This is a genomic window from Shinella sumterensis (assembly GCF_004514425.2).
Classification (GTDB): domain Bacteria; phylum Pseudomonadota; class Alphaproteobacteria; order Rhizobiales; family Rhizobiaceae; genus Shinella; species Shinella sumterensis.
On sequence record NZ_MYFN02000001.1, the window covers coordinates 622,784 to 680,454 of the forward strand.

Below are 57,671 nucleotides of genomic sequence, written 5' to 3' on the forward strand. Positions count from 1 at the left end.
AGTCGACGTGCAGACGACGGCGACACGGCGGGTCAGCGACTGGCTCGGAACGCGCCTTGTCAGCCTGCGCAGCGAGCTGGAGCGCTCCGAACATGCGGCGACCATATTCCGTGAAAAATCCGGCGTCGCCAAGTCGAACGGCACGACGCTGCTCGCCCAACAGATCGCCGGGCTGAACAACGAGCTGGCCCGGCTGAGGGCCCAACTCGCCGGCTCGCTCGCGCGTCTTGCGACAGCGGTCGACATCTCGGATGGAAAAGCCGGCCTTGCTCTTCCCGAGGTGTTGAATTCGGCCGCGATCCAGCAGTTGCGCAGCGAGGAAGCGCGCCTCAAGCGCCAGCTTTCCGCCATCAACGAAAGCGGTGCGATCAAGAATCCCCAAATCCCGGAACTCACCTCGCAGCTGGAGACGATCCAGAAGCAGATCGACGCGGAGGTGGCCCAGATCATCGACAGCCTGCGAACGGAAATCGAGGTTACGCGACGCCAGCAGACCGGGCTGGAGGCGAGCCTGAAGCAGCTCCAGGCCGAGATGTCGCGCGCCAACGATGCCCTCGTGCAGGCCGACCAGCTCGATCGTGAGGCCAGCGCCAACCGGGCGATCTACGAGAGCTATCTGACGCGCTACAAGCAGACGATCGAACAGGATGGCATCGCGATGGCCGAGGCGCGCATCATCTCGCGCGCGGTGCCGTCCTCATCGCCATCAAGCCCGAGCGCGTCCGCCTGGCTCCTGGGCGGGTTGGTTTTCGGCCTCTCCGGCGGCGCGCTTGCAGCCCTTCTTCTCGAGCTGCGCGCCGGATACCTGCGCCGCGCCGATCCGGAGGAGGGCGGTGCCGGCATTCCGGTCCTCGGGCGTCTTCCTGAATTGTCCCCGTTGCAGCGTGCCGGCATCGGCGATCTCGTTCGCCATGCCCGCGAACCGTTCGCCCATGCCGTCGCCGACATCCAGAGCCGTCTGCGTCTTTCCGCACGGCCTGGGAAAACGCCGGTGATCGCGGTGACATCGGGTGCCGGCGGCGAGGGCAAGACACTCGTTGCTTCCTGTCTTGCCCGCTCGCTCGCCGCAACGGGCCTGCGCACGCTGTTGCTCGATGCAAACCTCACCGCACCCGGTGTCGCCGCCGAATTCGGTGCGCGACCGGTGCGCACGGTCGATACGATCGGTCCGCGCGAAGAGGTGGAGATCGGAGACTTCGTTCGTCACGATGGTCCCTCGGGGATCGACCTGATCTGCGCGGGCACGTCGAACGGTCCCGCGGAACATATTCTCGGGCACGGCGGCTTTGCGCGCCTCCTGACCACGCTGAGAAGTGCCTATGACGTCGTGGTGATCGACTCCACGGCGGTATCGAATGGTTCCGGCGCGTTGCTGGTTTCCGCGCTCGCTGACCGGACGATCCTTGTCGTCCCCCAGGGCGCCGACCGCACCGAAACCGACCGCGCCATCCGCAAGTTCGGCACCGCCGGCCTTACCATCGATGGCCTCGTCGTCAACGGGGCATGCCGCGCCACGCTGGAGCGCAGCAATGTCGTTTCCTTTGCCAACGATCATGCCGCTTCGACCGCCGACGGCCGCAAGCGCATGGAAATGCCCGTCGACTTGCCTTCGATCGTCGGTATGTGAGGTCTGGACGCCATGGCACATCTTCACGCTACGCCACGTGATGACCAACGTTCCCGGTGGCGCACCCTTTTTCTGAAGGCATGCGCCTGCATCCTGCTCCTTGCCGGCTCGGTTGCTCCGGCGAACGCGCAGGGACAGGAGTACAGGGTGGCGAGCGGCGACGTGCTGCGCGTCACCGTCTATGGTGATCCCGGGCTGAGCGGATCCTTCCCCATCGGGGCTGACGGAACGATCGGTTATCCGTTGCTTGGCAACGTCGCCGTGAGTGGCAGGCCCGTCGAAGAGGTACGCCAGGCCATCGATGCGGGACTGAAAGAGCATATCGCCAATCTGTCGGTTTCGGTCGTCGTGGAAACCTACGCGCCGGTGTTCGTCGTGGGTGAAGTTCAGAGGCCCGGCCGCTATGAATTCCGTCCCGGCATGATCGCGCTGGAGCTCTTCGCGCTCGGTGGCGGGCAGAAGGAAGTGCTGGCGCAGGGCGACAATGCCGGCGTGCGGCTCGCCGGCCTGCGCCAGGACTACGTCGATCTCGGCGCGCAGCTTCTCGGCCAGGACGTGAAGCGCGTCCGGCTCGAGGCGGAGCTGAACGGTCAGCCGTTCACCTATCGTCCGAGCGAGGAAATCGGCACGCCGGATCCGCGGATCGTCGATCAGATCGTGGAAGCCGAGCGCACGCTGTTCGAGCTGCGCCGCACGACGCTGGACGCCGAGCTGAAGAGCCTGGAGCAGCAGCGCGCCGGCTATGTCGACGAGATCGATACGCTGGAAAAGAGCGGCAAGCTGCGCAATGGCGAACTCACCTTGCTGGACGAGGACGTGAAGCTCGCGCAAAGCATGGTGGCGCGGGGTCTTACCTCGAAGACGCAGCTGCGGGACAAGCAACGGGAAATTTCCGCCACCAACCGCGATGTGCTGGAATTCGGTTCCTTTCTCGCCCGCGCCCGGCAGAACCTGGTCGTGATCGACAGCCGCCTCGGTTCGTTGCGAGAACAGCGCCGGGGCGAAGTCGCAGCGGAGTTGCGTGATCTGAACATCGATATCCTGCGCCTGCGCCGCAAGATGACCTACAGCCTGCAGGCGATGGCCGAGGCCGGCATCGCCATTGAACGAAAAGGCGGCGCGCGCCAGACGGCTTTCCGCTTTTCGGCCGTGCGGCTGGTCGACGGCAAGTACCGCGAAGTGCCGGTCGGCCAGACCGATCCGGTGCGGGCAGGTGATATTCTGCGGGTGAGCCTTGCCCTCGATACGGGCGATGTGGCGGAACGCTGAGGTCTATCGCTGGATCCTGGCGAGCAGGGAGCGCATGCGCGGCAGTGTGTCAGCTCGATGCAGCAGGTAGCCCAAAGGCGGCAGCACGGCGGTCGCCGGTGCCATGCGGAAGGCGAGCATCAGCAGCTTCCACGCTTCCCCGTTTCCCCTGAGCGCATGTGACACCGCCGACCAGTAGGCGCGTTCGGCGATACCGCGCCGGGCGCGACGGCGCAGCGTCTCCGCTCCGTCGAGCCATCGCCCTTCATGATAGAAGAAGCTCTCGGCGGCATCGGCCGTGTGGCGGATGTGCAGGGTCTGGTGCGCCCAAAGCTCGGTCGAGCGGTTGGCGTCATGCGAACGGATGCCGGCCTGGACGCAATCCAGCTCGGCCACGGTTCCATAAAGCGCAAGCCGCAGCCAGAGTTCGTAATCGTCGCTGTGCGGCAGTGCGGTCCGGTAGTGGCCTGCACGCTTCTGGACGCTGGTGCGCACGACGATGGACGGTCCAGGTATCTGAAAGACGCCGAGGCGGCAGAAGCGCTCGATGAAGGCTCGGCCGGTCATCAGCCTGAGTGGCGGATCGGCAGGCTGTGGTTCGATCTCCGGGATCGGCACGTCGCCCCGGATCGCCACGTCGCGGCCGTAGCAGAAGGCGATGCCGCAATCCCGTTCCATGACCGCGGTCGCCCGGCGCAGCGCACCCGGGACCAGAAAATCATCCGCGAAGAGCAGGAGGAAGTAATCGGCGCGCGCCCAGTCGATCCCTGCATTGAAGGAGGCATGAGGGCCGAGGTTCTCCGGCCGCAGAAGCAGCTTGACCCGTGAATCCGAGGCGGCGAGGCGTCTGGCGACGTCGACGCTGTCGTCCGTGGAGGCGTTGTCGACGATAAGGACGCGGATCTCGGCCATGTCTTGCGAAAGCACGCTGTTCACGCAGGCCTCGAGATAGCGGCCGTAATTGTAGTTGGGGATGACGACGTCGACGCTCGCCATGGTTCATGCTCCCGATGCCACGAGAAATCGGTGCAGCCGGCGGGCACGGTCGCGGCCGGCATTCAGCAGAACCTGGAGTTCGATGAGAAACGGATGTCGCGTGGCAAGCAACCCTGCCAGCCAGCCACCGCCGGCAAGAAGGATTGCACCGGCAAAGACGAGAAGCCCTGCCTCCTGATGACCGGGCATCGCCAGGAGCGCGACAGGCCCGACTAGCGAAAATCCGGTGACGACGGCGCTTGGCATCAGCGCCGCCGCAAGGCCGGACAGGGAAAAGCGGACGTGGCGATGCACGAAGGCGAGCGCGACCACCATCTGGAGGGGCAGCGAGACGAATTGGCTCAGTGCCATGGCCATCACGCCATGGAGGCTGGCGGCACAAAGGATGCCGGCGGCAAGGCAGCGCGAGACCAGGCTTGCCAGGAAGGCGTCCCTGTTGCGGCCGAGCGCGAGCAGAAGCGGTCCTGTCACGATGACCGGCAGCCAGAAGACGGCCGCGAGCGCCAGCACGCGAACGACGGGCACGGCCTCGGTCCATTGTGGCCCAAGCACGATACCGACGATCGAGGGGGCGAGGAGGGAGATCAGCACCACGCCCGGCCAGTAGAGGACGGACAGGTAGGCGAGCACGCCGAGATAGGTCTTCTCGATGTCGTGACCGTCGCGCACGCGGCTTGCCAGCGCGGGAAAGGCCATGCTGTAGAAGGCCGACATGATGATGCGGTCGGGGATGCCGCAAAGGGTGTTCGAGCGATTGTAAAGCGCGACCGAGGTCATGGAGGCGATGCGCCCCAGGATCAATTGCGGCACGGTTTCGTGCAGGCGTTCCACCACGAGCGCTGCGCCCTTGAACAGGCCGAAGCTCAGCACTTCACGCCAGCGCGCAAGGCCCGGGCGGAAGATCGCGGCTGCGGGTAAGGGTGAGCAGGTGACCGCGAGGATTGCCAGCATCAACGATCCCGAGAGCATACCCCATGCGAAGGCTATGGGCCCGAAGCCAAGGGCGGCTAACATGATTGTGAACAGTGCCGCGGTCAGCGAAACCGCCGTGCGGATGCAGGCGAGGACACCGAAGCCCATCTCGCGTCGGAGGAGCGCGATAACGGGCTGGGCGAGCGCCTCGATGACGCCTGCCACCGCTGCCAGCGAAAGGAAGAAGGAGAGATCCGGCGCGGCATAGAAGCGGGTGATGAGGCCGGAGAGGGCGACGAGGGCCGCGGCGATCATCACGCTGACTGCGACCTGAAGTGTCAGCGCGGTTCGCAACGTTTCGACGTCCACCGTGCCGCGCTGGATGAGGAAGTCCGATGTGACGAATTCGCGCGCGGAGAAGGCGACGACGGCGATAGCCAGGCCCGTCACGGCCTCGCCGATCTCGCCGGGCGTCAGGATGCGGGCCACGATCACCAGCACGGTGAAATTGATCAGGAGCGCGAAATACTGCTCCAGCGATGCCATCATATACGCGCGTCGGACCATGCGGCTCACACTTTCGGGAAATGGCTGGAGGTCTGCGGTGTCTGGATCACGAGGTTCATTCCGATGGTTGCAAGCAGGATAGGCGCACGCGCGGCGATGCCCACTTGTCCATTCAGCGTAGGGCATCCTGTACAAGTGGTAGGGTCTTGCCGCGCCGACGGACCAGCACTTGTGCGAGAAGCAGATTCTGCTGACGCACGAGTTCGGCACGAATTGCCGTGTTGTGCCGGGCGATGACGTTTTCGGCGGCGGTGAGGTCGTCCAGGGCCATGTCCACCTGTCGCAGCACCAGCTCCACGTCGAAGCGCTCGATATGCTGGCAGAATTCGGCGCGGTCGAATGCGGCCATCAGCTCGTCGTTCTTCTCCGCATATCCAAGCGACAGGGCAGGGCGATTGAGTTTGAGGGCGCAGAGTAGATTGTGAAAGCGTGAAACGATGGCGACATCGACCTTCAAGACCTCATCCATGACCGCTTGCAGCGAGGTCGTACGGGCCACCGAAAGCCGCCCGCGGCTGCCGGTTTCCGGAAGGGCGGCAAGGATATCGTCGAGCGCCTTTTCATCCGATGTGTCGCCCATGAACAGGCGTACGTCGTGGCCGCCATCCATGAGCCGGCGTGCGACCTTCGCGATCTTCTCGACATAGGTGGCGTAGATGGCCTCCGCATCGGCATGATCGCGCTCCCATCCGCGATATCGCATGACGCCGATGCCGATCGTTGCAGGCTTCTGCCGGTCACGCACGGCGTCGGATTGCGCCGGCGCCTGCAGCCCGAAGGCAAGATCGGGAAAGCGATGGTCGGGCGCGGTGTCGATGCCCAGGCCCCGGACGTAGCGCAGGGAAAAGTCGTCGCGATAGGAGCGATATGTGGCCATGCGCGCGGCCGATGTGAGGAACCAGCGACTGAGCGCACCGCGGATCGGGCCGGCACCGATGCTGACGAAGGCGATGCGGGCGCCGCGCAGCCTGGCGGCAAGGCACCACCAGTAAACGATGAACGGCCAGCCGAAGGGCGACTCCTGAAAGTCGTCCAGGATACCCGTCCCGGGGATCACCATCACATCGACATCGCCCATTATGCGCAGGATCGAGGCAAGGCTGACGAGCCGGCCGAAATTGCGCCCTAGCCCACTTTCGAGCCAGCGCCGCGTTCGTGAGACAGAGGCCCTGTGGGCGCGCAGGCCTATCACGTCAAGTCTGAACCGCTCGCGGATCGCTGCCGGATTGGAGCAGACGCATAACAGGTTCGCGTCGGGAAGCGCGCCGCGCAGAAAGCCGAGCATCGCCTCAAGCGAGCCGTCGTTTCCCGAGTTTCCGGACCCGAATTGCCCGAGCAAGGCGATTTTCATGGAGTGTCCGCCGCTGTCGAATATGCGTTGAAGGGACAGTCAAGCGGCCGCACTATCGCGCCGTGATGCAGTGCGGAAAACGCCGATATTCGGAGACAGGACCTGCGCCGAAAGAGGTAGAAAGCAGGCCATCTCCTGCCAAGAGCCGCCCGCCGCCTCCAACGCCCAGCTTCTCCGATGACCCATCCGGCTTACAAAAGAAGCAGAGGGGCCACCATGAAGATCGCCTATTTCGTCCTGCCGCATCTCGGCGGCACCTACACCGTGTTCAGAAACCTGCGTGCGGGCCTCGCCCCGCACGGGATCGAGCTTTGCTGGCTCGGCCTCGCGCCGGCGGGCCAAGGGCTTGCTTCAGGGCTGGAGCAGGAAGCGGCATTCGGCACGCTCGTGGAGGTGCCGTCCCAGGTGGACGACAGAGCCGCGGCGCGCCTCTTGGAGAGGGCGATCCTTGCGGGCGGGTTTGACGGCGTGGTGGTCAATGTGCTCAGCGACCGCATACAGACCAATATCGTGCGCTATCTTCCCGCCGATCTCATTCGCCTGATGGTCGTGCACAACATCACGCCGGGAACCTACGCGGCGGCCGAGGCGATCCGGCCTCATGTGCATGCGACGGTCTGCGTGTCGCAGCGCTGCCGCGATGATCTTGTGAAACGCCATCATTTCCCCGCCGGGCGCACCAGTGTCATCGCCAACGCCGTTGCGCTGGATGCCTTCCCTGAAACCGGACGGTCGCCACGACCGAGCGGGCAGGGACTTCGCCTTCTTTTTCTCGGACGGATCGAGGACGCCTCCAAAGGTGTGTTCTGGCTGCCCGACATCCTGGCGCGGCTGCCGGCGTCATCGACCCTGACCATCGCCGGCGACGGCCCTGATCTCAAACGACTGAAGGCTGCGATGCCGGAGCGGGCGCCGCGGGTCGTATATGCCGGAGCCGTTGCGGCACAGGCCGTGCCCGCGCTGCTGGCGCGCCATGATATCTTCCTCATGCCATCGCGCTACGAAGGATTGCCGATGGCGCTGGTGGAGGCCATGGCGGCGGGATGCGTGCCGGTCGTCTCGCGGCTTCGCGGCGTCACCGACATGATCGTGGAGCATGGGCGCGACGGGCTGCTTTTCCCGGTCGGCGACACCGCAAGTGCTGCCGAGATCGTTCGCACTCTCGACACGGATCGTGCGCAGCTTTGCAGCCTCTCGGTCGCTGCGCGTCGCAAGGTCGAAGGCGCTTTCACGGTGGAGCACATGGCGGCGGGCTACGCCACGATATTTCGCGGGATCGCAGCAGACCCGCCATTAATCGCCGCCCCCCTTTCGATCAATGGCTGGTCGATGCCGCGCGGACTGCGTGCCGGCCTGCGCACCTTTCTGCCGCGGCCGCTGAAGAACTGGCTGCGGGGTGTCCGGGAGCGGCTTTGAGCCATGGTATCCAACAAGGAAGAGGGAAGATGCGGACCATTGGTTTTACCCTGCTGATCGGCCTCATGTTGCTGGCCGGTCGCGTCATGCCGGCCGGTGCCGAGGCGCGCTTTCCCCTGCGCATCGCCGCTTCAGGCACATATCTGGAGGATGCGGCCGGAAAACCGTTCCTCATCACGGGCGATGCGGCCTGGTCGCTGATCGCCGATCTTCCGCCCGAGGATGCCGATCTCTACATTGCCGATCGAAAGGCGCGGGGGTTCAACACCATCCTGGTCTCGCTGATCGAGCATGAATTCGCGCGCAACGCGCCGAACAATGCAGCCGGCGTCGCGCCTTTTCTGGCGCCGGGCGACTTCGCTCGGCCGAACGATCGCTATTTCGCGGATGCCGAGCATGTCCTTGATGCCGCTCTGCGGGCCGGCATGCTGGTGCTGCTGGCACCGGCCTATGCCGGCGCGAACGGTGGGCCGCAGGGCTGGTATGCCGAGATGGCGGCGGCGGGTCCGCAGACCTTGCGTGCTTACGGGCGCTATATCGGCAAGCGCTATGCCCGCTATCCCAACATCATCTGGGTGCAGGGCGGTGATTATGATCCACCGGACCGTGCGCTGGTCGATGCGTTGGCGCTGGGCATCGAGGAGGGAGCGCCGGGCGCGATGCAGACCGTCCACGGCAATCGCGACAGCGCGACGGCCGCCTATTGGCCTGATGCGAAATGGCTATCGATCGATACGGTCTACACCTACGAGGACGTCGCGGCCGCCGTGCAGGCACGCTATCGCGCCGGGCCGCACCGGCCTTTCTTCATGATCGAGTCGCGCTATGAAGGAGAGCATGGGGTCAAGGCGGACGAAATCCGCAAGATCGCCTATGGTGCGCTTCTGTCGGGTGCGAGCGGCCAGGTTTTCGGCAACAACCCCGTCTGGCATTTCAGCGGCCCCGCGCTCTACGACACGCCGGAGGGATGGCGGCAGGCGCTCGATAGCGAAGGGGCGAAAAGCATCGGCCATCTGGCGCGCCTGTTCGAGCGCTTCGACTGGTGGAAATTGAAACCGGACGACGGGCGGTTCGTGCGTCATATCGAGGGCATACCGTCCGCCACTACCATATCCGCCGTCGCAGGCGATGGAACCTTTGCCGCCGCCTACATCCAGGGCGTCGCCTCGCTCGATCTCGACCCTGCTGTCCTGGCGGCCGCAACCGGCGCCGTCGAATGGTACGACCCCGCCACCGGTGCACTCGCCGCCACGAAACCTGACGCCGACCTGCGACGAGTGGTGGTGCCGACATCCTCGAGAGCATCCGGGACCACGGACTGGCTGGTCGTTCTGCGGACGGCGGGTGGCTTGCGGGACAATTAGATCGGTGATGCCTAACGCCACTCTTGCATTCTCCTATCAAAATTTCTTATCTAGAGATGTTCTCAGGGCGGGGTGAAATTCCCCACCGGCGGTATCGGGCGAGAGCCCGGAGCCCGCGAGCGCCTTTCGTGAATGAAGGGGTCAGCAGATCCGGTGCGATGCCGGAGCCGACGGTTAAAGTCCGGATGGAAGAGGGCATGTCTGCAAAACCGCTCGTCCGCGCGGGTGCAGGCCTGTTCGCCCAAGGGATGAATCGCCGCTACGGCAACCCTTGAAAGGCAATGAAATGGCACTGTCGAAAATTGAAGACGCAATCGCGGCCTTGGCACGTGGTGGCATGATCGTGGTCGTCGACGACGAAAACCGTGAAAACGAGGGTGATATCATCGTCGCCTCGGAGGCGGTGACGCCCGAGATCATCGCGTTCATGATGAAACACGCCCGCGGCCTCATCTGCGTGGCGATGGAAGGCGAGCGTCTCGATGCGCTCGACATTCCGCTGATGGTTCCCCAGAACACGGAGTATCTCCAGACCGCCTTCACCGTCTCCGTCGATTATCTTTCCGGCACGACGACGGGTATTTCGGCGGCTGATCGGGCCGTAACCGTCAAGGCGCTGATGGATCCCACCGCACGGCCGCAGGATTTTGCCCGGCCGGGCCACATTTTCCCGCTGCGCGCTCATCCGCGCGGCGTGCGCGGCCGACCGGGCCACACGGAAGCCGCCGTCGATCTCGCGCGTCTCGCTGGCAAGGCGCCGTCGGGTGTGATCTGCGAGGTCGCCAACGATGACGGCACCATGGCGCGCCTGCCGGAGCTGATCGCCTTCGCAGAACAGCATCAACTGCCGCTCATCAGCATCGAGGATCTGATCGGCTTCATCGAGGCACGCCAATCCGACGCGTCCGCGAACGCGGCTTGATCGGGTCTGTTGCTAAGTCAACGACGAAGGGCTTTGAACGCAGGGTATCGGCTTGGTGAAAGGCCGGCACCCTGGGCCCGAAGCGCAGCGGAAATTTGTTTCAAGATAAATTCTATAAAAAATATAGAATGCCTGTCCGGCATCGTTTTGGGATCATAATGTCTCGTCCAGCCAAACGGACGAGACTTCATGAGCAAGACGATACGATTCAATGCCTTCGAGATGAATTGCGTGGGACACCAATCCCCCGGCCTATGGCGTCATCCGCGCGACCGCTCCTGGGAATACAAGGATCTCGACTACTGGACGGACCTCGCGAAGCTCCTTGAAACCGGGTTCTTCGAATCCATCTTCATCGCCGACGTCGTCGGCTATTATGATGTCTACAAGGGCAATTTGGACAACGCCCTGCTCCAGGGCGTGCAGATCCCCGTCAATGATCCGCTGCAATTGGCCAATCCCATCGCCCAGGCGACCAAGCATCTTGGAATCGGCATTACCGCATCGACCTCCTTCGAGCACCCTTACACATTCGCGCGGCGCCTTTCGACGGCAGACCACCACACCAAGGGTCGTGTCGGCTGGAACATCGTGACCTCCTACCTCGAGAGCGGTGCAAAGAATGTCGGGCAGGGCGGGCTTCGCTCCCATGACAACCGCTATGATGTGGCGACCGAGTACGTCGAGGTGCTCTACAAGCTCCTCGAGGGCAGCTGGGAAGAGGGCGCTGTTGTCAGGGACAAGGAGCGCGGCATCTTCGCCGACCCCACGAAGATTCACGAGATCGGCCACAAGGGCAGATATTTCGAGGTGCCCGGCTATCACCTGAGCGAACCGTCGCCACAGCGCACGCCGGTTCTTTTCCAGGCCGGCGCATCGGGCGCGGGCAAGCAGTTCGCGGCCGGCCATGCGGAATGCGTCTTCATTTCGACACCGCTCAAGGATGCGACGCGGGCCTATGTGTCCGATATCCGGCAGCGCGCCGCCGCGCAGGGCCGGGACCCGAAGAAGGTGCTGATCTATGCGATGGCGACGATCATCGTCGATGAAACCGATGCGAAAGCACAGGCGAAATACGAAGAATACGCGAGATATGCCTCGTATGACGGTGCGCTGGTCCTGATGTCCGGTTGGACGGGCATCGATTTCGGTCACTACAAGCCCGCCGACACGGTCAAGAAGGTCAAGACGAACGCCATCATCTCGGCCGTCGAGCATCTGGCGGAAGGCGGCAAGGTCTGGACGATCGAGGAACTGGCGAAGTGGGGCGGCATCGGCGGTCTCGGGCCGTTGTTTGTCGGGTCCGCAGCGACGGTTGCCGACCTGTTGCAGGAATGGGTGGAAGAGACCGATATCGACGGTTTCAACCTGGCCTATGCCCTCGCACACGAGACCTTTGCCGATGTGATCGGTTATCTCGTACCGGAGCTCCAGAAGCGCGGTGTCTACGCCACCGGTTACCGGGACGGCACGCTTCGCGAAAAACTCTTCGGCGATGGCCCGTACCTTCCGGAAAGCCACCCCGCCCATCGCTTCCGCGATATCGAGCGGGTGAAGCGCGAGGAGGCGGATGCCGCCGCCGGCGAGGCTGCATGACGCCGATCTAGTTTCACGCGCGGCCGTAGCCGCCAACCCTTCCCAGCACACAGACCGGACGCCCCGTCACTGATCGGGCGAGCGCGGGCGTGTGCCTCAGGACGCAATGAGGAGCATGATACCGATGACCACTTCTGCTGGTCCCGCCCTGGAAGTCAGAAACGTTTCGCTCTCCTTCAAGGGCGTCAAGGCGATTTCGGACCTGTCCTTTCAGGTCGAGCGCCGTGAAATCTGCGCTCTGATCGGTCCGAACGGCGCCGGAAAGAGCTCTTTGCTGAACATTCTGAACGGAGTCTATATACCGGATTCCGGCGAGATCGTGTTTGAGGGCGAACACTTCCGGCGCATGCAGCCGCTCGAGGCCGCGCGGCGCGGAATCGGCCGGGGTTTCCAGAACAATGCGCTGTTTTCCGGCATGAGCGTGCTGGACAATGTCATTGCCGGCCTGTCGCGCAAGTCCCGTGTGACGCTGGTCGAGGAGGCGTTCCGGCTACCGCGTGCGCTCTCGCAGGAGAAGGCGTTTCGCGCGCGGGCTCTGGATGTGCTGAAGCTGTTCGACCTTGAGAAACATGCCGAAACCGTCGTCGGCACTTTGCCCTATGGCGTTCAGAAGAAGGTGGAGATCGCCCGTGCCATTGTCGCAAGGCCTCGCCTGCTTCTGCTGGACGAGCCGCTGGCCGGAATGAACGCCGCTGAAAAGCAGGAGATCGCGGCGGTCATCGCGCGGCTCAACAGGGAGCTGGACCTCACCGTCGTTCTCATCGAGCACGACATCGGCATCGTCCTGAAACTCGCCCACCATGTCGTTGTGCTCGACTACGGACGCAAGCTGGCGGACGGCCCGCCGGAAACCATCCGCGACAATCCGGATGTCATCGCTGCCTATCTCGGCGCCCAACATGCGGAGGCCGTGGCATGAACATGTTCCTGGAAACCCTGATCGGCGGCCTGCTTGCCGGCACGATGTACTCCCTCGTCGCCATCGGCTTCGTGCTGATCTACAAGGCGTCGGGCGTCTTCAACTACGCCCAGGGCTCCCTGCTGTTGTTTGGCGCGCTCACCTTCGTCACGCTCACCGATCAGGGCGTGCCGGCGCTCGGCGCGATTGCCGTGACGATCGCCCTTTTGATCCTCACCGCCATCGCCATCGAAAAGCTGTTGCTGCGTCCGCTGACCAACCGCAGCCCCATGACGCTCTTCATGGCGACACTCGGCCTCTCCTATGTCGTGGAGGGCGTCGCGCAGGGCATCATGGGATCGCAGGTGCGGGCCCTGAACCTCGGCATCGACGACCTGCCGATCTTCCTCGGCGATATCATGATCAGCCAGTTCGACCTCATTGCCGCCGGTGTGGCGCTTGCGATCGTCGTCGTCCTGTCGCTGCTGTTCAACCGCACGCGTATCGGAATCCAGCTGCGGGGCGTGGCGGATGATACGCGCGCGGCGCTGTCGCTCGGCATCGATATCAACCGCATCTGGCAGATCGTCTGGGCGGTCGCGGGACTGGTCGGCCTCGTCGCCGGCTTGCTGTGGGGCGCGCGCCAGGGCGTGCAGTTCTCGCTGTCGCTGGTGGTGCTGAAGGCTCTTCCCGTCCTCATCATCGGCGGCTTCACCTCGATCCCCGGCGCCATCGTCGGCGGGCTGATCGTGGGAGCCGGCGAGAGCCTGGCCGAAACCTATATCGGCCCGTATCTCGGCGGCGGCATCACGCCCTGGTTCGCCTATGCGCTGGCGCTCGTCTTCCTTTTCATCCGCCCGGCCGGCCTGTTCGGCGAACGACAGATCGAAAGGGTCTGAGCCATGTCCGAGATCAACCTGCCCGCTGCCGCCGAACCTGTCGACCCCGTCGGCCTGAAGGCGGTCGGCATTGCCGCAGCAATCGCCGTGCTTCTTGCCGCCCCTTTCCTCGCTTCGGAATACTGGATCAATGCGATCATCGTGCCGTTCCTGATCCTGTCCCTCGCTGGCCTCGGCCTCAATCTCCTGACCGGCTACGCTGGCCAACTTTCCCTTGGCGCCGGCGCGTTCATGATGGTCGGCGCCTACGCGACCTTCTCGCTCCAGCTGCGTGTTCCCGATCTGCCGTTGCCGCTGGCGCTGGTCGTGGCGGGTCTCATCGCGGGTGCCGTCGGGCTTCTCTTCGGCATTCCGTCGACGCGCATCAAGGGCTTCTACCTGATCGTCAGCACGCTCGCCGCCCAGTTCTTCTTCGAGTGGCTGTTCCTGAAGTTTCCCTGGTTCTACAATGGCAACTCGTCCGCCACCATCGCCCTGTCGCGCGGCCTCTCCTTCTTCGGGCTGGAGGCCAATACGCCGCACGGGCGCTATTACCTGACGCTCGGCATCGTCGCGCTCCTGACGCTCCTCTCCTTCAACCTGATCCGCGGCCAGACGGGGCGGAACTGGATGGCGATCCGTGACATGGATACGGCCGCCGCAGTCATCGGCGTCCCAGTCTTCCGCGCGAAGCTGCAGGCCTTTGCGGTCTCAAGCTTCATCCTCGGCATCGCCGGCGCGCTCTGGGCCTTCGCCTATCTCGGATCGGCCAGCGTGCAGAGCTTCGGCCTCACGCGCTCCTACCAGATCCTTTTCATCATCATCATCGGCGGCCTGGGCACCATTCGTGGCGCCTATTTCGGCGCGGCCTTCGTCAGCCTTCTGCCGCTGGCACTCGACTGGCTGTTCCAGCACGTCTTCGGCGGCCATGTCGATGCCGGCCTGCTCCAGAACATCCAGAAAGCGATTTTCGGCCTCCTCATCATCTGGTTCCTGATCAAGGAGCCGGAAGGATTGGCGAGGCTTCTCGGCTTGCAGCGAGCGCAGGGTGCGCGCCGCCGTCTCTTCCCATCTTGAACCCAGGAGTTGAACCATGAAACGTCTGCTTGTCGCCGCGTTGTTAGCCGGCACGCTTTTCTCCAGCTTCACCCCGGCTTCGGCCGAGGAGGTGAGCCAGTATATCCCGCTGCCGACCTATCGCGTCGGCGCCTATGCCTCATCCGGCGAACTCTGGTGGGCCGGCGAGCGGGATTATTTCCGCTACATCAACGAGGTGGAAGGCGGCGTCGAGGGTGTGAAGCTCAACTACGAAGAATTCGAGACCGAATGGAGCCCGGACCGCACCGTCGAGGTCTATGAGCGTGTGAAGGCCGGCAAGGATGGCTCGCCGCTCGCCTTCTTCTTCACCCACGGCACGCCGGCGACCTATGCGCTACTGGAAAAGGCGGCAGCCGACAAGATCCCGTTGATCGATCCGGCCGGCGGGAAGACGGAGACGGTCGACGGCACGGTCTTCCCCTATGCCTTCCCGCTGCTGTTCAGCTATTACAGCCAGGCTTCGACGGGCATCAATTACATCGCCGACAAGGTCGGCGGATTCGACAAGCTCAAGGGCCTGAAGATCGCGACCGTCTATCATGACAGCGCCTATGGCCGCGCCAGCCAGCCGGCCGTCGAGGCGCTCGCCAAGAAGTACGGCTTCGAGAATATCCAGATCCCCGTCGCCGATCCCGGCAACGAACAGTCGCCGCAGTGGCGCCAGATCCGCGAGCAGAAGCCGGACTGGGTCTTCCTGCGCACCTGGGGCGTCTCGACGGTCGTTGCGCTGAAGACGGCGCAGCGCTTCGGCTTCCCCGCCGATCATATCATCGGCGACGTCTGGGCGGGGTCGGAATCCGACGCCATTCCCGCGGGCACCGCGGCCATCGGCTATTCGGCGCTCGCACCCTATCCGGGCGGAACGGATTTCGAGATTCACAAGCGCCTGAAGGCCGAGATCCTCGACAAGGGCAAGTCCGACCTGCGGGACCAGAAGCTGTTTGGTGCCGTCAACTACAATATCGGCCTCGTCAATGCGGCGCTCGCCGTGGAGGCGCTGCGCACCGGTTACAAGCATTTCGGCGCACGCCCGCTCAATGGCGAGGAGGGCCGCTGGGCCTTCGAACACCTGACCATCGACGACAAGCGCCTTGAGGAAATCGGCTTCAAGGGCCTGCTTCAGCAGATCAGGATCACGCCCACCGATCACGAGGGCGGCGGGGCGGCCCGCATCCAGAGCTGGGACGGCGAGAAGTGGGTGCTCCAGACCGATTGGATCAAGGCCGACCACGAGCTTCTCAATCCGCTGATCAAGGAGGGCGCCGCGGCCTACGCCAAGGAAAACGGCATCACGCCGCGCACGCCGGAAACCGAAACCAATTGATTCCATGGCGAGGCGTGGCGGGTGCCACGTCTCGACCCCCAACAGGAGATGGGTATGTTCAAGACATTTCTGCGCGGCGCGATCGTTGCAGCCGCTTCCGTGCTGGTGCTTGCGGGCTCCGCACAGGCAATCGACACGACACCTGGACCGGACAGCGACAAGCAGTTCTTCCCGATCGCCAGCTATCGCGTCGGTCCCTATGCGGCCTCCGGCGCATCGATTTGGGCGGGTCGCATCGACTACTACCGCTACATCAATGAAGTGGAGGGCGGCATCAACGGCGTGCCGATCGTCTGGCAGGAATGCGAGACGGAATGGACGGCCGAAAAGGGCATCGAATGCTACGAGCGCTTCAAGCGCGGCCTGAACGGCGCGCCGGTCTCTGCCTATTTCCCCAACGGCGCACCGGCCGCCTATGCGTTGTCCGACCGTGCGGCGCAGGACAAGATTCCGCTGGTGACGCTGGCCTATGGCCGCACCGAAGCGACCGACGGACGCGTCTTTCCCTACATTTTCCCGGTCATGGTGACGTTCTACAGCGAGGCCTCGGCCGTCGTGAACTACATCGCCGAGAAGGAAGGCGGCTTTGACAAGCTCAAGGGCAAGAAGATCGCCACCGTCTACCATGACAGCGCCTATGGCCGAGAAACGCTTGATCCGCTGGCGCTGCTTGCCGAGAAGTACGGTTTCGAGAACATCCAGATTCCTGTGCCGGATCCGGGCAGCGAGCAGTCCTCGCAGTGGCGCCAGGTCCGTGAGCAGAAGCCGGACTGGGTTTTCCTGCGCACCTGGGGCGTTTCCACGCCGGTCGCCATCAAGACGGCGCAACGCTTCGGCTTCCCGGCTGACCGCATCATCGGCGATGTCTGGGCATCCTCGGAAGAAGATGTCATTCCCGCCGGCGATGCCGCAAAAGGCTATCTCGCGCTGACGCCCTATCCGGCCGGCGCCGATTTCGAGATCCACAAGCGTCTCAAGCAGCACATCATCGATACCGGCAAGTCGGATCTGCGCGACACCAAGGCGTTCGGCAGCGTCTACTACAATTCCGGCCTCGTCGATGCGCTCATCTCGGTCGAAATCGTCCGGCAGGCGCAGGCGAAATTCGGCAACAGGCCGATCACGGGTGAGGAAGGTCAGTGGGCGTTGGAACACCTCAAGCTTGACGACGCCGCACTCGATAAGGCCGGTTTCCTCGGTCTCGTCCAGAACCTCCAGCTGACGCCTGCCGACCACGAGGGTGGCGGCGCCGTGCGTGTCCAGCAGTGGACCGGCCAGAACTGGAATCTTGTCAGCGACTGGGTTCAGGCCGACCGCGAGGCATTGCGCCCGCTGATCGACGCCAAGTCCGCCGCCTATGCCAAGGAGCACGGCATCACGCCGCGCGACGTCGGCACCAATTGATCCATCAGGATCGGGGCGGGAGCCGCCCCGGTCCCACAAGGAGAGAAAAATGACCCTTCAGTCTGAACTGCCTGTCGTCGCCGACCGTCGTCTTCTGGACGTGTCGGGCATAGAGGTCGTCTATGGCGGCGCCATCCTGGCGGTCGCGGATGTTTCACTGACCGTCGGCCAGGGCGAGATCGTCGCGCTGCTCGGCGCCAATGGTGCGGGCAAGAGTACGGTGCTCAAGGCGATATCCGGGCTGGCGGCTGCCGACAGGGCGACGGTGCGGCAAGGACATGTGCGTTTTGACGGTCAGGACATCCTGGGGACGGCGGCAAACCGCCTGACGAAACGCGGCATCGTGCATGTGCTCGAAGGCCGGCGGGTATTCTCGCATCTGACGGTCGAGGAAAACCTGCTGTCGGGCGCATTTCTTCACAAGCCGGCGCGGGGCGAACTCTTGCGCCAGCTGGACGACATCTATGCCTGGTTCCCCCGCCTGAAGGACAAGAGGCGAACTTTGGCAGGGCTCACCTCCGGCGGCGAGCAGCAGATGCTCGCGATCGGTCGCGCACTCTTGACGCAGCCGCGCCTCGTCCTGTTGGACGAGCCCTCGATGGGGCTGGCGCCGACCATCGTCCAGGAGATTTTCAGGATCATCGTCCGGCTCAACCGCGAGAAGGGCGTGGCCTTCCTGCTTGCCGAGCAGAACGCCGCGCTTTCCCTTGCCCATGCCTCCCGCGCCTATTTTCTCGAAAGCGGTCGCGTGGCGCTGGAGGGCAAGGCGGAAGACCTCGCCCAGCGTGACGATCTGCATCACATCTATCTGGGGTCCGGGGCCTGAGCGCCAAGGGTTCGGCAGTTTGTGGGCGGCGGGGTGGCGCCTATGCGGGCGCCGCCCCGTTATTTCCCAGCCGGCGCTCGAGCCACTGACTGTAGCGCGAGGCGCCAAAGCAGATCACGAAGTAGATGACGGCCACGACGATATATGCCTCGTTGTAGAAGCCGAGCCATTGCGGATCGGCAGCGGAGGCGCGGGCGGCGTTCAGGAGGTCGAATATCCCGATGACGGCGAGCAACGAGGTCGCCAGCAGGAAGCCGATGGCGAGGTTCACGATGCCGGGAATAACGATGCGAAAGGCCTGCGGCAGGATGACGAGGCCCTGTATGCGCCAGTATCCGAGCCCGAGCGCCGTCGCCGCTTCCGCCTGGCCGTTCGGCACGGCCTGAAGCCCGGCGCGGATGACCTCGGCAATGTAGGCGGCCCAGAACAGCGTCACCATGATGATCGCGCGCAGCATCTTGTCGATGGAAAGCCCGTCCGGCAGCGCCATCGGCAGGATCAGCATGGCGACATAGAGAATGGCGACCATCGGCGTGCCACGCATGAGTTCGATATAGAGGACGGCGAAGGTGCGCAGCCCTCCGAGGTTCGAGCGGCGGGCAAGCGCCAGCAGCACGGCAATGGGCGTCGCGGCGGCAAAGCACAAGGCCCAGACGAACAGCGTTACCGGCAGGCCGCCCCATTGGTTGGAAGGAATGGGCGTTGCCGTGAAGGCACCTTGCATGAGCAGCCAGCAGGCAACGATCGTCAGCGGCCAGGCAAGGATGAGCCCACGTCCCCAGAAGCGCGGAAGGGCGCTTGCCGCAAGGATCGCGCACAGCAACACGATCACCAGCAGTGGCCGCCATTGCAGGTCCGGCGGATAGAAGGCGAAGAGGATGAAGTGGAGCTTCGCCGTCACGAAGGCCCAGCAGGCGCCCGCCCGCGTGCACGCATTCGCGTCACCGGTAAAGGTGGCGTCGAGCACCGCCCAGCGCAAAAGCGACGGAACGGTCTGCCACAGCAGAAGGAGTGTCGCCAGCGTGACGAGTGTATTGGCGCGCGTTCCGAAGAGGCCGGCGCGCAGGCCAGGCAGCGCACGGGCAAGGCGTGTGGTCATCGTCTGCTTCCCTTGAGCGCGACACGGTTGTTGTAGATGTTCATCAGGGCCGAAAGCGCGAGATTGATGGTGAGGAACGCGCCGATGAGAATGATCAGCGCCTCCATGGACTGGCCGGTCGTGTTGGCGGTCGTGTTGACGATACTGACCAGGTCGGGAAAGCCGATGGCGACGGCCAGGCTCGAATCCTTGGTGAGGTCCAGGTAGCTCGATGTCGTCAGCGGCGTTATCACGCGCAGTGCCTGCGGCATCACGACGAGGCGAATGATATGGCCGTCGTGCAGCCCGAGCGCCCGCGCCGCCTCCCACTGACCCTTGCCGACCGATTGTATGCCTGCGCGGACAATCTCCGCGATCAACGCCGCGAACTTCACCACGAGGCCGGTCAGCAGTGCGGCGAATTCCGGGGAGAGGTTGAGGCCGCCTCTGATGTTGAAGCCTGACAGCGCCGGCAGTTCCGCCGCCGGCCGTGCACCAACCAGAAGAAGGAAAGCGAAGGGGGCGGCAACGGCGAGCCCGGTGGCGACCATGCCGGAACGACGCGTCAGCCGGCCGGTGGCCCGCAGGAGGACGATGAGGACCAGAGTTGCAATCGCGGCAATTCCGAGTGCTGCGACGATGCCGAAGGGACCGCCCACAAAGTAGAGCGAGGGTATGTAGACACCCCTGTTGGTGAGGAAGACCGCATCGAACACGCCCGATGCCTGGCGTGGCGCCGGTAACGCCTTCGCAAGCGCCATCCAGAAGAACAGCTGCAGCAGGAGCGGCGTGTTGCGGGTGATCTCGATGAACCAGCGCACGAGGCGGGAGAGCAGCAAATTGCGCGAGAGCCCCGCCACGCCCACCGCGACACCGAGGATCGTCGCGAGAAGGCAGCCGAGTAGGGAAACCTTCAGCGTATTGAGAAGGCCCGCAACGAGCGCGCGCAGATAGGTATCCCCCGCGCGGAAGGCGATCGGGCTTTCGCCAATTTCAAAATTCGCGGAACTCGAAAGAAAGGCAAAACCCGGCAGGATGCCGATGCGCGCCATGTTCTCCAGAACATTGCCGATGAACAGCGTGCCCAAAGCCGCAAACACGGCCAGAAGGGCAAGCTGGCCCCATGGCCAGCCGCCCCACCATGCCTGGATTTTCGCGGCCAGGCCGGGCCGCGGCGGGCCCGACAGGACGATGTGGAAAACGCGTCGATCTGCAACCGGCGCGTTTCGCCCGGAATCGCGAAAATGCTCCATGTCCTCGCCTTTACGCAATTCCAGACAGGTGGTCGTTCGTCATCATCACGGCTTAGCGGAAGGGCGGCGAATAGAGCAGGCCGCCGTCGGTCCACAGACTGTTGTAACCGCGCTCCCAGCCAAGCGGCTTCAGGTTGCGGTCGAAGATCTCGCCGTAGTTTCCGACTGTCTTGATGATGTTATAGGCCCATTTCGGATCGAGCCCGATATCGTTGGCAAAGGACGGATCGACGCCGAGGAAGCGCTGGATTGCCGGGTCTTCCGATTTGAGGAACTCGTCCACATTTGCCGATGTGATGCCCCATTCTTCGGCCTGGATGGTCGCATTCACGGTCCAGTTCACAAGTTCGAGCCACCGATCGTCGCCGCCGGCGATAGCCGGTGCGAGCGGCTCCTTCGAAAGGCGTTCCGGCAGGAGGACATAGTCATCCGGCTTCTTCAGCTGGGTGCGCTTGCCGACGAGATCGGAGGAGTCCTGCGTGATCGCGTCGACGCGGCCGGATTCCAGTGCGTCGATGAACTGTCCGGTATCCTCTATGGTCACGGGCGTGAAGGTCTTGCCCGTCTTGCGGAAGAAGTCGGCCACGTTCAGTTCGCCCGTCGTGCCGCTCTGCGCCCCGATCGTCGCGCCGTCGAGATCCGCGGCCTTCGTTACGCCGAGGTCCTTGCGGACCAGGATGCCCTGGCCGTCATAGAAGACCGTCGGGCCGAAATGGAAGCCGAGCTTGAAGGCGCGGGTGGCGGTGACCGTGACGCCCGAGAGCAGGATGTCGAATTCACCGCTCTGAAGGGCGGGAAGACGCTGCTGCGGCGAGGACGACGTGAACTCCACCTTGTCGGGGGTGCCGAAGACCGCGATCGACAGGGCGCGGCCGTAATCGATGAAGAAGCCCTGCCACTTGCCGTTGCTGTCGGGCGTGAAGAAGCCCGGTGTGGTGCCGACGCCGACCTTGATGGTGCCGCGCTGGTTGATCTTGTCGAGCGTCGGGCCGGCGTGAGCCAGGCCCGATAACATGGTCGTGGCGAGGAAGGCAGCGGCGGCGACGGACTGTACGGCCCGCCGGAAGGTGGTTTGTGTACTCATATGGAAATGTCCCCATTCTCGAAAAAAGAGCTTCCACCACAGCGAGACTCTGCCGGGCAGTGAAAGTAATTTTTATATTATCTATAAAATTACTGTATTTAAGAAATGGATGTTCCAAATTTCGGCAAAGACACGAAAATTGCTACCAGCGCGCCGCGGAAAGACAGGTCAAGTCATGGGCCGCGTTTGATATTGACACCTATTGATGGCCGTCCGGCTTAGACGGGATCGGGACAGTTTGATACGCGACCTGCCGGGCCTCCTGGACAGGCAAAGCATGCCCGGCTCGTATCGTCATTTCCCCGAACGAACGGCATAAGCCATTGTTCTCCGCTCTCCGGTTACGCTTTTTTCAGCCGAAGGCGGAACAGCATTTTGCCGAATAGTACATAAAAGATATGGAATTTCTTTATTCCATCTCCGGCGCAGCTACCCTCGCGGCAATTCCAAGCGTAACCGGCGATGGCCGGCACGATAGCAACGAGCAGGATAGATGACGCAGATCGAGAATGCCTGGGGCGCTGGCCCCGGAGAGGATTACGAGACCATTGCCGCGCCGTTCCGGCCAATCTTTACGCGGATCGCTGAAAACGCGATAGCGCGGGACCTGGGGCGCGACCTGCCGCATGAGGCGATCCGCGACTTGAAGGAAGCGGGTTTCGGTGCCGTGCGGCTTCCGGTGGAAGCGGGCGGCAAAGGCGCGAGCCTGCCGCAGTTCTTCAACCTGCTGATCGAGCTTTCGGCGGCGGACTCCAATATCACGCAGGCGCTGCGCGGGCATTTCGGCTTTACGGAAGATATCCTGAACACCCGGGATGCCGCGCGCCGCGCGCTCTGGCTGGGGCGTATCGGCGGCGGCGAGATCACGGGCAACGCCTGGAGCGAGATCGGTGCGGGTGCCGCACTCGACCGCTTCGCCACCCATGTCGCCGAGAAGGACGGCAGGCTCGTCCTGAACGGTGCGAAGTACTACACGACCGGCTCCCTCTTCGCCGACTGGATCGACGTCGGGGCCTCCAACGCCGAGGGCGAGGGCATTTCGGTAGCGGTGCGTCGTCACGCCGAAGGCGTCGATGTCGTCGATGACTGGGACGGCTTCGGCCAGGTGCTGACGGCAAGCGGCACCACCACCTTCCGCGATGTCGTGGTGACGCCGGAAGACATCGTCGTCGACGAGGCGCGTTTCCGATACTCGGCTGCCTTCTACCAGCTCGTTCATCTCGCAACGCTTGCCGGCATCGGCCGCGCGATTACGGCCGATGTTGCCAAGGCCGTGGCCGAGCGGCGGCGGACCTATACCCATGCCGCCGCGGCGCGCTCCAGCGAGGACCCGCAGGTCTTGCAGGTTGTCGGGCGCATCCGGGCCGCTGCCTATGCGGCATCGGCGATCACGCTCCAGGCCGCAGCGAGCCTTCAGCGGGCCTTCGACGCACATTTCGCGGACGACGAGGCTGCCGAGGAGAAAGCCAATGCGATAGCCGAACTCGAAGCGGCACAGGCCCAGACGGTCGTTTCCGATCTGATCCTCGAAGCCTCGACGCTGCTCTTCGATGCGCTCGGCGCCTCCGCCACCAAGAAGCCCGCCGGCCTCGACCGTCACTGGCGCAACGCCCGCACGCTCGCCTCGCACAATCCGCGCATCTACAAACACCGGATCATTGGCGATTTCGCCGTCAACGGCACGCCGCCGCCCTACCAGTGGCGTATCGGCGCGGCGCCAGGCTGACAGGCGGAACGGCAGTCCTGCGGGGCCGGCTATGCCTCCTGCCGGCTCCTTATCATCTCGCCAATGGGTATGGCGGACGTCGCGACGAGCAGCTTGCCGCCGACCCCGAAAGGGATGCCGTTTTCCCGGCAGAACGCCTTTGTGGTCACGGCACAGTTCGGCCTTCAGGCTGCCCGTCGGATAGGAGATGCCTGCATGGATGACGCCGCTGTCATGGCCGGTCTGGTGCCGGCCGAGCGCGTCCTCCTTCTCGAGGAAGCGCTATGGGCGAATGCCGGCCAGAAGTTCGGCGGCGGCCGAGATCGCCTCCTGTTGCCAAGGGCGGAGCTCCTGGCCCGCGTAATTTCGAAACACGGGCAGGAAGGGATCGTCGATATGGGTCTTGATGCCCGAAAGCTGCTCCAGCACGGCGAGGCCGCAATAGGGCACATAGGCGGCGGAATAGCCGCCTTCGTGCGACATCACGAGACGCCCGCCGCACAGGTCAGCGGCCGCTTCCATCAGCATCCGGGTCATCTCGCGATAGGTATCGCTGTGCAGCATCATCCGGCCGAGCGGATCGGCGCCCGAACCGTCGAAACCCGAGGGAACGACGATGAGGTCGGGCTTGTAGGTCTTCAATGCCGGAAGCACGATCTGTTCGAAGGCCGCGATATAGGCGCCGTGCCCGCTGCCGGCCGGAAGCGGAATGTTGAGGTTGTAGCCGAGACCCGCACCGGCGCCGCGTTCCTCGCGGTCGCCGCTGTCATGCGGATAGAGCCGCTCCTGGTGAAGCGAGATCGTCAGCACGGCGGGATCGCTCCAGAATGCGGCCTGGGTGCCGTTCCCGTGGTGGACGTCCCAATCCACCGTCGCCACACGCTCGAAACCATGCTTCTTGCGGTTCTTCAGGATGGCCACCGGGACATTGCCGAACAGGCAGAAGCCCATGCCCTTGTCGCTTTCCGCGTGGTGGCCCGGCGGACGGACCAGCGCATAGCCATTGTCGAGCTCGCCGGAAAGCACCTTGTCCATAAGGGCAAACGTGCCGCCGGCCGCAAGGCAGGCGATCTCGTAGCTGCCACGCCCGAACGGCGTGAGATAACTCGCATCGCCGCCGCGATCGTCGCTGAGCGTCTTGATGCGCCGGATGTAGTCGCGGGTGTGGAACAGCGCGAGGTCGTCCTCGTCTACCGGAGCCGACTTGACGCTCGTAAGCTGCTCGGCGAGCCCGGAGACCTCCATGAGATTGCGGAAACGCCGCTTCGTTTCGGCGTTTTCCGCATGCTCGCCGGGTTCGACGGTCAGGCTGGCCGGAAAGAACTGCGCGGCCGCGCCGGTATCGTGCCAGAGGTAGAGTTCATGAAAATTCCATCCGGTCTTCGTCATCTCTGTCCTCGTCATTCGCCGACCGTGACCCACACGCCCTTGCTCTGCGTGTAGGAGAGGATCGCATCCATGCATTTGTCGCGGCCGTTGCCGCTTTCCTTCCAGCCCCCGAACGGCAACTGCATGTCGCCATTCATGTAGCTGTTCACGTAGACCATGCCGGCCTCGACATCGCGTGCGAAACGATGCGCCTTGCCCAGGTCGCTCGTCCAGATGCCGGCGGCGAGGCCGAACGGGCTGTCATTGGCGACGGCGACCGCCTCCTCGTAACCGGACACCGGAATGATGCTGGCGACCGGTCCGAAGATCTCTTCGCGCGCGATCGTCATGCTATTGTCGACGCCGGTGAAGATGGTGGGGGCGACATAGGCGCCGTGCTCCAGACCGTCGGGCACGCCGCCACCGAGGATGCAGTCCGCGCCGCCCCGGCGACCGATGTCGATATAGTTCAGCACGCGCTGCTGCTGTTCCCGGGTAACGAGCGGGCCCATCGTGGTGGCCTCGTCCAGCGGGTCGCCGGGCACGTAGCCGGATTTCGCCTGCACCGACAGTGCATCGATGAAATCAGGGACAACGGACTTTTCCACGATGATGCGCGAACCGGCGCAACACACTTCTCCCTGGTTGCCGAAGATGCCCATGGCCGCCCACCAGGCCGCCTTTTCGAGGTTTTCCGCATCCGCCAGGACGATATGCGGAGATTTGCCCCCGCACTCCGTCGCGACCTTCTTCATGTTGGATTGGCCGGCATAGATCAGCATCAGCTTGCCCACCTCTGCCGAGCCGGTAAAGGCGATCTTGTCGATGCCGTCGTGCAAGGCCAGCGCCTTGCCGGCCTCTGCGCCGAAGCCGTTGACGACGTTCAGCACGCCCGCGGGCCCGCCGGCCTCCATGAAGAGCCGCGCAAGCAACAGCGCCGAGAGCGGGGATTGTTCGGCCGGCTTCAGCACGACGGAATTGCCGGCCGAAAGGGCCGGGGCGATTTTCCACACCGTCATCAGCAGGGGATAATTCCATGGAACGATGCAGCCGACGACGCCGAGCGGCTGGCGGATGACATAGGACAGCACGTCGCTTGCCGTCGCGCCGACGCTGCCTTCGATCTTGTCGATGCATTCGGCCGTGAAGCGCAGGCAGGTCAATGCCAGCGGGATATCGACGGTCAGCATCTCCTGGATGGGCTTGCCCATGTCGAGGGTGTCGAGAACAGCGAATTCGCCTGCGTGCTGTTCGACAAGGTCGGCGAACCGCAGCATGACGGCCATGCGGGCACGCGGCGCCATGCGCGACCAGACGCCCGACTTGAAGGCCTTGCGCCCGGACGATACGGCAAGGTCGATATCGGCGCCGTCACCGCGCGACACCGCCGCGATGATGCTGTCATCCGCCGGATTGACCGTCTCGAATTTCGCACCGGAAACCGCCTCGCGGTAGTCGCCGTCGATGAAGAGCCTTCCTTCGAAAGAGAGTTTCGCGGCCCTGTCGTGCCAGCTGCCTGTGGATGGGGCGATGTTCATGGATGCGTCTCCTTAACCGGCGAGGATCATCTGGGCGGCACGCTCGGCGACCATGATCGTCGGCGCATTGAGGTTGCCCGAAACCATCTTCGGGATGACCGATGCATCTGCGACGCGCAGGCCTTCGAGACCGTGCACCTTCAGGGTCGAGGGATCGGTGACGGCCATCGCATCGGTCCCCATGCGGCAGGATGAAGACGGGTGATAGAGCGTCGTCATGTGGCCGCGGACGTAGTTGGCGATTTCGGCGTCCGTCTTGCACTCGGCGCTGGGGCTGACTTCGTAATCGACGAGCTCGCGGATCGGCGACTGTTCCATGATGCGGCGGTTGATCTTCACACCTTCCACCATGGTGGCGAGGTCGAGCCCATCCGGGTCGCTCACGAAATATTTGGGGTCGATCGACGGGTATTCGATCGGGTTGGCCGAGCGGAGCCTGATCTCACCCCGGCTGTTCGGGCGCTGAAGCGTGCAATGCGCGGTGATACCGGATTGGCCGCCCAGGAAGCGGGCATAATCGCGATGCGGGCTCATCGCGCCGTAGAGCTGCAGGTCGGGCTCGACGCCGGGTCGGCTGCACACATGGCCGCCGGACGCGACCCAGGGAGACGAGCGGATGCCGGTACGGTAGTCGCGCCATTCCTCGAAGCTGTCTGCGATCACCTCGTCGGTCCAGGCACCGATGCCGAGCGGTTCCTTGGTGTAGAAGGTTATGGGAATGTTGAGGTGGTCCTGCAAATCCTTGCCGACGCCGGGAAGGTCATGGATGGGATCGACGCCGACCGCCTTCAGTTCGTCCGCCGGACCGATACCCGACAGCATCAGCAGCTGGCAGGACGCGATCGCACCCGCCGAGAGCACCACTTCGCTTTCGGCATAGGCCGTGTGCGCAACACCGTCGATGAGATAGCTGACGCCCTTCGCGCGACCATTCTCGACGATGACTTTCGTGACGAGAACGCCGGTTTCGACGGTGAGGTTGGGACGTTCGAGGGCCGGCCGCAGATAGGCCTTGCCGGTTCCCCAGCGCTCGCCATTCCTGATGGTGAACTGGAAAAGACCGACCCCTTCCTGGCTTTCGCCGTTGTAATCGGGGTTGTAGGGGTAACCCGCCGCCTCGGCGGCCTCGATCCACATCCGCTCATATTTGTCGACATAGGGCACATTGCCGATATGCAGGAGGCCGTCGTTGCCGTGATAGGGGCTGTCCTTGATATCGGCATTGGCTTCCGAAAAGAGGAACACCGGGAACACATCCTTCCAGCCCCAGCCGCTGCAACCCATCGCTTCCCATGCATCGTAGTCGGACGGCAGCCCCCTGATGTAGATCATCGCGTTGAGCGCACCGGAGCCGCCGACCATCTTGCCGCGCGGCCAGAAGATGCGGCGACCGCGGCAGCCCGCCTGAGGCTCGGTGTAATAGCCCCAGTCGGCACCCGTGTTGAACATGGTCACCCAGTCGGACGGAATATCCGAGGCCAGCGGGGCCGCCCGGCCTGCCTCCAGCACCAGGACCTTGCGGTTCGGATCGGCGCTCAGCCGGTTTGCAAGCACGCAGCCGGCGGAACCGGCGCCGATGATGATCGTGTCGTACATGGAAACTCCTCACTTCCCGGTGGTTGCCGGCTTTTCCTGAAACGTGATGGCAGATGCGGCGGCGCGGTTGCGGTGGCGCAGCCAGGACAAGAGATCGCCGAGCCGTCCGACGAGGCCCTTCGGCATGAGCAGGATCGACAGCGCGATGATGAGGCCAAGCCCGAGCGTGCGAAACTCGCCGGCTTCACGCATCAGTTCGTCAGCCGCCACCAGCACGATGGTGCCCACGAGCGGCCCCCAGAATGTTCCGACGCCGCCGACCACCGTGATGGCGATGATGAACATCAGCTGCGACATCGACAGGATGCCCGGGCCGATGGCCTGGAAATGCGCGGCGTAGAAACCGCCGGCAAGGCCGGTGAAGAAGGCCGAGATGCCGAACACCAGAAGCTGTGCCTGGAACCGGTTGACGCCACGGGCCACCGCATAGCCGGGATTGTCCTTGAGGGCGCGAAACGCAAGGCCGATAGGGCTTTTGACGATGATGTAGGTGACGACCATCGTGACGGCGAAGAGCGTTGCGATGATGGCATAGTTGCCGACGAGCCATTGGCCCTTGAGGAGGGCGCGCGTGCCAAGATCGCCGAAGCGGGCGAAGCCCACCGCGCCGCCGGTAAACTGCCGGCAGATCGAGCCGACCATCGTGAAGCATTCGGTATCCGTGACGATCAGCAGATACATGGTCTGCGCGATGGCAAGCGTGAGCAGCGCCACGTAAACACCGGTGAGGCGGAGGCAGGCGAGGCCGACGACCAGCGAGAAGACGACGGCGGAAAGCGCACCCGGGAGCAAGGCTGCCCAGACATTCCAGCCGAAGTAGAAGCAGATCATCGCGGTCGCATAGCCGCCGAAGGCGAACATTGCCATCTGGGCAAGGGAGAAGACGCCGGCAAAGCCGAACAGCAGGTTCCACTGCGAGGCGATGGTGGCGTAGAACAGCGCCAGCACGATCTGGCCGAGCACGTAGCGGCTGTCGATCATGAAGGGGAGCGCGATCGCGGCTGCGATCAGCAGCAGGCTGACGAAGAGGTCGATCCGGGCGTTGCCGGACATGCCCTTGGAGTTGCAAGTCTTGTTCATGGCGCCACCTCACATGCGACGGATTTGGACACGGCCGAAAAGGCCGGCGGGCCGCCATATCAGGACAGCGATGACCACGAAGAGCAGGGTTGGGAAACCCCAGCGCGCGCCCGCGACGTACTGGACGAAGGCTTCCAGCAGGGCGAGGCCGAAGGCGGCCGCCACCGCGCCCGGAAGGTTGCCGAGGCCTGCGACCACGCACATGATGAAGGCCTTCAGCATGGGGTCGTTGCCGAGCGGCGGCGAAAGCTGGGTCATGGAACTGACCATGACGCCGCAGATGCCGGCGATGGCGCCCGACAGGACGAGAACCTGGAAATAGACCGAGTTGACGGCCACGCCCATCAGCTGGGCCGCCTCGCGGTTCTGCGCCGTCGCGCGGATCGCGCGACCCATGCGCGTCCTGCCGAGAAGCAGTGCGATGACGGCCATGAGCGCGATGACGACCAGCACGATGAGCATGTTCTGATAGGGCAGGCTGACCGGTCCGAGGATGAACGATCCGGTCGCGGAGATCGGCTGCTTCAAAGGCTGGCCGCCATAGGTCAGCAGAATGGCGTTTTCGAGCGCGATGCCGATCCCGACGGTCGCGATCATCACGTTGGATTCGAATGTCGCCTTGTCGGTTTTGAGCAGGTTGCGCACGATCAGCACGTAGAGCAGTCCGCCCGCGACGGCGCCGACCAGGATCGCGCCGGCAAAGCCGGCGATGACGGGAAGGCCGAGCACGGTGCAGAGCGTGAAGGCCGAGTAGCCGCCGAGCGTCAACATGGCGGCATGCGCCATGTTGAGCATGCCCATGGAACCCCAGACGAGGGAAAGGCCGACGGTAGCGAGTGCGTAGAGCGCGCCTGTCGTCAGGCCGGCGATGAGGATGGCGGTCAGGATGTCGAGCATGATCGTCAGCCTCCGAGATAGGTTGCGAGGAGTTCGTCGCGGGCAAGGAGTTCGGCCGGCGGGCCCGACCACACGATGATCCCGTCATCCAGCAGATGAAGATGGTCGGCGAGGTCGGCGACACGGGCCGGATTTTCCTCGACGAGCAATATGGTCCTGCCGCTTCTGGAGAGCTCCGTTATGACGCCGTAGATCTGCTCGATGATCAGCGGTGCGAGCCCCAGCGACGGCTCGTCGATCAGCAGGATCTGCCCGCCCATCATGAGCCCGCGACCGATGCCGACCATCCGTCGCTCGCCTCCCGAAAGAGACGAGGCCACCTGGTCGCGGCGATCCGAAAGCTTGGGAAGGAGCGTATAGACCTCGTCCAGCCGCCGGTCGATCTCGGCTTTCGAGGGCGCGAGATAGGCGCCCATCAGCAGGTTTTCCAGCACGCTCATTTCCGGAAACAGCATGTCGCCCTGCGGCACGTGGGCAACACCCAGCCCGGCGATGGTATGCGGCTTTCCCGGCGCCGGTTCGCCGTTGATGCGGATCGCGCCTGACGTCAGCGGCACGAGGCCGGAAATGGTCTTCAGCAGGGTGGACTTGCCATGGCCGTTGGGGCCGACGACGGTCACGAAGTCGCCGGCGGCAATGTCGAAGGATATGCCCTTGAGGACTTGCAGTCCCTTGTAGCCCGAAACCACGTTGGAAAGGCTGAGGACAGGCGGTTGAGTGGATGCGCTCACGGCTGTACCTCGCCTTCGGCAAAATATGTCGCGAGCCGCTTGCGGGTGCCTTCTCCAAGATAGGAGTCCACGACCACGGGGTCTTCAGCCACCGCCTGTGGCGGGCCTTCGAAGATTTTCTTGCCGTGATGCATGATGATGACGCGGCTGGAGAGCGCCAGCAGGAAACGCATGACATGTTCGATGAGAACGACGGTCATCCCGTTCGCTTTCAGCCGTTCGACCAGACCGATGATGTGATCGATCTCGCTGGAATTGAGCCCGCCAACGGGCTCGTCCAGGAAAAGCAGTTTGGGCCGTGTCGCGATCGCGCCGGCAATCATCAGCAGCTTGCGGTCGAGCACGGGAAGTTGCCCCACCGGGGCATCCGCCTTGTCGGCAAGACCGACGAAAGCCAATGCCTCTTGCGTCTGTCGGCGCACATCCTGGCCGAGCTTCAGGCCCGGGATCGCCCTTCGGCTCCTGCCGAAATAGGCGGCGACGTCGATATTTTCGCGCACCGTCAGGCTTTCGAAGGCGGCGTTGAGCTGGAATGTGCGCGCGATGCCATGCTGGCAAATGCTGTCGGCGCCAAGCTTTGAAATGTCGTGGCCGTCGAAAACCATTCGGCCCTCGGTGGCGGGGGTCACGCCCGTCACCACATCGAAGAAGGTCGTCTTGCCCGCACCGTTCGGGCCGCCGATGCCGACGATCTCGCCGCGGTTCACGGTCAGCGACATGCCATCGACCGCCGCAAGCGAGCCGTAGCGCTTCACGACGTTTTCGCATTCCAGCAAGATTGTCCCGCTGCTTTCCATCATTCCGCTCCTTTCGCCATCGGTACCGGCCGCTCCGACGGCCGATACCCCGTTCAGGGCTGCGCTGCCGGGACCTATTTGATCCAGGGCGGCAGGAGGAACGTGTCTGTTGCGTAGAGCGCCGGTGCGATGAGCTTCGGATCGGTCTTGTAGTCCTGATGCTGCAGGAACTGGTGCGGCATGCCCAGCGAAGGATCGGCGGTCTGTGTCGGGTAGCAATAGGCCGACTGGCCGGCAGGATCGGCGCGGTAGGTTCCGTTGACGCCGCGATAGACGTTGCGTCGCATGACGGCGGCGACCTTGCTCACCTGCTCCTTGTTGAAGGGCTCGCCCGGCCCCCCTGCGATGGCAGCGGCTATCGCCCACATCCACAGCCCGTCATAGGTCTGCGAGCCCGTGATATAGGCGGAGTTGGGGCCGAATTTCGCGCGATAGGACTCGCGGAACGGTTTCGAGAAGTCGTCCGGCAGGCAGCCGACGACCGTCGAATAGATGACGCCGTTGATCGTCTCGCCGCCGATCTCGCGGAAGGCGGGAAGAGACGGGCCATACTGCATGTAGACGAGGCTGTTGGTCGGCTGCGTGAGGAACTGAACCATGAACTGGGCAAGGTCCTGAGGCAGGAAGTGCGTGACGATAATGGCAGCCGGCGGGTCCTGGCGCAGCTTTGCCAGTGTCGGGCCCCACTGGTTCGTCGGGAACGGCACGGTCTCGAACAGGCTCACCTCGAAACCGTAATCCTTGGCCTGATCGCGGATCGCGTTGGCGATGACGATCGAATACTCGTTTGCCGAGGGAATGATGGCTATCTTCTTGTTCGGCGCTTTCCACGTGCCGGCGTCCGAAAGCGACTTCAGGAAGTTCAGGCAGCCCGGCCCATACCAGAATTCCGGCGGATCGCCCTGGAACGAACCATAATACCGTTCGGGATCGGTCTTGAACTTCTCATTGTGCGAGATGAGCGTGTTGTAGTGCATCATGATGACGTCGTTGTCGGCCGCGACGTCCATCTCGATCATGTTGGTGCCGAGATTATAGCCGTTGATGAGAACCGGGGTGTTGAAGCGGTCGATCAGCCGCTGCATGGACTGGGACACGAGGTCCGCCCCCATTTCCTTGGTGTCCTCGATGTGGATCTCGACAGGCCGCCCCAGAATGCCGCCGGCCGCATTGATCTCCTCGGCGGCAAGGTCGAGGCCGTTCTTGAACTCGATGCCGTCAGCCGCCGCGATGCCGGACATCGGCAGTGCCGAGCCCACGGCGATCGGCGAGGTATCCTGCGCCTTGGCGGACCTGTTCATGTCGGCGAGAAGCATTCCGCCGGCGGCGCCGGCTCCCAGGGCGCCCTGAAGCATTGCACGTCTGTTCATCATAACGGTTACCCCTTTTATAGTTGGTTGTGTTCGTCATGCGTGTATCGATGCTTATCTGGAGAAGATCACCTCCAGGCCGGCAGCGGCGGAAAGAACGCCGGCATCTGCGCCGCGCGCTCCGATGATCTGGAAACCGACCGGCAGGCCGTCCGGCGTGAACCCGCAGGGTATGACGCAGGCGGGCTGCTGGCTGAGGTTGATCGGGAAGCTGAAGCCCGCCCATTCCGTCCATCGTGCAAAGGCGCTTCCCGCAGGTATTTCAAGTCCTGCATCGAAGGCCGGCAGTGCCGTGCCGGGCGACACCACGAAATCGTATTCGGCGAGCAGCCGATCCATCGCCGCGCCGTAGTCGCCACGCCGGACCTGTGCGAGCACGAGCGCAGTCGAACTGTAGGCAGCACCGGCGCGGGCGATTTCCAGAAAGCCCGGATCGATCGACGCGCGGTTGGCCTCGGGGATCGCGGAGAGACGCGCGGCGGCCCCGGTGAACCAGTGATGATGGAAGAGGTCGAGAAGGCCTTCTGCCGGCAGCGTGATCGGTTCCACGTGCGCGCCTGCGGAAGACAGGCGTGCGACGGCGGCGTCTACGACCGCGGCAATGTCAGGGTCGACGGTGCCGCACGCGGGCGTCGACCAGTATCCGATGCGTTTGCCGGCAAGTTCGATTTCTGCGGGGCGGTCGAGGCTTGCCAGTTCGCCGGCACCCTGCGCCCAATCCCGGATGTCCCTGCCGGACATCGCCTGTAGCATGGCTGCGGCATCGCTCGCGCTTCGCGTCATCGGCCCGATATGGGCGACGGTGCCGAAGGCGCTCGCCGGATGGGCCGGAACCCGGCCGAATGTCGGCTTGTGACCGACGATCCCGGTGAAGGATGCGGGAACACGGATCGACCCGCCGCCATCGGTTCCGAGATGGAACACGCCCGCGCCGACCGCTGCGGCCACGGCCGCGCCGCCGGATGAACCACCGGGGGTTTTTTGCGTGTTCCAGGGATTGCGGGTCACGCCGAAAAGCGCGCTGTCGGTGACGGCTTTCCAGCCGAATTCCGGGGTCGTGGTTTGTGCAATGAAGACCGCGCCCGCCCTGCGCAACCGTTCCACGGATGGCGCGTCCTCGCTGTAAGGACGTGCAGGCGTGGTGGCACTGCCGTAGCGAACGCTCCACCCGTTAACCCATACGATGTCCTTGAGCGTGGTCGGGACGCCATCGACCTGTGAAAGAGGCGCACCCTCCGCCCAGCGCTTCTCGGAGGCGCCGGCCGCCGCAAGCGCACCCTCATGGTCGATAAAGGTGAAGGCGTTGAGCTCCGGGTTGACCTCCTCGGCGCGCGCCATCGCGGCCTTGGCGACCTCGACCGGCGAAAGCGTGCGATTGCGATAAGCAGTCGTCAGCGCGGCGGCGTCCAGACGGCACAGCTCCGCCGCCCCTTCGAGCGGGTTCTGTAAAGGCATTCGCTCGTTCCCCTGGTTCCCTGCATCTTTGCGGCAGGCGGTTTGTTGCAGGCAGAATGGACCTTTCCTTCCAACGCACAAAATGTATTCTCTCGCATAACTTCATACATTTTGTGGAGAGCGCGGTGCGATGAACCTGACAATCCGGCAGCTTCGCTATGTCTGCGAAGTGGCGAACTTCGGCAGCGTACAGGCCGCGTCGAAATCACTGCATATCTCGCAATCATCCATTCTTGCGGCCATCACGCTTGCCGAAGGGGAAATGGGCGCACGCATCTTCGAGCGGCGCCCGGCGCGCGGGGTGCAGGTGACGCCCGCAGGCGAGCGTTTCATCAGTGCGGCCCGCATCATGCTGTCGGCTGCCACGGAGTTCGACAGGGCGATCGGTGACCTCGCCGACCGCGTGCCGAAGGTGCTGCGCATCGGTTGCTTCGAGCCGTTCGGGGCGCTGTTCATGCCGGAAATGCTGCGCATGTACATCGACAACGTGGCAGATGTCGAAATCGACCTTCTGGAAGGCGACCAGGTGCAGCTGCAAACCTGGCTCGGCGAAGGGCTGATCGATCTGGCCGTTCTCTACGATATCGGTTCGATCACGACCGGCACGATGACGAAGATCTGCAAGGTACCGGCGCATGCGCTCCTGCACGTCGATGACCCGCTGGCGGCCCGGGATGCCGTCTGGTTGTCGGAGATCGCGACGCGCCCATTCGTGCTTCTGGACATGCCCCAGACGGCCACTTACCTGCTGACTTTGTTCGATATCCTCGCGAAACGACCGGACGTGCGCTTTCACACGCGCTCCTACGAGACGGTCCGTTCCGCGGTGGCATCCGGATTCGGCATGTCGATCCTCAACATGCGGCCGATCGGCCGGGCGACATCTGACGGGCAGGGTATCGTGCGACGGCCGATCCTCGACGAGCTTCCGCCGCCGTCCGTTATCGTCCTGGACCTCTATGGCAATGCCAAGCCGCTGTTCGTGCGGCTGTTCATCGAAATCATACGCCGGTTCTTCCGTGAGGTCGGGCCGTCTGGGTTTTCCGTCTGCGTCGAGGAGCGGCACCCGTCCCTGATTTTCAACTAGCCGAAAGCAAGGCTGCCGGTGCGGCCGTCACGATGCAGGGGCGGGTTCCGGTACGGCCTCGGCCTTCCTCTGGGCGTAGATCCGCGCCAGCCAGGCACAGACCATGAGCTGGATCTGGTGGAACAGCATCAGGGGCAGCACGATGGCGCCGACGGACTGGCCGGCGAAGATGACGCCCGCCATAGGCACGCCGCTCGCCAGGCTCTTCTTGGAGCCGCAGAACAGCGCGGTAATCCGGTCCTCGCGGTTGAAGCCGAAAAGCTTGCCGCCCAGGCTGGTGATCAGCAGCACCGTCGCCAGCAGGAGGACGTCGATCAGAACGAGCAGCGCCAGGTCCTTTCCGTCCAGCTGATGCCAGACGCCCTGCGCCACGGCTTCGGAAAAGGCGAGATAAACCACCATCAGGATGGAGCCGCGATCGAAAGGGGTGAGCAGCGCCTTGCGGGCACGCACCCAGTTGCCGATGAACGGCTGCAGCAGTTGGCCGGCCACGAAGGGCAGGAAGAGCTGCAGCATGATCTTCCACACCATATCGAAGGAAACACCGACATGGCCGCCGGCCGAAAACAGCATGGCGACCAGCACCGGGGTGAGGAAGATGCCGAGAATGTTCGAGGTCGAGGCGGCGCAGATCGCCGCCGGCACGTTGCCGCCCGCAATCGAGGTGAATGCAATCGACGACTGCACCGTCGAAGGCAGAACGCAGAGGAACAGCAGGCCGAGATAGAGCGGCTGCGGAATGAGCCAGGGCGAAAGCACGCCAAGCCCGAGGCCCAGCAGCGGGAAGATCACGAAGGTGGTGACCAGGATGAACAGCTGAAGCCGCCAGTGCAGGAAGCCTGCGATCACCACATCGGTGGAGAGACGCGCGCCGTGCAGGAAGAACAGCCCGGCAATCGCAAGCATCGTCGCGATGCCGAACCAATCCGCCGGTTCGCCGGAAATCGGCAGGACAGAGGCCAGGCCAACGGCTGCGAGGAGCAGCAGGGTGAACGTATCAGGGAGAAGGTTCTTCACGGGAGCATCCAGATCGATCGGGTCTCGACTACTGCGCGATCTTGGATATCCTGAATCGAGATGCAAGAAATAACAGTTATCGAGGATCGTGATATGCTTGATCTCGTGCAGCTGCGCAGTTTCCTGACGGTGGCCCAGGCCAGAAGCTTTACGCTTGCCGCGGAACGTCTTCAACTCGGCCAGTCGACGGTCAGCCAGCATGTGCAGCGCCTGGAGCGCGATCTGCGGCGACGGCTCATCCATCGCGACACGCACTCGGTGCGGTTGACGCCGGATGGCGAAGCGCTGTTGCCGCATGCCCGGCAGCTTCTGGCCCTCGAGCGCCAGGCGATTGCGCAATTCGAGACGGAGACCCCGCGTGGAACGTTCCGGCTCGGCGTTTCCGAGGACCTCGTGAGCGCGCAGTTGCCCGGCCTTCTGGAGGATTTCATCGCGGACTATCCCTCCGTCGACCTCCAGCTTTCGGTCGCGCTTTCCAGGACGCTTGGCGAGATGCAGGATCGTGGTGAGCTCGATCTCGTCATGGCCAAGCGTCGCATCGGCGACAAGCGAGGCGATAGCGTGCTGCGCGAGCCTCTGGTCTGGCTGGCGAGCGATCCCGAGGCCGTGCTGGCGAAACCCGTTCTGCCGCTGATCGTTTTTCCGCCGCCGAGCCTGACGCGCGTGCTGCTCATGGAGGCCCTTGAGCGAAGCGGTACGGCGTGGCGCATTGTCTGCTCGTGCCCCAGCCTCAGCGGGTTGACGGCCGCCGCCCGTGCCGGCATGGGCGTGCTCGTGCAACCCCGCAGCCTCGCGCCCGCCGGCCTGCGCGAGATCGCACCGCTGCATCTTCCGGTTCTGGAGGACGTCGAATTCGTGCTCGTGACATCGGCGTCCGCCAACCGCGCCACCGTCTCCGCCTTCTCGCGACGGGTGCGGGAGCGGTTTGGAAAAGGCTTCGTTTCGGTTGGGAACGCCGTCTGAAGCCTGTCGCCTAACCGGCCAGGGTCAAGCTGACGCCGGCTGTCTTCAGCGCCGAGGCGATATCGCGTGGTGGCGCCTTGTCGGTGAAAAGGTCGGTCAGCGCGTTGAACGCGCAGACCCTGACAAGCCCTTGCCGCCCGAATTTGCTGTGGTCGGTCACGACGATCGCACGCTTGCCGCGGGAGATCACCGTTCGCGCGAACTCCGCCTCCTCCAGATCGTAATCCATGATCCCGATAGAGGCATCGATCGCGCCCGTGGTGATGACGGCGTGGCTGACGGTGAAGTTGCTGACGAAATCGATCGCCGAAACGCCGAAAGCCGCACCGTTGTCGCTGCGCAGTTCGCCGCCGGCCATGTAGACCCGGTTGTCATTGACCGTCGAGAGCGTGCGGGCGATATCCGAGGAGTTCGTGATCACGGTGAGCCGCCGGTGTCCGAGCAGCTCGCGGGCGAGATAGCTCGTGGTCGTGCCCGTATCCAGCATGACGGAATCGCCATCGCGAATGGTCAGGGCCACGGCGGCGGCGATCGCTTTCTTCGCCTCGCTGTTCTCACGCATGCGCTTTTCGAAGGGCGCCTCGCCGACGGTGGAAGGCAGTGCCACGGCGCCGTGCATCTTCACGACACTGCCGTTCGACGTCAGCGGCTTGATGTCCCGGCGCACGGTTTCGAGCGAAACGCCGAGCTTGCTGGCGAGTTCGGCAATCGTCACGGTGCCGTCCTGCTGGAGAAGGCGAAGAATGTCGCTGTGGCGCTTGGAAGGGTTCATGGCAGTCATGTCCGCGGTGCTTTCCTGCTTCCATAATCCGTTCGGTGCACGCTGACAAGAAAAGCCGCATGAACGGTCACAAAAACAGAAAAAGCCACACCCCCAAGCAGTGGCGCCATCGCCTTACAGGCGAAGTTGAGCATCCTTCCATATCCGGAAGCCGCCCGCGAAGGCACGCGTATTATCGCCGCGCACGCTGTTGACAGGCAGGTCGGAGAGATGTGCGACATTGCCGCCGCCGATGACGATGTAATCCGGCAGCAGGGCGGCATTCAGGCATTCCGTCACCGCGGCGACGGCCTTGCGCCATTTCTTCTTTCCGCGTTTCTCCAGGGCGGGCTCGCCGACATAATCCTCGAAGCTCCCGCCTTTCCGGAAGGGAAGGTGGCCCACCTCCAGGGGATGACAGACGTTATCGAGGATCATGGCGGTACCCAGCCCGGTGCCGAGACCGAGGAAGAGCATGCGCCCGCCCTCATAGCTACCGATCGCCTGCATGAGGGCGTCGTTGACGACCTTGACGGGCTTGCCGAAATGATCCGCAAAATCGTAGCCGACCCATCCGCTCGCGAGATGGGCGGGATCCCGCGACGGTTTGTTTTCCCTGACGGGACCGGGATAGCCGATGGAGATGACGTCATAGGACCAGCCCCTGGCAAGGTCGCGGACCGCGTCGACCATCTGTGCCGCAGACATCGCAGGACCGGATTCCACCCGTCGTTCCTCGACATGCGTGCTCGTCATGATCTTTACATGCGAGCCGCCGACATCGATCGACAGAACGACCGGATCGGCCGGTGAGGCGTCATCCTTTCGTGTCGTCATGGCGGCCCTCCTCACTGTCGGGGGCAAGCGTAGCGTACCAGCCGCCGGGCGGACCGAAACCGTTCGAGGCCTCCGGCGGACCCCATGTGCCGGGATCGTAGCCATGGAGTGGCGACGGGTTTTCGAGAATGCGTTCGACGATGCGCCAGGCGATCTCGCTTGCATCCTGGCGCGTGAACAGCTGGGCATTGCCATTCATGGCATCGCCGATCAGGCGCTCATAGGGTGTCATGTCGCCCGTATCGTCATCGACCGCCAGGAGTTCGACAGGCTCGCCGACCATGGCGTCGCCGGCCGCCTTGCGTCGTGCACCCAGTGCGACCGCGACCTGCGGCGAGATGCGGAACCGCAGATAGTTGGCGTCTTCGCGACGGATCGTGTCGAAGACATCGATGGGCGGCCGCTTCAGCCGCACCACGACCTCCGTCATATGGACAGGGAGGTTCTTGCCGGCGCGGATGTGGAACGGCACGTCCTTCCAGCGCCAGGTGTCGACATGGAAACGCACCGCCGCGAAGGTCTCGACGGTCGAGCCCGGCCGCACGCCGGGTTCGTCGAGATACCCCTTGAACTGTCCACGGACCACATCGGAGGGCCTGAGCGTGCGCACGGCCTTCAACACCTGCACCTTTTCATCGATCAGGTCATCGACCGTGCGGCCGGCCGGCGGTTCCATCGCCAGCAGCAGCAGGACGTTGAGCAGGTGGTTCTGGATCACGTCCCGCAGGCATCCGACCTCGTCGTAGAACTTGCCCCGGCCTTCCACGCCGAAATCCTCCGCCATGGTGATCTCGACGCTTTCGATGTGATCGCGGTTCCAGATCGGCTCCAGGAAGGAGTTGGCAAAGCGGAAATAGAGCAGGTTCTGGATCGCCTCCTTGCCGAGATAGTGGTCGATGCGGAAGATCGATTTCTCCGCGAAGGCCGTATGCAGGATGGCGTTGAGCTGCCGGGCGGACTGGAGATCGCGGCCGAACGGCTTTTCCACCATCAGCCGTCCGCCCTTTGCGAGGTTCGAATGCTGCAGGCCCTGTACCACCGGTTCGAACATGCTGGGCGGCACGGCGAGGTAAAACAGGGGCCTGCGGGCGCCGCCAAGGGCAGTCTTGAGCGTTTCGAAAGTGCCGGGCTCGCGATAGTCGCCACTGGCATAGTTCATGAGACCGGCCAATCGGGCAAACACGGCCTCGTCGATTGTGCCGAGGGCCGTGATGATACCGTCCCGAGCGCGTTCGACCAGCTTTTCGCGCGGCCAGTCGTCATAGGCGATGCCGATGATCGGCTCGGCAAGCGTCCCGCGCGCCACCATGCGGTACAGCGCGGGAAAGATCTTCTTGTGCGCGAGGTCTCCCGTTGCGCCGAAGAGCACAAGGGCATCCGAGCGGTTGGTCGTCATGAAAGCCTCCCTGGAACGGATATCACTCCGCCTTCTTCTCGACATGGCCGCCGAAGGCGAAGCGCATGGCCGACAGCAGCTTGTCGGCGAAGGCCGATTCACCCTGCGACGTGAAGCGGTCGAAGAGGGCCGAGGAAAGAACGGGGGCGGGCACGCCGGTGTCGATCGCAGCCTTCAACGTCCATCGTCCCTCGCCGGAATCCGAGACGCGCCCGCCATAGCCCGCAAGCGTCTGGTCGTTCTTGAGAACGCCTGCCGTCAGGTCGAGAAGCCAGGAGCCAATGACGCTGCCGTGCCGCCACACTTCCGTTACCGCAGCCAGATCGATGTCGAAGCGGTAGTATTCCGGGTTCTTCAGCGGACTCGTCTCCGCATCGGTGGTGCGCGGTCTATTGCCGGCATTGGCTGCCTTGAGGATGTTCAGGCCCTCGGCATAGGCGGCCATCATGCCGTACTCGATGCCGTTGTGCACCATCTTGACGAAGTGCCCCGCACCGCTCGGGCCGCAATGGAGATAGCCGAAAGGGGCGGTGCCATGTTCGGCGGACGGCACCGCGCCCTTGTCCGCGCCGGGCGCGAGCGTGGCGAAGATGGGATCGAGGTGTCGCACCGCCGCCTCGGGACCGCCGATCATCAGGCAATAGCCGCGCTCCAGCCCCCAGACGCCGCCGCTCGTCCCGACATCGACGAAGCTGATGCCACGGCCGGAAAGCTCTGCGGCCAGATCCACGGCATCCTGATAATGCGAATTGCCGCCGTCGATGATGATGTCACCCGGCTGCATCTCTGCGGCAACCTCTTTGGCGACCTTGCCGGTGATGGCCGCGGGCAACATCAGCCAGAGGCAGGCGGGTTTGGCGAGCCGCGCGACGAGATCCTCGAGAGACGTCGCGCCGGTCGCGCCTTCGGCAACGAGCGCCGCCACGGCATCGGGATTGATATCGTAGACCACGCAGTCATGGCCGTCCTTGATCAGGCGTCGCACCATGTTGGCGCCCATGCGCCCCAAACCCATCATACCGATCTGCATTGCTAAGTCCTTTTTTGAAAGAATGGTTTGGCATGGTCGAACCGCTATTCCGGCGCGACGATCACGCCGAAATTGCGGTCTTCCCAGTGCTGCGCGTCAAGCCAGAAAAACGTGAATTCGACACCCTGGCCGATGCTCAGATGCGATACGGGAATGTCAACGACATGCACGCCGAAGGCATTTTCGCGCGTGGTGCTTTCCTCGACAGTCATCCAGGCGTCGGCACTCCAGCGAACGGTCGCGGCAGCCAGGAGCTCGAGCCGCAGCATCTTGCCTTCCGCGAGTGTGCGGATCCTGTTGTTGAAGCGCCATGAGCGGAACGGTGCGGTGGTCCGGTCTTTGATATAGCGCGCCGGGCCCTGCGGCGGCATGTCGAAGACACGGCCGTCGCGCAGCGAGCGCAGCAGCTTGACATATTCCGCATGCGCCCAGACCAGCGGCATGGCGCTGCCGGACGGGCGGCCGTGCAGCAGTTCCCGCTCCGGCATGTCGGCGCCGTCCCACACCTGTTCGGGCAGCAATCCGCCGGGCCCGGCGGAGGCGGCAAAGGTGCCGAGAAGATCGAACGCGGCCTGCCGGCGGCCGGCGGCGAGTTCGTAATGCGCGCGCTCGCCGGTCAGCAGGGGCCAGGGTCGTCCCTGGCCCGTTCCATCGAAGGGGCCGCCATTGGGGTGTTCGCCATAGCCGTCATCGGTGTAGCGATACCAGACCGGCCCCTGCGGCAGGTCGGCGCGCAACGATGCGTCGATGACCTTGACCGTATCGACGATGCGGGGATCGTCGGGCGCGCGCAGGCCGAAGCGCACCAGCGCCAGCGCATCCGGGCTGACGATGAGGTCGGGCCGCCGGTCGGCGTCGTCGGGCGGGCGGTTCTTGATGGGAACAAAACCGTCGCGGGGAGAGGCCGCGCCGGAAAGATCGCTCGGAGCGATGCGCACATAATAGCCGGATACGCCGAGCGCCGCGCACGTATCCGTTCCGCTGGCATAGGTCCATTTCTCGACCTGGTCGTTCCAGCAGTCCGCGGTCTCACGGGCGAAGCGTGCTGCCTCCCGCCTGTCGCACGCGTCGAGGACATCGGCGGCCGCAAGCAGGGCGGCGATTTCGACGGCCAGCGTGAAGGGGGAGTACCCGCTGTCCTCCTCCCAGCGGTCCTCGCCGGTGACGGGGCCGTTTTTCACGAGATAGGCTGTGGCGCGCTCCACCATGGGCAGGTAGGCGAGGAGCATTTCGCCTGAAAGCGCGCCCGCGCGATGCAGCGCATCGGCCAGCAGCAGCGGAAAGCCGCATTCGTCCATCTGGATGCCGTTCCAGTAGGCCGTGCCATCGAGCCAGACATTCTGCGGCCAGTGGCCGTCCGCCTCCTGAATGGTGCGGAGATAGGCTAGAATTTCCAGTGCATCGTCGACCAGACCGACGGCAAGAAAACCGCCGGCCGTTTCGACGAGATCGCGCGGCCAGACGAGATGATAGCCGCCGAGGTCGTCGTCGCCTTTGTTGAAGCCCCAGGGGATGGAGAGACTGGCGATGGCGGGCCCGGGAAAGCTCGATGAGCGGTGCGTGCCCAGCACGGCCGTACTGGTGCGGTAGAGGTTGGGGCCCTTGTGACCGGGCTGGTCGAGGGGCAGAAGGTCCTTCTGCCAGTCGTGCCATCCGGCGACATAGGTGCGTGCTGCGCTGTCGAAGCCCGCATTGAGACTGGCAAGGGCGTTGTAGCCTGCTTCATCGGCACTCGGTCCGAAGGAGAGTGCAAGGAGGGCGAGGTCCTGCGTCGGGGTAAAGCCGATTTCGCCCGTCAGCGCGACATTGCCATCCGGCGCACTGGTATATCGGGCGTCGAGCCTGCCCGAAGCCGACAGGGCGCGCCAGCCGTCCGACACGCCGACATAACCCGCGGACGCCTCCCTCCAGGACAGCGAGGAGGCGAGTGCCAGGAACTCCCCGCGCCCGCTGGCAAAGAGCATCGTTACACCCTTGTATTCGCCGATCCATGCGGAATTGCCCATCCCGGCATTGACGAGGTGGGGCGCAAGCAGGGCGTAAACATGATAGTCCGAGGCAGCGCCGGAAAGCGCGGTGAACCGGATGTTCTGCAGGACCGTCGGCCGCAGGGGATCGGCGAGAATGCGCTTCTCGATCCGGTAGGCGCCGTCGAGGGCGGTGTTGGTGAGGTGGAAGGCCGGAACGCCGTCCGCAAACCAGGCGACATCATGTGCCGCGTGGCGCTTCTCTTCGGAAAAGTAACCGTCGTCACGCGTCACCACCAGGCCGAGATCGCGTGTGCAGGCGTGATCGAGGCGCGGATGGTAGACCTCGTTCAGGATGCCGTGGCTGATGGTGAACCAGGTGCGTGAGGCCGCGGTCAATGCCGTTCCCACTCCACTCTTGGCGCTGGATGTCCACCGGGCATCAATTCCCGGCGCACCGGGGGCGGGATTATGGCTGGCGGCTATGTCCACGTTCTGCTCCACACGCGGCGGCTGATGCTATCCCTAATGTAGGGTATTGCAACTGCTTGGCCAGAGGGCGCGGCGCAACAGGGCGGTGCGCCATTCAGTCGCGCTCAGGACCGGCGGCAGGTCAGAATGAAGCGGCGATACACGAAGGTTCGAAGCCGGTTGCGCAGATTGGCATTCCGGCGCTGTGCCCGCGCGATCGGTCCGTGCGAATGCAGAGCGATGTCGCGGAAGCCGGCGGATGCCAGCAAGGGCTCGATCGTGGCGGGCCGCAGTCCTGCGCCGAAGGGCAGGGCGTTCATGATAGCCGCATGGCGCTCGCTCATGGCGCCGTCGTAATTGGTATCGGGTCCGATGATGCGGTCAATGAGCGAGATCAGCAGGCCGGCCACGCGCCCGGTGAATTTCGGCGTGGCCCAGTCGCCGTCGAAGACGAGCAGCCGCCCTCCTGGACGCAGGAGGCGGAACCATTCGCGGAAGGTTTCTTCCGGCCGTGTCAGCGTCCAGACGAGGTGCCGGCAGATGATGGCGTCATAGGACTGATCGGGTTCAAGGGTGTTTTCGGCATCCGCCAGCAGGAAGCGAAGCCTGGTCTTGCCCACATGCTTGGCGCGCGCGACCGCCAGCATGGCCTCGGAGAAGTCGAGGGCGGTGACGTCGTGGCCGAGGTCATGGATCAGGCGCGTCACCTCGCCGGTGCCGCAGGCAAGCTCGAGAACGCGTTTCGGCGCCGGCCCCAGCAGGTCCCGGATCGGCCGTTGCCAGGCGTCGGCCTCTGGCCCGGCGGGAATCCTGTGACCGAAGGCGAGATCGAACGTCCTGGATCGTCTCGACCAATAGTCCCGTATTTCTTCCTTGAGATCGAAGTTCCGGCCGTCCATCCGTCAGCCCATCGTATACTGGATATTGTAGCGGCCGTGCACGGCGGAGCGCTCGATATGCGCACGCACGCCGAACACCCGGGCGATAAGGTCCTCGGTCAGCACCTCCTGCGGGGCGCCGGCGGCCACGACCTTGCCATTCTGAAGGACGGCGAGACTGTCGCAGAACATCGCCGCGAGATTGAGATCATGCAGGGCGATGATCGACGTGACGCCGAGCCGGGTGACGAGCGACAGGATTTCCAGCTGGTGCTGGATGTCGAGGTGGTTGGTCGGCTCGTCGAGCAGAAGTTCGCTCGGCGTCTGTGCCAGTGCCCGCGCGACGTGCACCCGCTGACGTTCGCCGCCCGAAAGCGTGTGCCAGAACTGGTCCGCCCTATGGGCCATGTCCACCCGCGCCAGCGCGTCTTCGACGGCGAGGTCGTCATCCACGCCCCAGGGTGACAGAAGGCCGCGATGTGGCGTTCGCCCGAGCTGGACGACGTCGCGCACCGTCAGCTGGGTATCGGTCGTCGCCTGCTGTTCCACGAAGGCGATGCGACGCGCGAGATTTGCGCGCGGGATGGCGGCGATATCCTGTTCGGCAAGGCGTATGATGCCGCTGTCGACTTTGCGCAGTCGGCAGATCAGCCTGAGCAGGCTGGATTTTCCCGAACCGTTCGGTCCCAGAAGGCCGAGCACCTTGCCCTGCTCGACCGCCAGCGTGATGCCGTCGACGACGATGGTCTTGCCGGCGGCATAGGCGACGTTTTCGACGGCGATACTCACACGCTTCTCCGGGCACGAAAGAGGATGATGGCGAAGGCCGGCGCGCCGAACAGCGCGGTGACAACGCCGATGGGCAGGATCTGCTGCGGGATGATGATGCGCGAGACGATGTCGGCGAAAACCATGAAGATCGCTCCGCCCAGCGCCGTTGCCGGCAGGAGACGGTGGTGCGAAGGGCCGACGATGAAGCGCGCGGCATGCGGGATGACGAGCCCGACGAAACCGATGGAGCCGACCATGCTGACGACGGCGGCCGTCATCAGCGCGGTGATGCCGAACAATACGACCTGAACGCGCCGCACGGCGATGCCGAGTGCGGCGGCGGCATCCGTGCCGAAGGCGAAGGCATCCAGCGCGCGGGCGTGGAACAGGCAGGCGAGATATCCGGCAATGGCGACCGGTACGGAGAGATAGACGTCGGACCAGCGTACGCCGCTCATCGAGCCGAGCAGCCAGAACAGCACGCCACGCGCCTGCTCGGCATTGGCGGATGTGGTGACGATATAGGAGGTGAGTGCGTTGAAGAGTTGGGAGCCGGCGACACCGCACAGAATGATGCGCTCGCTCGAGCGGCCGGCACCGGCCGCAAGGACACCAACGAGCAGGAAGGCGACGATCGCGCCGATGAAGGCGCCGCCCGAAAGGGTCAGCGCGCCGTAGCCGAGGCCGAGGATCATGACGCAGACAGCGCCCGTCGAGGCGCCCGCCGAGATGCCGAGCACATAGGGTTCGGCGAGCGGATTGCGCAGCATTGCCTGGAGCACGACGCCGCACAGGGCAAGCGACGCGCCGGCGCTTGCGGCAACGAGCGCGCGGCTGAGCCGGTAATCCCAGACGATACCCTGATGAATGCGGTTGAGTTCGAAGGACGTGCCGAAGATCCGGTTCGACACCGCTCTGGCCGTCGTGGACAGGGGAATGGCGATCTCGCCGATCGCGACGGCGAGGCTGATCATGATCGCGAGCAGGACGACGGCGACAACGGTGAGCGCTACAAGCGCCCACCAGCGATGTTGTCTGGATACGGCAGCCCTCACTGCGACAGGCCGAAGGACTTGATGCCGGCAGCCAGCGTCTCGATACCGTCGATCGTACGGATCGTCGGGTTCATCGACTGGGCATCCATCATGACGAAGCGCTTGGTCTTCACCGCATCGAGTTCCCTGGTGACGGGGTCGTTCTCAAGGAAGTCGATCTTCGTCTGCGGGTCGTCGGCCGCATAGCGGCGGCGATCCATCGTTGCAAGCACGATGACGGCGGGATTTGCCTGGGAGATGGTTTCCCAGCCCACCAGCGGCCATTCCTCTTCGGTGGTGACGACGTTCTTCGCGCCGATCGTCTTGAGGATATAGGCCGGTGCGCTGTTCTTGCCGGCGATGAAGGCGTCCCCGCTCACCTCCTTGCTGGAGAACCAGAACACGACGGGAAGGTTTTTGCCGGCGGCGCCCTCGATGGAGGCGACGGCGTCGGCCTCGCGCTTCTTCAGGTCGGCGATCAGGGCGTCGCCGCGCTCCTTGATGTCGAAGATTTCGGAGAGTTCGGCGATTTCCTGATAGATCAGGTCCATCGTGAACAACTCCTTGCGAACGCCGTCGCCGCCGTCGGTGTTGATCTTGGCGACGCAATCGGCCGGCGCGATGTAAGTGTTGATGCCGAGATCGGCGAATTGTTCGCGCTTGCCGACCGCGCCCTGCACGCCGACATGCCATTCGAATTCGGCGGCTACCAGATCCGGTTCCTCGCCGACGACGGATTCGAAGCTCGGATCGTTGTCGGCAAGCCGCTTGATCTTGCCGTTGGCTTCGGCATAGGCGGGCAAAACCGGGCCGACCCACACGGCGGTGCCGGCGATCTTGTCGGCGAGGCCGAGCGAGAACAGGACCTCGGTCATGCCCTGGCCGATCGAGACGATCTTTTCGGGGGCTTTGGTGAAGGTGACCTGCTGGCCGCAATTGTTGATGGTGAGCGGATATTGGGTGGCGGCGAAGCCGGTACCGGCTAGGGCGGTCAGGCCGACGGCGAACGAAACGGTGGCGATGATCTGGCGCATGGAAACCTCGATTCCGGGAGAAGGCGAGCGCTGCGAAGCGCAGCGGGCGACGTGAGTGTCAGCTCGCGCGGAAAGCCCAATCGAGGCGGGTGGATGCCGTCATACGGCGAAGGTTCAGGTCAGACATGTCTGCTCCTTTCCAGGCATCCCCGCCCGGTTGATTGGATCGTGTTCGACGGCAGGTCTCCTGGCTCACGGATGTCTGTCGCTCATCTGCCTTCCCGCGATGTTTCGCAGTGGCATGGCCCTTAAGGCCCGGGGATGGTCGACAATCCGCTTACAGTTGCGGGGGCAGCCACGGTCTTGGTCCCTTTTGGGTCGTCCGCACCGTGTTCCCTATTAATCCCTTCGGAGTCGTCTTCCGGGAACCGTCGCATTCCCCTTATGATGCGCCCATACCCGCGTCAAGGCGCAGATGCTCGCTTGCAAAAGACACTGCCGCGTCTTCGTCGAAAACGGGACGTATGCAGGCCGCGATGGATGGCTTCGCCCGCTGCGCGAGCGTGCGTCGCATCGGCATCTTGCCCTTCAAGGCGATGCCATGCCATTAGAATAGCTTGATTTCTGGAGACGAATACATGGTGGAAAGCACGGTGCTCGGGCGAGCGTGGAAATGTCTGGTAGTGGCGGCGTCCTTGTTCATGGCGAGCGCCGCCAGTGCCACGCCCGTTCTCGTCGTCGATCCCGACAGCCATCAGGTGCTGTACGAGGAGGATGCCGGCGTGCCGTGGTATCCGGCGTCGACGACCAAGCTGATGTCGGCCTTCGTGACGTTCGAAGCGCTGAAGGCGGGCGAGGTGACGCTGACGACGCCCGTGACCATGACGCGCAACGCGACCAAGCAGGCGTTCCTCGAATCCGGGCTGACCTTCGGCCGGGCGATGACGCTCGAGGATGCGCTTTTCGCCATGATCACCGCCTCTGCCAACGACGTCGCTGTCGCCGTCGCCGAGACGGTCGCGCCCAACGAGGCCGCCTTCGTCAAGCGCATGAATGACGCGGCGGCGCGTCTGGGGTTGACCGGCACCCATTTCGCCAACCCGAACGGTCTGTTCGACAAGACCAACTATACGACTGCACGGGACCTCGCGATCCTCGGCATGGAAGTTGACCGGCAGTTTCCCGAATACCGACGCTTCTTCCTGGCGTCGTCGGTCACCATCGACGGCAAGGAGATCAAGTCCAACAATCTGCTGCTGACCCGCTATCCGGGCACGACGGGGATGAAGACGGGCTTCCTGTGCGCATCCGGCCGCAATATCGTCGGGCTCGCCGCGCGAAACGGCAAGCGGGTGATGGTGGTCATTCTGGGGGCGACGACAGAGCGTGAGCGTAACGAACGCTCCGCCCAATACATGACCCAGGCCTTCGAGGGGCGGCTTTCCGGCGGGACACGCGTAGAGGACCTGGCGAACCGCAAGGATGTCGCCCCGCAGGACATGCGCGTGCGCCTCTGCACCGATCAGAGCGCAGCCTACGAGGCAAGCCGCGACGCGCTCTACCCGATGGGGCTGCCCGGCCACGAGAGTTATCTGCAGGGCGAGACGAAAGGCGAGGTTCACACCATCAGCACATGGGCGGACGATACGGCCGTGGATGTGCCGATACCGGCACGCCGGCCGTCCTAAAGCATTTCCGGTGAACTCTGGTTCACCGGAAATGCTTTAGGTTTTTGTTTTACCGCATTATCCGACGCCAAAGCGAATTCGCTTCGGCTGGAAACGCTCTAGTCCGGCGTCATGATGGCTCGGAGGCGCGCTCCAGCGTCTTCAGCATCGTCCGTTCCGCCAGGTTGAGGTAGGCGTCGAGCTGTGCGGCGGCCTCTTCGCGCTTGTTCTGTTCAAGCAGCGTCACGATCTCGCCGTTCATGTCCACGAAGGGCGCGTGCAGGTGCGCCGGGTCTTTCAGCAGCCCGAAACAGAGCCGCAATTCCGCTGATATGCGCTCGTAGAACTCGCTGATGCGCGTGCTGTCCGCGAGATCGATGATGGCGGCGTGGAAGGTCATATTCGCGCTGCCGACGCCCGTCCAGTCACCGGCGTCGCGCCGCTCGCGTCCTTCGGCGACCGCGTCACGCATCGCCCCGATGGCCGCATGCTGATGCCAGGCCTGGCGCAGGGCAGCACATTCCAGCATGCGCCGCACGCGGTATATGTCGATGACGGAGGCCATGGTCGGGACCGCGACGAAGACGCCGCGGTTGGCCTCGTGGCGCAGAAGGCCGTCCTTGGTCAGCAGGCGGAACGCCTCGCGCAGCGAATTGCGCGATACGTCGAAGCGCTCGCTGAATGCTGCCTCGGACAGGCGCTGGCCGGGCGAAAGCTCTCCGGCGATCAGCAGTGCGCGAATACGCCGCGCCAGGCGGTCGGCAAGCGGCAGGCCCTGCCCATCCTCTGTCATTGCGTTTTTCCTCGCCCCATCATGCTCGTCGCTCTTCACTAAGGAATGATTGTTGAACAATATTGATGTTTTTGTTCTTTCATGTAAAGTCTCCATATCTGAAAGATAGCCATGGAGGGAACATGACGGCGATGGATCTCAACAGCGATCTCGGCGAGGGCTACGGCGCTTGGCGGATGGGTGACGACGCTGCGATGCTTGCCATTGTCTCCTCCGCCAATATCGCCTGCGGATTCCACGCGGGCGATCCCGCCGGCATCTATCGCACGGTGAAGGCTGCCGCAGCGAATGGTGCGGTGGTCGGCGCCCATGTTTCCTACCCTGATCGCGTCGGATTCGGACGGCGCGATCTCGATATCACCACGGAAGACCTGACCGCCGACGTAATCTACCAGATCGGCGCGCTGAAGGGCATCGCGGCGGCGGCGGGAACGACAGTTCGCTACGTGAAACCGCACGGAGCGCTTTACAATCGCATTGCCTACGATGCCGGGCAGGGGCAGGCGGTGATCGATGGCATTCTTGCGGTCGATCCCTCGCTCATCCTGATGGGGCTCGCCAATGCCCCGATCCTTGATCTTGCCCGACGCGCGGGCCTTTCCGTCGTTGCCGAGGCCTTTGCCGACCGAGCCTATACGCCGAAGGGCGAACTGGTCTCGCGTCGCGAAGCCGGCTCGGTTCTGCATGATGAGACCGTCATTGCAAACCGGATGGTGCAGCTTGCCCGCGGCGGAACGCTTCAGGCCATCGACGGTAGCACGATCCAGATCGAGGCGCAGTCGATCTGCGTGCACGGCGACAGCCCGGGCGCCGTTGCCATCGCGCGTGAAATCCGGCGTCGTTTCGAGGCGGAAGGCATCGCCATCCGTTCCTTTGCCGAACCGGCCTGAACGTCGTCCTCGCCGGGACTGTCCTGAAACATCGCCTTCGCGAGGCTTCGATGCGCGTTCTCCCCGTCAGCCTGACCACGGTTCTCGTCGAACTTGCCGATCTCGACGAGACGCTCGCACTCTTCGCGGCATTGCAGGCTGAGCCGATCGACGGCGTCGAGGAGATGGTGCCGGCCGCCCGTACGCTGATGATCCGTTTCCGGCCCGAGGTGATTTCTCCGGCGGCGCTTGCCGAACAGGTCGGCCGGCGCGATCTTTCGGCCCGCATCGAACCGTCCCGGCATCTGGTCGAGATCCCTGTGCATTATGATGGCGAAGACCTTGCCGATGTCGCGGAACTGACGGGCCTCAGCGTCGCGGAGGTCATCCGCCGGCACACCGGGAGCGAGTTCACCGTCGCCTTCTGCGGTTTCGCGCCGGGATTCGGCTATCTGGTCGGCGGCGATCCGGCGCTGCATGTGCCGCGCCGCAAGAGCCCGCGCACCCGCGTTCCCGCCGGTTCCGTCGCGATTGCCGGCGCTTTCAGCGGCGTCTATCCGCAGGAGAGCCCGGGCGGCTGGCAGATCATCGGCAAGACACCCGTCAGAATGTGGGACATCGATCGCGAACCGGGTGCTCTGTTGCAGCCCGGATACCGCGTCCGGTTCCGCGATATGGATGCGGCCGGCAGGTCCATCGATGTTCCCAGACCGCTTCCGCGCGCCGTACCGGTTGGACGCGCCGAGGGGCCGCAGTTCAGCGTGCTGGCCGCGCCGATCCCTGCTGTTTTCCAGGATCTCGGCCGCTTCGGCCAGACGGGGCAGGGCGTGTCTGCCTCCGGCGCGCTGGACCGTTCGGCCTTCAACGCCGTCAATCGCGTGGTTGGCAATCCCGTGAACACGCCGGCACTGGAACTCACGCTCGGCGGTTTCAGTTTCGCCTGTAATGCGCGAGCGGTGATCGCGCTTGCGGGCGCAACCGTATCGGTGACCGTACGCGATCATGCGGGTATGAGCCGGGATTGCCAAACCTATGCACCGATCGCGCTGGAGCCCGGCGATATCGTGACCATCGGTCACCCGCGCAAGGGCATGCGCACCTACCTGGCGGTCAGGGGCGGTTTCGCGGTGGCGCCGGTGCTGGGCAGTGCTGCGACCGATACGCTCGCCGTGGTTGGACCTCCCATTGTCACGGCCGGCTCCGCGCTGGCGCTGAAGCAAGAGACAGCGGGGCTTTCGAGCGTCGCGCTCGACGAGACTGCCGCTTTCGATCTGCCGGGTGCCGATGATGTCGTCACGCTCGATGTCGTGCTTGGGCCACGCACCGACTGGTTCACCCAACAGGGGTTGGAAACGCTGACGAACCAGCTCTGGCAGGCCACCCCGCAATCCAATCGCATCGGTATCCGCCTGGCCGGCGACGTGCCGCTGGAACGCAGGGATAGCGCCGAGCTGCCGAGCGAAGGCACGGCGACCGGTGCGATCCAGGTTCCGCATAGCGGCCAGCCGGTGCTGTTTCTCGCCGATCATCCGCTGACGGGCGGTTATCCGGTGATCGGGGCCGTCGCCGACTACCATCTCGATCTGGCGGGGCAGATCCCCGTCAATGCGAAGATCCGTTTCCGTCCGCTCGGCCCTTTTGCCGACATTGCCGGGACCCGTTAGGAGACATGCCGTGAAGAAAGTCCTAATCGCCAATCGCGGGGAAATCGCCGTCCGGATCGTGCGGGCCTGTCGCGACTACGGGCTGCAATCGGTCGCGGTCTACGCGGACCCGGACGCGGATGCGCTCTTCGTGCGCCAGGCCGACGAGGCTTACGGTCTCGATGGGGTGCGGCCGGCCGAAAGCTATCTCGATATCGAAAAGCTGATCGCCATCGCCCGGCGCTCCGGGGCGGATGCCGTGCATCCCGGCTATGGCTTCCTCTCCGAGCGGGCGGAGTTCGCGCGCGCCGTGCTGGATGCGGGCCTCACCTGGATCGGCCCCGACCCCGAGGTCATCGAGGCGCTCGGCGACAAGGTCGAGGCGCGCCGGATCGCCGCTCAAGTCGGAGCGCCCCTCGTGGCCGGCAGCGATGGTCCGGTTTCGTCCTCTGCCGAGGTCCTTGCGTTTGCAAAGCAGCATGGATTGCCCGTCGCCATCAAGGCGGCGCATGGCGGCGGCGGCAGAGGTCTCAAGGTCGCCTGGACGATGGACGAGATCGCCGATCTCTACGAATCGGCCGTGCGCGAGGCAACGGCTGCTTTCGGCCGGGGCGAGTGTTTCCTCGAACGGTTCCTCGACCGCCCGCGCCATGTGGAGGCGCAGGTCATCGCAGATACGCATGGCAATGTGGTGGTGCTCGGCACCCGCGACTGCTCGCTGCAACGGCGAAACCAGAAGCTCGTGGAGGAAGCTCCGGCCCCTTTCCTGACCTCACGACAGCGCGAAACAATCCATGCGGCCGCGAAGGCGATCTGCGCTGCGGCCGGCTACACCGGCGCCGGGACGGTGGAGTTCCTGCTCGGCGTGGACGGCACTATCTCATTTCTCGAGGTGAACACCCGCCTCCAGGTCGAGCACCCCGTCACGGAAGAAACGACCGGCATCGATCTCGTCGTCGAACAGTTCCGCATTGCAGACGGCGAGCGCCTGTCCGTCCTTGAAACGCCTGCGCCGCGCGGTCACGCCATCGAGTTCCGCATCAATGCCGAGGATCCCGGTCGTGGCTTCCTGCCGACGCCGGGCACGATCACCGTCTTCGAGCCGCCGTCGGGCCCGGGCGTGCGGCTCGACAGCGGCGTGGCGAATGGCGCCTCCATCCCCGGCGTCTTCGATTCCCTCATGGCCAAGCTGGTGGTGACGGGTGCCACGCGCGAGGAGGCGTTGCGCCGCGCGCGCCGCGCTTTGCGGGAGTTCCGCATCGAGGGTGTCGCCACCGTCCTGCCGTTCCACCGCGCGGCCATCGAGACCGCGGATTTCATCGGCACCGACGGCTTCAAGGTCCACACGCGCTGGATCGAGACGGATTTCGCGGCCATGCCGGAGGCCGCCGCGCGGCCTGAACCGGCCGCCGACCCGGCGCTGATCCGCACCCATGTGGAAATCGACGGCCGACGCGTCGCGCTGGCCTTGCCGACCATGCTGCTTGCCCGTCTGGGAGGGGCGGGACAAGGCCCGACATCCGCTGCGAAAGCAACTCCGGCCGAAGACGCGATCATTGCGCCGGTCACCGGCACCCTCCAGGCCTTCCGGGTTGCAGACGGTGCGGAGGTGGCGGAAGGCGACCTTGTCGCCGTGATGGAGGCAATGAAGATGGAAACGCAGGTCTTCGCGGCCCGGGCCGGTCGTCTGCGCCGGCGGGTGGAGGAGGGCGGCTATGTCAACGCCGGCGAGACACTGCTGATCTATGAACCATGACGACACGCCCCAAATGACTCATTGACCGGAGGAACGCGGGCCTGCCTAAATGCGCGCGCGGAGCGCTGCGAAATTGCGTTGGCGCTGTCCGCACAGAATGGCGTCGAGCAAAGGAAATCGGCAGATGCGCAATGTGACGGTCGCGGCCACCCAGATGGCCTGTATCTGGGACGAGAAGGCCAATATCGAGCGGGCCGAGCAGCTTGTCCGTGACGCGAAGGACAAAGGTGCCGACCTCGTGCTCATCCAGGAGCTCTTTGCCGCGCCGTATTTCTGCCAGGACCAGATCCACGATTTCTTTTCGCTGGCGCAGCCCTTCGAGGGCAATGCGCTGATCGCGCATTTTGCCAAGCTTGCCGCCGAACTCGGCGTCGTGCTGCCGATCAGTTACTTCGAGCGTGCCGGCCAATCCCATTTCAACAGCGTGGCCATTATCGATGCCGATGGCAGCGTCCTCGGCAACTACCGCAAAAGCCACATTCCGGACGGACCCGGCTATACCGAGAAGTTCTATTTCTCGCCGGGGAACACCGGTTTCAAGGTGTGGGATACACGCGCCGGTCGCATCGGTGTTGGCATCTGCTGGGATCAGTGGTTCCCTGAATCCGCACGCTCCATGGCCCTGCAGGGGGCAGAAATCCTGCTTTACCCGACGGCCATCGGCTCCGAACCCCACGATCCCATGCTGGATTCCAGTGCGCACTGGCAGCGTGTGATGCAGGGACACGCCGGCGCCAACCTCATGCCGCTCATTGCCTCGAACCGCATCGGCACGGAAGAAGGTCGTCACGGCACGAAGATCACCTTCTACGGCTCGTCCTTCATCGCTGACGCCACGGGCGCGAAGGTCGCCGAGGCGGATCGGGAGACGGAAACGGTGCTGACCGCCACATTCGATCTCGACGCCATCGATCATCAGCGCCGATCCTGGGGCGTGTTCCGCGACAGGCGGCCGGAGCTCTACAGGCATTTGGCGACACTGGACGGCCATGCGATCTCGTAACGTCGACCGCCAAGAGGAGATGACACAGAGCCGGACGAGACGTCCGGCTCTTTTCGTATGCGTAAAGCTCAGACTTCCAGATAGGAAGAGATGAAGGCCGCGATATCATCCTGCTGGCCGCCCGTTTCAACCGCCGTCTCGGGTTGGGACTGGGTATCCTGCGGCGCGCCGGTGTCTTCCGCAGCGGTGCGGAAGCTAGACGGCGAGGCCCCCGGCCCACGCGGCAGCGCGTCGATCTGCGACTGGCTCATTGCGGCGAGCTGGCCGGGGGTGAAGGCATTCGCCTGCTCCGGCGTCAGCCCGGCAAGCGCCGCCGTGCTCAGCCCCGAGATGGCGTTGGTCCCCAGCGCGACGATGTTGTCGATCGGGAAGGCCGCGAGGGCTGCCGGGCCAAGTGCTGCCGTCTGCGTGGCGGTCAGCGCGCCGGCCTGCTCCGTCGAGAGGGTCGCGACCTGGCTGGTGCTCATGGCGCCCATCTGGCCGTAGGTGAGGGCGGCGATCTGCTCCTTGCGCAAGGCTGCCACGCTTTCGCTCGACAGCGCGCCGATGACGGCCGTCGTCAGGCCCCTTATCGCCGACGAACTCATCGACGCCAGTTCTTCCGTCGAGATGGTTTCCATATGCGCGGGCGTCAGGCCGGCCGTGCCGGGCGAGCTGAGGGCGGCGATCTGCGCTGCCGACAAGGCCTCGACCTGTTGCGTCGAGAGCGCGGCGACCTGCGCGCTGCTGAGGCCGGAAATGGCGCCTGTGCTCAATGCGGCGATTTCGGCGGTTTCCAGCGTCGCCAGGTATGAGGACGGCAGGCCCTTGATGGCCGCCGATCCGATGGCGGCGAGCTTGTCCGTCGAAAGCGTATCAAGGGCCGCACTCGACAGGCTGCCGAGTGCGGCGGAACCGAGCGTCGCAATCTGGCTGGCGGACAGGGCTTCGGCCTGTTCGAAGCTCAGGCCTGCGGCCTGCGGGCCAGTGAGCCCGGCAAGACCGGCAGGGCTGATGGCGGCAAGCTGGCCGGGGGTAAGTGCCGCGATATCGGCCGCGCCGAGGGCTGCGATCTGCTTGGAGCCGAGGGCTGCGATCTGCTGGGTGGAAAGACCGGTGATCTGCGTCGAGCCGAGCGCGGCAATCTGGCTTGTGGAAAGGCCACCGATGCCGGCGGGGCTGATCGCCGAAATCTGTTCGGGCGAGAAACCGGCGATGATGGCCGCCGCCAGGCCCGCAATGGCCGCCGAGCCGATGGCGGCGATTTCCGCCGTGGTGAACAAGGCGATGTCGGCGGCATCGAGGACGGCGATCTGCTTGGAGGAGAGCGCACCGATCTGTGTGGCGGTCAGGGCCTCGATCTGCTCCTCGGTGAGGGCATTGATCTGCGCGCTCGACAGGCCGGAGATGCCGGCCGTGCTGAGAGCGGCGATCTGGGCTGTGGTAAGCGTCGCCAGCGTGGCGGTCGACAGGCCGAGGACGGCCCGCGAGCCGAGTGCGGCGATATCGGCCGTCGAGAAAAGCGAGAGATCGTCAGCACTGAAGGCCGCGATCTGCTGTGAGGTCAGCGCACCGACCTGTGTCGGCGTCAGCGCCTCGGCCTGCCCGGTCGAGAGCGCGCCGATCTGTGCGGTGCTGAGGGCGGCGACGGCGGCCGTGCTGAGAGCGGCGATCTGCGCGGGCGAAAGCGCGGCAATGCCCGCCGTGCCGAAGGCCGCAATCTGCGTGGAGCCGAGCGCGGCGAGCTGAAGATTTGTCAGCGCCTCGAACTGGCTGGCGCTGAGCGAAGACACCTGCGCGGCGGTAAGGCCCGCCGCGTTGAGGGCGGCGATGTGGCCTGCCGGAAGGGCCGCGATAACGGCCGTCGGCAACCCGGCGACAGCCCATGAGCCGATAGACGCGATCTCGGCCGTCGTGAAGGTGCCGATATTCTCGGCGCTGAAGGCGGAGATCTGGGCAGATCCGAGCGCCGCGATCTGCGCGCTGGTGAGCGCCTCGGCCTGTGCGCTGGAGAGGCCGGCGATCTGCGCCGCGGTGAGGCCCGGGATCGCGCCGGCGCTGAGCGCGGCGATCTGCGCAGACGAGAAGCCCGCGAGGTTCTGCGGCGTCAGCGCGGCGATCTGCCGGGAGCCGAGAGCACCGATCTGCGCCGTTGTCAGGGCTTCGAGCTGCGCGGGGCTGAGGGCGCCGATCTGCGCGCTGGTCATTCCCGAAAGCCCGGCGGGGCCAAGGGCTGCGATCTGGCCCGTGGAGAGCGACGCCAGCATACCTGTCGACAGGCCGGCCATGGCGGTGGAACTGATGGCCGCCATGTCGGCCAGCGAGAAGGTGTCGAGCTGTTCGGCACTCAGCGCCGCGATCTGGCGGGAGGTGAAGGCTGCGATCTGCGCCGGCGCC

47 protein-coding genes, 1 pseudogene and 2 riboswitches (2 of these 50 running past the window's edge) are annotated in these 57,671 nt (G+C 64.3%); of the genes and pseudogenes, 20 read left to right on the top strand and 28 right to left on the bottom strand.

The genetic code is table 11. The features are described 5' to 3' along the window. A protein-coding gene (locus B5M41_RS26985) for a GumC family protein (protein ID WP_134648704.1) crosses the window boundary here: on the top strand, nt 1–1,627 show its 3' portion. 557 nt of this gene lie to the left of the window's left edge; only the last 1,627 of its 2,184 coding nucleotides appear in the window; the start codon falls outside the window, past its left edge; the stop codon is at nt 1,625–1,627. Between the two features lie 12 nt (nt 1,628–1,639). Beyond that, the gene (locus B5M41_RS03010; protein ID WP_134648705.1) at nt 1,640–2,896 is read left to right on the top strand and encodes a polysaccharide biosynthesis/export family protein; all 1,257 of its coding nucleotides are present in this window, start codon (nt 1,640–1,642) and stop codon (nt 2,894–2,896) included. A 3-nt stretch (nt 2,897–2,899) separates the two neighbouring features. Here B5M41_RS03010 and B5M41_RS03015 read toward each other — a convergent pair whose 3' ends face one another. The 3 genes from B5M41_RS03015 to B5M41_RS03025 all read right to left on the bottom strand — a co-directional run bounded on the left by B5M41_RS03015 (nt 2,900) and on the right by B5M41_RS03025 (nt 6,701). Beyond that, complete coding sequence (locus B5M41_RS03015; protein ID WP_134648706.1) at nt 2,900–3,871, bottom strand: glycosyltransferase family 2 protein; 972 nt, start codon at nt 3,869–3,871, stop codon at nt 2,900–2,902. A gap of 3 nt (nt 3,872–3,874) precedes the next feature. Beyond that, a complete protein-coding gene (locus B5M41_RS03020; protein WP_167718980.1) occupies nt 3,875–5,350 on the bottom strand; it encodes an oligosaccharide flippase family protein in 1,476 nt (491 codons plus the stop codon). Between the two features lie 112 nt (nt 5,351–5,462). Beyond that, nucleotides 5,463–6,701, bottom strand: a complete 1,239-nt coding sequence (locus B5M41_RS03025; RefSeq protein ID WP_134648708.1) for a polysaccharide pyruvyl transferase family protein — start codon at nt 6,699–6,701, stop codon at nt 5,463–5,465. Nucleotides 6,702–6,917: 216 nt separating this feature from the next. Between B5M41_RS03025 and B5M41_RS03030 the strand changes: the two genes are divergently transcribed. From B5M41_RS03030 to B5M41_RS03075, 10 genes are all read left to right on the top strand, one after another. Beyond that, nucleotides 6,918–8,117, top strand: a complete 1,200-nt coding sequence (locus B5M41_RS03030) for a glycosyltransferase family 4 protein (protein WP_134648709.1) — start codon at nt 6,918–6,920, stop codon at nt 8,115–8,117. Between the two features lie 29 nt (nt 8,118–8,146). Continuing rightward, nucleotides 8,147–9,481 (top strand): apiosidase-like domain-containing protein, encoded by a 1,335-nt coding sequence (locus B5M41_RS03035; protein WP_134648710.1) that lies wholly within the window; start codon nt 8,147–8,149, stop codon nt 9,479–9,481. Nucleotides 9,482–9,535: 54 nt separating this feature from the next. Continuing rightward, nucleotides 9,536–9,682: riboswitch (FMN riboswitch) on the top strand. Nucleotides 9,683–9,767: 85 nt separating this feature from the next. Continuing rightward, nucleotides 9,768–10,403 carry a 3,4-dihydroxy-2-butanone-4-phosphate synthase gene (gene ribB / locus B5M41_RS03040; RefSeq protein WP_134648711.1) on the top strand — a complete coding sequence of 212 codons (636 nt, stop codon included), beginning with the start codon at nt 9,768–9,770 and terminating at the stop codon, nt 10,401–10,403. 189 nt (nt 10,404–10,592) lie between these two features. Beyond that, a complete protein-coding gene (locus B5M41_RS03045; protein ID WP_134648712.1) occupies nt 10,593–11,999 on the top strand; it encodes an LLM class flavin-dependent oxidoreductase in 1,407 nt (468 codons plus the stop codon). A 124-nt stretch (nt 12,000–12,123) separates the two neighbouring features. Beyond that, on the top strand, nt 12,124–12,918 hold the full coding sequence (locus tag B5M41_RS03050; protein ID WP_134648713.1) for an ABC transporter ATP-binding protein: 795 nt from the start codon (nt 12,124–12,126) through the stop codon (nt 12,916–12,918). Beyond that, nucleotides 12,915–13,796, top strand: a complete 882-nt coding sequence (locus B5M41_RS03055) for a branched-chain amino acid ABC transporter permease (RefSeq protein WP_134648714.1) — start codon at nt 12,915–12,917, stop codon at nt 13,794–13,796. The genes B5M41_RS03050 and B5M41_RS03055 overlap by 4 nt, the downstream gene beginning before the upstream one ends. Before the next feature lie 3 nt (nt 13,797–13,799). Next, on the top strand, nt 13,800–14,852 hold the full coding sequence (locus B5M41_RS03060) for a branched-chain amino acid ABC transporter permease (protein ID WP_134648715.1): 1,053 nt from the start codon (nt 13,800–13,802) through the stop codon (nt 14,850–14,852). A gap of 16 nt (nt 14,853–14,868) precedes the next feature. Further along, on the top strand, nt 14,869–16,197 hold the full coding sequence (locus tag B5M41_RS03065) for an ABC transporter substrate-binding protein (RefSeq protein ID WP_134648716.1): 1,329 nt from the start codon (nt 14,869–14,871) through the stop codon (nt 16,195–16,197). 54 nt (nt 16,198–16,251) lie between these two features. Beyond that, nucleotides 16,252–17,601 carry an ABC transporter substrate-binding protein gene (locus B5M41_RS03070; protein WP_134648717.1) on the top strand — a complete coding sequence of 450 codons (1,350 nt, stop codon included), beginning with the start codon at nt 16,252–16,254 and terminating at the stop codon, nt 17,599–17,601. A 49-nt stretch (nt 17,602–17,650) separates the two neighbouring features. After that, entirely contained in the window at nt 17,651–18,427 is a 777-nt protein-coding gene (locus tag B5M41_RS03075; protein WP_134648718.1) for an ABC transporter ATP-binding protein, read from the top strand. Between the two features lie 40 nt (nt 18,428–18,467). Here the strand turns inward: B5M41_RS03075 and B5M41_RS03080 are convergent, their stop codons facing one another. Genes B5M41_RS03080 through B5M41_RS03090 form a run of 3 tightly spaced genes read right to left on the bottom strand, consistent with a single transcriptional unit; the run spans nt 18,468 to nt 21,842 of the window. Continuing rightward, nucleotides 18,468–19,526: an amino acid ABC transporter permease gene (locus B5M41_RS03080; protein WP_134648719.1), complete on the bottom strand. Its 1,059-nt coding sequence runs from the start codon at nt 19,524–19,526 to the stop codon at nt 18,468–18,470. Continuing rightward, nucleotides 19,523–20,758 carry an amino acid ABC transporter permease gene (locus B5M41_RS03085; protein ID WP_134648720.1) on the bottom strand — a complete coding sequence of 412 codons (1,236 nt, stop codon included), beginning with the start codon at nt 20,756–20,758 and terminating at the stop codon, nt 19,523–19,525. Before B5M41_RS03085 ends, B5M41_RS03080 begins: the two co-directional genes overlap by 4 nt. Nucleotides 20,759–20,810: 52 nt before the next feature. Continuing rightward, nucleotides 20,811–21,842 (bottom strand): amino acid ABC transporter substrate-binding protein, encoded by a 1,032-nt coding sequence (locus B5M41_RS03090; RefSeq protein ID WP_134648721.1) that lies wholly within the window; start codon nt 21,840–21,842, stop codon nt 20,811–20,813. Between the two features lie 493 nt (nt 21,843–22,335). Here B5M41_RS03090 and B5M41_RS03095 point away from each other — a divergent pair, with 493 nt between their 5' ends. Further along, nucleotides 22,336–23,568 carry an acyl-CoA dehydrogenase family protein gene (locus B5M41_RS03095; protein WP_134648722.1) on the top strand — a complete coding sequence of 411 codons (1,233 nt, stop codon included), beginning with the start codon at nt 22,336–22,338 and terminating at the stop codon, nt 23,566–23,568. A gap of 53 nt (nt 23,569–23,621) precedes the next feature. Here B5M41_RS03095 and B5M41_RS03100 read toward each other — a convergent pair. The 10 genes and pseudogenes from B5M41_RS03100 to B5M41_RS03145 form a co-directional block, all read right to left on the bottom strand. Continuing rightward, a pseudogene (locus B5M41_RS03100) lies at nt 23,622–23,823 on the bottom strand (L-2-hydroxyglutarate oxidase); the annotation flags it as partial. 6 nt (nt 23,824–23,829) lie between these two features. Continuing rightward, on the bottom strand, nt 23,830–24,936 hold the full coding sequence (locus tag B5M41_RS03105; RefSeq protein WP_134648723.1) for a class II histone deacetylase: 1,107 nt from the start codon (nt 24,934–24,936) through the stop codon (nt 23,830–23,832). A gap of 11 nt (nt 24,937–24,947) precedes the next feature. Continuing rightward, nucleotides 24,948–26,453 (bottom strand): aldehyde dehydrogenase, encoded by a 1,506-nt coding sequence (locus tag B5M41_RS03110; protein WP_134648724.1) that lies wholly within the window; start codon nt 26,451–26,453, stop codon nt 24,948–24,950. Nucleotides 26,454–26,465: 12 nt separating this feature from the next. Continuing rightward, nucleotides 26,466–28,049, bottom strand: a complete 1,584-nt coding sequence (locus B5M41_RS03115; RefSeq protein ID WP_134648725.1) for a GMC family oxidoreductase — start codon at nt 28,047–28,049, stop codon at nt 26,466–26,468. A gap of 9 nt (nt 28,050–28,058) precedes the next feature. Continuing rightward, nucleotides 28,059–29,129, bottom strand: coding sequence for a branched-chain amino acid ABC transporter permease (locus B5M41_RS03120; RefSeq protein WP_134648726.1), 1,071 nt, complete (start codon nt 29,127–29,129; stop codon nt 28,059–28,061). A gap of 9 nt (nt 29,130–29,138) precedes the next feature. Then, entirely contained in the window at nt 29,139–30,026 is an 888-nt protein-coding gene (locus B5M41_RS03125; RefSeq protein WP_134648727.1) for a branched-chain amino acid ABC transporter permease, read from the bottom strand. Between the two features lie 5 nt (nt 30,027–30,031). Next, nucleotides 30,032–30,757: an ABC transporter ATP-binding protein gene (locus tag B5M41_RS03130; protein ID WP_134648728.1), complete on the bottom strand. Its 726-nt coding sequence runs from the start codon at nt 30,755–30,757 to the stop codon at nt 30,032–30,034. Beyond that, a complete protein-coding gene (locus B5M41_RS03135) occupies nt 30,754–31,554 on the bottom strand; it encodes an ABC transporter ATP-binding protein (RefSeq protein ID WP_230639962.1) in 801 nt (266 codons plus the stop codon). The genes B5M41_RS03130 and B5M41_RS03135 overlap by 4 nt, the downstream gene beginning before the upstream one ends. A 74-nt stretch (nt 31,555–31,628) precedes the next feature. After that, nucleotides 31,629–32,924 carry an ABC transporter substrate-binding protein gene (locus B5M41_RS03140; protein WP_230639963.1) on the bottom strand — a complete coding sequence of 432 codons (1,296 nt, stop codon included), beginning with the start codon at nt 32,922–32,924 and terminating at the stop codon, nt 31,629–31,631. Between the two features lie 54 nt (nt 32,925–32,978). Continuing rightward, entirely contained in the window at nt 32,979–34,379 is a 1,401-nt protein-coding gene (locus B5M41_RS03145; RefSeq protein WP_134648731.1) for an amidase, read from the bottom strand. Nucleotides 34,380–34,509: 130 nt separating this feature from the next. On the opposite strand from B5M41_RS03145, the gene B5M41_RS03150 reads away from it, so the two are divergent. After that, entirely contained in the window at nt 34,510–35,466 is a 957-nt protein-coding gene (locus B5M41_RS03150; protein ID WP_134648732.1) for a LysR family transcriptional regulator, read from the top strand. Between the two features lie 27 nt (nt 35,467–35,493). Here B5M41_RS03150 and B5M41_RS03155 read toward each other — a convergent pair whose 3' ends face one another. Next, a complete protein-coding gene (locus tag B5M41_RS03155) occupies nt 35,494–36,483 on the bottom strand; it encodes a bile acid:sodium symporter family protein (protein ID WP_134648733.1) in 990 nt (329 codons plus the stop codon). Nucleotides 36,484–36,576: 93 nt separating this feature from the next. Between B5M41_RS03155 and B5M41_RS03160 the strand changes: the two genes are divergently transcribed. After that, nucleotides 36,577–37,446: a LysR family transcriptional regulator gene (locus B5M41_RS03160; RefSeq protein ID WP_134648734.1), complete on the top strand. Its 870-nt coding sequence runs from the start codon at nt 36,577–36,579 to the stop codon at nt 37,444–37,446. Nucleotides 37,447–37,456: 10 nt separating this feature from the next. Here the strand turns inward: B5M41_RS03160 and B5M41_RS03165 are convergent, their stop codons facing one another. The 9 genes from B5M41_RS03165 to B5M41_RS03205 form a co-directional block, all read right to left on the bottom strand. Then, a complete protein-coding gene (locus B5M41_RS03165; protein WP_134648835.1) occupies nt 37,457–38,218 on the bottom strand; it encodes a DeoR/GlpR family DNA-binding transcription regulator in 762 nt (253 codons plus the stop codon). A 123-nt stretch (nt 38,219–38,341) separates the two neighbouring features. Then, nucleotides 38,342–39,043 carry an ROK family protein gene (locus B5M41_RS03170; RefSeq protein WP_134648735.1) on the bottom strand — a complete coding sequence of 234 codons (702 nt, stop codon included), beginning with the start codon at nt 39,041–39,043 and terminating at the stop codon, nt 38,342–38,344. Further along, nucleotides 39,024–40,439 (bottom strand): glucose-6-phosphate dehydrogenase, encoded by a 1,416-nt coding sequence (gene zwf, locus B5M41_RS03175; RefSeq protein ID WP_134648736.1) that lies wholly within the window; start codon nt 40,437–40,439, stop codon nt 39,024–39,026. The genes B5M41_RS03170 and zwf overlap by 20 nt, the downstream gene beginning before the upstream one ends. Nucleotides 40,440–40,461: 22 nt before the next feature. Then, nucleotides 40,462–41,469, bottom strand: coding sequence for a phosphogluconate dehydrogenase (NAD(+)-dependent, decarboxylating) (gene gnd / locus B5M41_RS03180; protein ID WP_134648737.1), 1,008 nt, complete (start codon nt 41,467–41,469; stop codon nt 40,462–40,464). 44 nt (nt 41,470–41,513) lie between these two features. Beyond that, entirely contained in the window at nt 41,514–43,922 is a 2,409-nt protein-coding gene (locus B5M41_RS03185) for a glucan 1,4-alpha-glucosidase (protein ID WP_134648836.1), read from the bottom strand. 110 nt (nt 43,923–44,032) lie between these two features. Next, the gene (locus B5M41_RS03190) at nt 44,033–44,806 is read right to left on the bottom strand and encodes a class I SAM-dependent methyltransferase (RefSeq protein WP_134648738.1); all 774 of its coding nucleotides are present in this window, start codon (nt 44,804–44,806) and stop codon (nt 44,033–44,035) included. A 3-nt stretch (nt 44,807–44,809) separates the two neighbouring features. Next, the gene (locus tag B5M41_RS03195) at nt 44,810–45,574 is read right to left on the bottom strand and encodes an ABC transporter ATP-binding protein (protein ID WP_134648739.1); all 765 of its coding nucleotides are present in this window, start codon (nt 45,572–45,574) and stop codon (nt 44,810–44,812) included. Next, nucleotides 45,571–46,611, bottom strand: a complete 1,041-nt coding sequence (locus tag B5M41_RS03200) for a FecCD family ABC transporter permease (RefSeq protein WP_134648740.1) — start codon at nt 46,609–46,611, stop codon at nt 45,571–45,573. Before B5M41_RS03200 ends, B5M41_RS03195 begins: the two co-directional genes overlap by 4 nt. Continuing rightward, complete coding sequence (locus B5M41_RS03205) at nt 46,608–47,624, bottom strand: ABC transporter substrate-binding protein (protein WP_134648741.1); 1,017 nt, start codon at nt 47,622–47,624, stop codon at nt 46,608–46,610. The genes B5M41_RS03200 and B5M41_RS03205 overlap by 4 nt, the downstream gene beginning before the upstream one ends. Before the next feature lie 160 nt (nt 47,625–47,784). Continuing rightward, nucleotides 47,785–48,012, bottom strand: a riboswitch (cobalamin riboswitch). A gap of 190 nt (nt 48,013–48,202) precedes the next feature. Between B5M41_RS03205 and B5M41_RS03210 the strand changes: the two genes are divergently transcribed. Beyond that, a complete protein-coding gene (locus tag B5M41_RS03210; protein ID WP_134648742.1) occupies nt 48,203–49,252 on the top strand; it encodes a D-alanyl-D-alanine carboxypeptidase family protein in 1,050 nt (349 codons plus the stop codon). Nucleotides 49,253–49,361: 109 nt separating this feature from the next. On the opposite strand, the gene B5M41_RS03215 is transcribed toward B5M41_RS03210, so the two are convergent. Further along, nucleotides 49,362–50,024 carry a GntR family transcriptional regulator gene (locus B5M41_RS03215; protein ID WP_134648743.1) on the bottom strand — a complete coding sequence of 221 codons (663 nt, stop codon included), beginning with the start codon at nt 50,022–50,024 and terminating at the stop codon, nt 49,362–49,364. A 122-nt stretch (nt 50,025–50,146) separates the two neighbouring features. On the opposite strand from B5M41_RS03215, the gene B5M41_RS03220 reads away from it, so the two are divergent. The 4 genes from B5M41_RS03220 to aguB all read left to right on the top strand — a co-directional run bounded on the left by B5M41_RS03220 (nt 50,147) and on the right by aguB (nt 55,295). Next, on the top strand, nt 50,147–50,914 hold the full coding sequence (locus B5M41_RS03220; RefSeq protein ID WP_134648744.1) for a LamB/YcsF family protein: 768 nt from the start codon (nt 50,147–50,149) through the stop codon (nt 50,912–50,914). A 50-nt stretch (nt 50,915–50,964) separates the two neighbouring features. Beyond that, nucleotides 50,965–52,557 (top strand): 5-oxoprolinase subunit B/C family protein, encoded by a 1,593-nt coding sequence (locus tag B5M41_RS03225; RefSeq protein ID WP_134648745.1) that lies wholly within the window; start codon nt 50,965–50,967, stop codon nt 52,555–52,557. 10 nt (nt 52,558–52,567) lie between these two features. Then, nucleotides 52,568–54,292: an acetyl/propionyl/methylcrotonyl-CoA carboxylase subunit alpha gene (locus B5M41_RS03230; protein ID WP_134648746.1), complete on the top strand. Its 1,725-nt coding sequence runs from the start codon at nt 52,568–52,570 to the stop codon at nt 54,290–54,292. Nucleotides 54,293–54,416: 124 nt separating this feature from the next. Next, on the top strand, nt 54,417–55,295 hold the full coding sequence (gene aguB, locus B5M41_RS03235; protein ID WP_134648747.1) for an N-carbamoylputrescine amidase: 879 nt from the start codon (nt 54,417–54,419) through the stop codon (nt 55,293–55,295). A gap of 68 nt (nt 55,296–55,363) precedes the next feature. Here aguB and B5M41_RS03240 read toward each other — a convergent pair whose 3' ends face one another. Next, nucleotides 55,364–57,671: the final stretch of a beta strand repeat-containing protein gene (locus tag B5M41_RS03240; protein ID WP_134648748.1), read on the bottom strand. It continues 4,481 nt past the right edge of the window; only the last 2,308 of its 6,789 coding nucleotides appear in the window; its start codon lies off the right edge, out of view; the stop codon is at nt 55,364–55,366.

What these genes read in the sequence shown, in the direction of transcription:
- B5M41_RS03010 (WP_134648705.1), top strand. Translation starts at nt 1,640, where the DNA reads ATGGCACATCTTCACGCTACGCCACGTGATGACCAACGTTCCCGGTGG.
- B5M41_RS03015 (WP_134648706.1), bottom strand. Translation starts at nt 3,871, where the DNA reads ATGGCGAGCGTCGACGTCGTCATCCCCAACTACAATTACGGCCGCTAT.
- B5M41_RS03020 (WP_167718980.1), bottom strand. Translation starts at nt 5,350, where the DNA reads ATGGTCCGACGCGCGTATATGATGGCATCGCTGGAGCAGTATTTCGCG.
- B5M41_RS03025 (WP_134648708.1), bottom strand. Translation starts at nt 6,701, where the DNA reads ATGAAAATCGCCTTGCTCGGGCAATTCGGGTCCGGAAACTCGGGAAAC.
- B5M41_RS03030 (WP_134648709.1), top strand. Translation starts at nt 6,918, where the DNA reads ATGAAGATCGCCTATTTCGTCCTGCCGCATCTCGGCGGCACCTACACC.
- B5M41_RS03035 (WP_134648710.1), top strand. Translation starts at nt 8,147, where the DNA reads ATGCGGACCATTGGTTTTACCCTGCTGATCGGCCTCATGTTGCTGGCC.
- ribB (WP_134648711.1), top strand. Translation starts at nt 9,768, where the DNA reads ATGGCACTGTCGAAAATTGAAGACGCAATCGCGGCCTTGGCACGTGGT.
- B5M41_RS03045 (WP_134648712.1), top strand. Translation starts at nt 10,593, where the DNA reads ATGAGCAAGACGATACGATTCAATGCCTTCGAGATGAATTGCGTGGGA.
- B5M41_RS03050 (WP_134648713.1), top strand. Translation starts at nt 12,124, where the DNA reads ATGACCACTTCTGCTGGTCCCGCCCTGGAAGTCAGAAACGTTTCGCTC.
- B5M41_RS03055 (WP_134648714.1), top strand. Translation starts at nt 12,915, where the DNA reads ATGAACATGTTCCTGGAAACCCTGATCGGCGGCCTGCTTGCCGGCACG.
- B5M41_RS03060 (WP_134648715.1), top strand. Translation starts at nt 13,800, where the DNA reads ATGTCCGAGATCAACCTGCCCGCTGCCGCCGAACCTGTCGACCCCGTC.
- B5M41_RS03065 (WP_134648716.1), top strand. Translation starts at nt 14,869, where the DNA reads ATGAAACGTCTGCTTGTCGCCGCGTTGTTAGCCGGCACGCTTTTCTCC.
- B5M41_RS03070 (WP_134648717.1), top strand. Translation starts at nt 16,252, where the DNA reads ATGTTCAAGACATTTCTGCGCGGCGCGATCGTTGCAGCCGCTTCCGTG.
- B5M41_RS03075 (WP_134648718.1), top strand. Translation starts at nt 17,651, where the DNA reads ATGACCCTTCAGTCTGAACTGCCTGTCGTCGCCGACCGTCGTCTTCTG.
- B5M41_RS03080 (WP_134648719.1), bottom strand. Translation starts at nt 19,526, where the DNA reads ATGACCACACGCCTTGCCCGTGCGCTGCCTGGCCTGCGCGCCGGCCTC.
- B5M41_RS03085 (WP_134648720.1), bottom strand. Translation starts at nt 20,758, where the DNA reads ATGGAGCATTTTCGCGATTCCGGGCGAAACGCGCCGGTTGCAGATCGA.
- B5M41_RS03090 (WP_134648721.1), bottom strand. Translation starts at nt 21,842, where the DNA reads ATGAGTACACAAACCACCTTCCGGCGGGCCGTACAGTCCGTCGCCGCC.
- B5M41_RS03095 (WP_134648722.1), top strand. Translation starts at nt 22,336, where the DNA reads ATGACGCAGATCGAGAATGCCTGGGGCGCTGGCCCCGGAGAGGATTAC.
- B5M41_RS03105 (WP_134648723.1), bottom strand. Translation starts at nt 24,936, where the DNA reads ATGACGAAGACCGGATGGAATTTTCATGAACTCTACCTCTGGCACGAT.
- B5M41_RS03110 (WP_134648724.1), bottom strand. Translation starts at nt 26,453, where the DNA reads ATGAACATCGCCCCATCCACAGGCAGCTGGCACGACAGGGCCGCGAAA.
- B5M41_RS03115 (WP_134648725.1), bottom strand. Translation starts at nt 28,049, where the DNA reads ATGTACGACACGATCATCATCGGCGCCGGTTCCGCCGGCTGCGTGCTT.
- B5M41_RS03120 (WP_134648726.1), bottom strand. Translation starts at nt 29,129, where the DNA reads ATGAACAAGACTTGCAACTCCAAGGGCATGTCCGGCAACGCCCGGATC.
- B5M41_RS03125 (WP_134648727.1), bottom strand. Translation starts at nt 30,026, where the DNA reads ATGCTCGACATCCTGACCGCCATCCTCATCGCCGGCCTGACGACAGGC.
- B5M41_RS03135 (WP_230639962.1), bottom strand. Translation starts at nt 31,554, where the DNA reads ATGGAAAGCAGCGGGACAATCTTGCTGGAATGCGAAAACGTCGTGAAG.
- B5M41_RS03140 (WP_230639963.1), bottom strand. Translation starts at nt 32,924, where the DNA reads ATGAACAGACGTGCAATGCTTCAGGGCGCCCTGGGAGCCGGCGCCGCC.
- B5M41_RS03145 (WP_134648731.1), bottom strand. Translation starts at nt 34,379, where the DNA reads ATGCCTTTACAGAACCCGCTCGAAGGGGCGGCGGAGCTGTGCCGTCTG.
- B5M41_RS03150 (WP_134648732.1), top strand. Translation starts at nt 34,510, where the DNA reads ATGAACCTGACAATCCGGCAGCTTCGCTATGTCTGCGAAGTGGCGAAC.
- B5M41_RS03160 (WP_134648734.1), top strand. Translation starts at nt 36,577, where the DNA reads ATGCTTGATCTCGTGCAGCTGCGCAGTTTCCTGACGGTGGCCCAGGCC.
- B5M41_RS03165 (WP_134648835.1), bottom strand. Translation starts at nt 38,218, where the DNA reads ATGAACCCTTCCAAGCGCCACAGCGACATTCTTCGCCTTCTCCAGCAG.
- B5M41_RS03170 (WP_134648735.1), bottom strand. Translation starts at nt 39,043, where the DNA reads ATGACGACACGAAAGGATGACGCCTCACCGGCCGATCCGGTCGTTCTG.
- zwf (WP_134648736.1), bottom strand. Translation starts at nt 40,439, where the DNA reads ATGACGACCAACCGCTCGGATGCCCTTGTGCTCTTCGGCGCAACGGGA.
- gnd (WP_134648737.1), bottom strand. Translation starts at nt 41,469, where the DNA reads ATGCAGATCGGTATGATGGGTTTGGGGCGCATGGGCGCCAACATGGTG.
- B5M41_RS03190 (WP_134648738.1), bottom strand. Translation starts at nt 44,806, where the DNA reads ATGGACGGCCGGAACTTCGATCTCAAGGAAGAAATACGGGACTATTGG.
- B5M41_RS03205 (WP_134648741.1), bottom strand. Translation starts at nt 47,624, where the DNA reads ATGCGCCAGATCATCGCCACCGTTTCGTTCGCCGTCGGCCTGACCGCC.
- B5M41_RS03210 (WP_134648742.1), top strand. Translation starts at nt 48,203, where the DNA reads ATGGTGGAAAGCACGGTGCTCGGGCGAGCGTGGAAATGTCTGGTAGTG.
- B5M41_RS03215 (WP_134648743.1), bottom strand. Translation starts at nt 50,024, where the DNA reads ATGACAGAGGATGGGCAGGGCCTGCCGCTTGCCGACCGCCTGGCGCGG.
- B5M41_RS03220 (WP_134648744.1), top strand. Translation starts at nt 50,147, where the DNA reads ATGACGGCGATGGATCTCAACAGCGATCTCGGCGAGGGCTACGGCGCT.
- B5M41_RS03225 (WP_134648745.1), top strand. Translation starts at nt 50,965, where the DNA reads ATGCGCGTTCTCCCCGTCAGCCTGACCACGGTTCTCGTCGAACTTGCC.
- aguB (WP_134648747.1), top strand. Translation starts at nt 54,417, where the DNA reads ATGCGCAATGTGACGGTCGCGGCCACCCAGATGGCCTGTATCTGGGAC.